Below are 57,671 nucleotides of genomic sequence, written 5' to 3' on the forward strand. Positions count from 1 at the left end.
CTTCTCCACACGGCAGACAAAAACATCTGAAACTGATTCAGTGGATTTAAATCAAACAGGGGTTCATCCCGGTCGTAAGTAAAACGGATATTTCCTTTTATATCGAACGGGCGATCCCAGGCCAGCGGGGTCTCAATATTATTACCCACATTCTGTCGGGCATTGATTGCGTTCAGGTTATCATCGTTGGTTGAGCTCAAACCTTCGGCACGGGAATAGGTGAATGAAACCTGCCCCTGCAGCAAGTCCTTATACCGTTTGATGTAACTTACTTCAACCCCACGGGAACGAGCATAGTCACCGTTAATTCGGAATGCCTTGGTAGTCGGTCGGCCATCAATATCCGGTACGGTGATTAACTCAGAAGTCACAAAATCATATTTATCTCTCCAAAAGGCCGATACATTTAAGGCATCATTTGCTGTAATCTGATTCCGAAGACCGATTTCATACGAGATATCAATTTCACGGTCTAAGTTCGGGTTTCCAAGGTTGGGAAGATCTGACTGATCCTGGTAAAAGGGATCGAGGCCGGCGTACACAAACCTTGGGTGAGGGATACGTGCCGAATGACCATAATTGAAGAACAACACCTGGTTTTCTCTCACCGGGAAAGAAACGTTTACCTTTGGCAGGAAAATGAACTTATACCGATTGCCGAAAATCTCTGTGGTCTCATCAAGATAGTCCTGTGCAATAAATTCGGGGATGGTGGAATAGGTGTTTGGATCCAACGCTTCCTTCACCCTTTCATCTACATATGAGCCGGGAGACCAATATTCAAAACGCCCGCCGATGTTTGCAATCAGTCCGTTGTAACGGATTTTATCGGTTATAAAAAAGGCACCTCTCGTCGGCTTAACCCTCCAGGCATCAAAGCTTTCACCTACACGGAATGTTTCTGAAACCGTGTTTTCATCAATCCGGATAGGGGCACCAATCCATGGGCGTGTGATGTCAATCCACTGGTAGTCATTGAATTTCATTTCAAAGCCAAACACCAGCTGATTATTACGCTCATTGAAATACTTGGTGAGGCTTGACTTCAGCGTCAGTTCTTCTGCAAAGTGATCGTGCCACAGTGTTGCGATACCACCGTTATTGATATAACCCGGACCGGCAAGCACATAGGTGAAGTCGTCTGTTCCCTGAAACTCTTCTCCCGGGTAGGTGTTGATACTGCCCGGATCAAATTCCCCATCCACATTTTCAGGTCTCCAGTTTCTACCATTGGCATCTGCCCTTAAGCGGGTAAACAACCGACTTGCCTGCACTTCGTAAAAAGCGGTTTGAGAAATGGTATGTGTCCACTTCAGGTAGGAAAGGTTGCTGTCGTGAGTGTAGGTGTTTGCGTTGTCGAGAAAGCCGTTTGAGAAAGCAAACTGGAAGCCGGGCTGAATCTGGGTATCAGCGCCGGTAATCTGAAGCATCCGCGTATTCTGGTTGATGGTCAACGATCGCTGGTAAGCGCCCTGCAAGCGCATCCCCGGCTTGATGTTGTAGGTCAGTTTCATCATCCCGTTCCACCGGTTGCCTTGTCTGGGCGACCAAAAATCATTGTCAACAATGGATGAACGGATCTGGTCTGCGGATAATTTGGTATAACCATCGGCTGTGGCGAACTGCCCGGTGGCGAAGAAATACACATCACCCGGGATATTGAGGCCTGCCAGCGGTAATAATTTTTGTGTGATAGGTTCCGGCCCGCCGATGCTTAATTCATAAACGTCTTCAAAAAAGTTAGACTCGTGAGACATTACATTGGAACCGAAATTATCCCGTTTGTGAGAAAAGCTGCCTTCGTAGCGGTCGCCGCCATCACGGGTTTGAACCGATACCACACCCGAAGTTACGTCACCATATTCAGCACCTACCCCACCGGTTATCACTTCCACATTACTAAATGAGTTGGAACCCAAGTCTAATCCAAATCCGGTTCCTGCCAGCGGATCTTGAGCAGAAACACCATCAACTACATAGCCGGTTTCGTAAGCCCGCCCGCCTTTGATGTATAGTCCGGTTGGATCCTTAACCACTCCGGATTGCAGGGCAACCGCATCCTCTACTTTCTGGATGGGAGCGGCTTCAATATCCGATCGGGAAATGGTGGATGAAGTAGAGGATTTTTCCACATCAAAAATAGGAGCTTCACCTACAACAATTACTTCTTCTTCGGCACTTAAAACTTGCTCACGCAGTGCATAGTTTAATTCTGTGGTTTCGCCAGCCTCAACCTGAATACCGGTAAGCAAAACGGTCTCAAAACCCACATAGGTGATTTCGATGTTATATTGACCGGGACGGATATTTCGTATCACGTATTCACCGTCAAGGTTGGTAGCCGAACCAAAAGAAGTACCAACAATTCGGACATTTACCCCAATAAGCAGTTCTTCAGTTTCATCAGCCGTTATGGTTCCGGAAATAGATCCTGTGTTTTGAGCCCACACCGAAGCCGTTCCCAAAAGCGTAAACAGTAATAAAATCAGATTAAATCTTTTCATAATAACCTCAGTTGCTGAAACCCAGTCTTTGGATACAGATATATTCAATAAAATCGGCCAAATTATTGTTGCCATTTAACAACGTTAGATCCATACCAAAATAGATTACGTTGCCCTCAGGATTTTCAATACCTACCCCTTCGAACTCAGTATAATCCTCAATTCTTCCGGTCAACGTTGTTGTTTGAAAATCAGTCTGGTATAGCAGGGTAGCTCCGGGTATTGGTTTTAGTGGAAAGATACTCGTTTGAGTTCTTTCCGTAAGAAGTGACGGCCCACCGGTCAGGCTGGGAACCTCTGTATTGTTATTGATGATAAAATTTGTACTTCTTGAACTGGCAGAACTATAATCTCCGATGGAATCTACGGGTATGAAATTAAATACATCATCATCCTGTCCAATCTCTTTCATTGGGATAGTCACAAACATGTTTCCACCCTGCTCGAAAAACTCTGTTGTAATTTCTAACGCGTGTACAATATTTCTATCTATATCATTAGATACCCAATATATATGATCCCATTTGGCCAGTGTTTTTCTAAGCGTAGGATCCACTACTGTAGGAAATTGTTCGGATAACTCAATAGTACCTAAAGATGGAGTTCCTGTGTTTATCAACCATTGATCCGGATCAATCCCAAAGCTATTCAAGTATGAAAGGTGTTCAGCTTGTTTTTCCAAGTAATCACCGGAGCCAATGTCATTCAGGAAAAGAACTTTAGATCGCTGAGGTTTTACATACCAGCTTACACTGTCTAACTCACTTACAGCACCCGCCGCATCAATAGATCGAACATAAGCTGTATTATTTGAGCCGACCTCAACTCCCGTTATTTGAATTGGGTCCCCTGATTCATCGACAGCCCGGCTGTATGACCGGCCAAGAAATACGTCTGCTGTTTTTGCCCCTTCCGTACTATTATCAACTTCCAATGAAATAAAAATGCGCCCTTCATTATCAGGTGACACCGGAATTTCAGTCCACCCATTAATGGTATCGTTTATCGCGATTTCAGTGCTGCGTATATTTAAGAGTCCGTCCGGGTCATTAAATCTCCACCCAAAACTACTGATGGAGAAGAGTGTATCCGGAGGAGTTTCCGTTTCTGAAAAAGCCACTGTTGGATTCGAATTCACAATAGGATATACCAATCGTGCTCCTACTGGATCTTTTGCACCTTCATTATCAACTGCTCTAACTTTAAAAAGCACGTCATCTACACTTTGCCCCTCTGTAATGGGCAGTATAAATGTACTATCAGAACGCTCAGTAAAAGTCCAGGCTCCTTCACTTGTATCGTTAATTGCATACTCATAGCCCACAACATACCCATCCGGGTCATTACCCCACCAGGAAATGTTAATCTGGCTGGATAACCTGAAGTCATCTCCCCTGTTTATCCTCTCAACCGTCAGGTTTGTTGAAGGGGGTTGATTTTCCGAAGCGGTGCCTGATAAACCGGCATCACACCCTGAAATAAGGATGGCCAAAGACAGCACTGCTAAAATTAGTATGGAAGACTTGTACATCTGAACTATTTGGTTTAAAAAAATAGGAATGAGGAATATTCCATCCTCATTCCAGGGAAATCCTAATTTGTTACTTAATCAGCATCATTTTCTTAATGCTTTCGAAAGAACCGGCTTCGATGCGGTAGATATACATACCACTTGCCAGTCTGGAAGCATCAAATGCTGCAGTGTGGGTGCCTGCTGTCATCCGCTCGTTCACCAATGTAGCAACCTTTCTACCCAGCATATCATACACTGTCAGACTTACGTTTGCTGCTCTTGGAAGGTCAAACGTAATATTAGTAGTTGGGTTGAATGGATTCGGATAGTTTTGCTTAAGGTCAAAGCTCTTAGGCAACCCTGTCTCAACTTCTCCTGAAGTTTCCATTGCGCGCTCTAATGTCAGGCTGTAGTACAATGTAGAGAAAGTATTTGTCGCTGCATCATAATCTTCAGCTGCAGCTACAGTATCAACTCCGTCGCTTACACGAACAGTCCACACAAAGTCTGCGCTTTCGCCTACTTCAAGACCTGCAGAAGCTAATAAGCCGTCTACCGTTGCATAATCAAGGGTAACAGCAGAAGCTGTTGAATCATCATTTGATGGAACAGAAGTTACAACACTAGCTGTATCAGCTGAGTATAGTACCCACTCATAAGTGATATCGTTGCCGTCAAAGTCTGATGTAGCTTCCCACTCAACGGTAATATCACCGGTTACTTCAACAGTAGCTTCGTCAGCCGGGGTTTCCAGATCAAAACCAGTATCCGGCAGAGTCCAGTCATCAGCCACAACATCATCAAGCGTTCTTAGAATCATTTTCGGGTTACCGAAAGAATAGTAAAGAACACCTGACAGAGACTCCATGTCTGCACCAACTTTAACATGGTCGTTTAAGTCAGAGCCATAATTGATAGTAAATGCATCGTCAACACGCAGACCTTCTCCGGCCTCAAGTGTATCAGCCGCACCACCACCCTGGGTGGAACCAAATTCCCACTCACCGAAGTCACTGGAACCGTCTGCCTGGTTGGTTGTTACTTTTACATCGTTAAAGGTCAGGAAAACACCTTCGTACTCTTCATAAGCAGTAGCAGATCCTGTGATGTCCTGAGTATTCAGCTCAACCGCTAAATTAGCCACAGAGTTACCTGAAGATTCAACCGTGAAGGCATCAAGTGTCGCAAAGGTAACACCAAACTCCTCAGAGATGGTTAGCTCTGTAACATTGATTTCATCACCAATATTCAGGCTTTCGGTTTCGCTGTCTTCTTCAACATAAATACCAGACCATGCGGCGGCAGCATCCTGAATGGTAATAAAACCACTTTCACCTGCACTGGACACTACTGTAGCCGTAATATTTACAGGAATAGTACCTGCTCCAAGCAGAGGACTTGATCCTGGCTGCCCATCTCCTGTTTCCTGTAATATTGAAATCTCTGAAATAGGATTGTCAGCAACGAAGAAACTGAAACCTCCGGAAAATGGAGCTCTACCAGTCAGGCCGTTGTCATCAGACGCTTCGATGTAAAATGACACTGGTGTAAAGTTATCAAATGTTGGGAGTGTAGCAGAAAACTCATTCCCGGTAGTATTTGACATAGTCAGTGTGTCAGTTGTATCCGGCGAAGTGTAAATTAAACTTACGCTTGTCAAAGAAGCACCGTCAACAGCTTCTGCACTTGCAGTAACAACCACCGCATCACTAGAAGTTACTGAGGAGTCTGAAAGTGAAACATTAGAAATTACAGGAGGAAGACCGTTTACAACAAGGTCATTTGGCCATTCAAAACCATCCACACCGTCTACATTTCTTTCACCATTTAACCATACAACACCATCTTCAAATGGGTTAATGCTGAAAGCGCCGTTTCCGCTTGGTACCAAAGCATCGGGATCGTCTCCCACATAGTTAATGAAACCACTGATGTCCACATTGGCTCCTGAAGCAGGTGCTTCAAATGGTCCGTCCTGGTTAGGGTCTATTCTACGAGCGTTATAGGATGGCAGATATCCTTCAGCGCCAATAGCATGGTCGTTTCTGTATCTCAGAGATGTATCGTATACATAAATTCTGGATCCGTCTTTGTTTACAGCCCAGTCAACACGATTTCCCTGTGCTACGTTACTTACGGTAGCAGAATTAATTTTAACATACGCTCCGTTATATACATTATAGTTACTAAAGCGCATGGTAAGCTCACCATCTTCAAAACTGTTTATATCAGTCAGATCAACTTCCCATGGGTCAAGTAGACTTGCATATTCAGGGAATTCCTGGTTTACGTTACCCAGTCGGTTTACAGACTCGACAGCAACCTGAGATGTACCACCAAAGAAACCTAACTCGGCTTCCAGAGTAACAACATCTCCTCTGGTAAATCCATCAAGAAGAGTGTAATCAGACTCAACCAGCTGAATAGACATTCCCTGACGGCCCATAGTCACTGCATTGGTATCCGTTACAAAAACATGGATACGTGATATCTCATCAATGGTACCATCATCATTGGTATCATCAGGATTTGACAACCCTGAACTCTTTGGATACGAGGTAATTACCACTGTTAATGTAACCGTACTGTCTGCAAGTGGGTGATCTTCTATAGCCGCCTCTGAAAACTCAGAAACGCCCTGGTAAGTATTCAGGTCGCGAACGGTAATTGGCGCATTATAGTCTCTGTGTGCACCTAGTCCGCCAAAATCATTTTGAGGATAAACTATCCATTCTGAAGAAGCGTCATCAGTTCCAAAAGAACCCAGAGCAGTAGTATTTCCGGTTGAAACATTAGGCTTTCGAACTAAAGTATGATCTTTAGTAGCTTCAACAGAATCTCCAACTGCCCAATTAGCATCAGAGTTTGGATCTCCAAATACATCTAAAAAAGTAGTATCCGTTCCTGATATATGAATAAGTGCCCGCGCATCATTTCCATTGTGATGGGTCATACTTGGCCAACTTAATGTTTCATCAGCAAAGTCTGTGTTATAAAGTGATGAGCTTACCTGGTCGGTAGTGATTACATAGGTTCCATAACCCGAAATTGAAGCTCCGGTTGGGAAAGTATGGTAAAACTCCCATCCGTCTCCGTTTGAAGACTGTGCAACCTGGTAGTCGTCAAGATTTACTGGGGTACTGTTTGGGTTATAAATCTCCCAGGCTTTGTTGTTACTCGAACCTTCAATGTATTCCGAGAAAAACAAGTTGCTCTGTGCATGAACTGCACCATAACTGAAGAGAAAAGTAAGCACAAACAAGGCGGCTCCTTTCACTCCTTTTTTTGTAGCATTAATCATAGTTGATCCTCTGTCTTTTGATTATTTGATAATAAGTAGCTTACCCGTTTGTACTTCTCCAGAATCCAAATCTTTAACGGAAAACAGGTATAAACCCGTCGATAAGATTTGATTGGCATCGGATTGCAAGTCCCATGCATGTTCTCCCCCGGCCATTACTCTTGGGTCATCACTAAAGTTGTTGAACCAAGAAATATCTCCGTTGTAAGTCGCTGAGTTATGCTCTAATTCAGCGACAATGTCTCCGGCTACAGTGTAAACACGAACTTCTGCCCGCGCCGGCAAATTGTAAAAATAAAGCTTACGAGTATCTTCATTAGAGCCATCCCAAGCCGCTTTAATTCGATAAGGGTTAGGATATACGCCTACCTTATATTCTTTGGCATTACTTCCAAAGTTTTCATTAACAGGCGTACCGGGAAATATTCGAACCGAATTTGAACTTGTCGAACTTTCCAAACTTCCGATATCAAAAGTCTCACTTCCTCCATCAAAAGCTGTAACTGAAATCTCATATTGCCAACCGCTCAACAGCCCATCAAGTTCATAGCGATACCAATATTCTGTAGTATCGTCCTCAAAAGTAACCGGGTCATCCAGCTCCACTTCTTCAAACCCGGTATCGAATGCGATTTGGTTGGCCGGCTTGTCAAATTCGCGGATTAATTTCGGATCCACACCCTGCCCATCACCAAGCTGAGAACTGTAAATTCTGTATCCTTCAAAGTCCATCTCTCCTGAAACTCTATCTACAGAAAACTCAGCTGTTCTGTCCCAGTAAATAGATGCTTTTCCTTCTTCAAGTTGAATTCGAACTTTGGGGTTATCGGGAGGAGTAGGGAATAAATATCGGGTAAGCTGCCCGTCGCCGTCTGTATCCTCACCCGGATCCAGAACCCCATTATCGTTCACATCTTCTCCCTGAAAAACTCTGTTTGCAGAATTAATAGTCTGAGTTAAGATGGCACGCGAGTCTTCAGTATCAATTTCTTTAATACTCTGAATGGTCCCCTGAAATTCCTCCGGCTTTCTGGCCGCTGAATAAACGAAGTACACCGTTATGGTTTCTCCGGGTTCAACCACCGGAAATGGCCCCATGGAAAGAAATGAGATATAGTTACCTGCCGCATCCTGACCGTCTGTTCTTAAAGCTTCCCGATAGGTTTCACCCTGAGCATTAGTGGAATCTATAGGAAATTGCTCGGCCATTCGTGTAAATCGGTCAATATCATTAGATGGAGCATCAAATACTCCGGTACCTGCACTAAAAAGCCAATAGCTTGGCCCTACCTGAGGAACATTTAGCCCTTGCTGCTGCAGGTAATCTGCATTTTTAGGGTGATAAAACTGATCCCTGTACTCAGCCCCAATCAATGTAATAGCCCCATAGGTATTAATCGCAGGTTCTCCGGCAGGCGACCCTGCATCAAAAGCATATGTGGTGTACAGCGAATCCAGATATCCGATCCCATTTTTGTTGAAGAAAGCTCCACCGGTTTCGTTGGTGGTAATATCCCGAACCACTAAATCAGCATACATCCCAACAAATACGCTGTCCCAGGTTGCAGCACCTGCATATTGATCGCTGTTGTTGGTAATTTCGTATTTGAGAATGGAGAAGTTTTCCGTGAATGGGAAGCCCCAATTGTAACTTTCCATTCTGACATCTGCATACAGAGGGGTGTCATGACCGCTAATGGGAGTTCCCTGAATGTCTCTTCGTCGATCTGAAAATTCTGTTATTATATCTTGCTCTCCCACCGATTGTGCAGAGAAAAACTCATCGTCGGGATTAGAACTTCTTCTGAGAATGATGTTATCGGCCGTGAACTCAAATCCTGCACCACCCCTAGAATAGCCACCTGATGTGGTTATAGAAGAAGTTGAAACCCGCAACTGAGAATTGTTGTAAAGGGCACCTATCCAAATCCCGGCTTCAAACAAATGCTCAATTTGGGAATCGCTTGGGTAGCGCATACTGAAGCCTCCTTCAGGGTTGTTGCGCACATCCGGCTTTCCAATGGTTCCGTAATTTGTGATGGACAGGCCGATAGTCCCAACATTGGTTTCGGCTCTTTCGAATGATGCCTGCGCGTAAAGATTTGCGGCAAATAAAGTTAGGAAAAAAGCGGTTAATCCTGCTCGGATAATTCTCATATAGATTACTAACGGGGTTTTATTTGGGGCCGGTAAATATAGCGATAATGGGGGCCAACCTCTGTGGTTACCCAAGCTTTTAACACTAACTTAATATGACGAGCCCACCATAAACGATTTATAAAAGTGTGCTATTACCTCTTGGCTGATCTTTAAATAAAAGAGGATCACTATAATAGCAAAAATGAACTGTAATCTGAAAACCCCAAACCGTTGATATTTCCTTGCCGAGGTAACAACCGGCTTTTTAATGATCACAAATTGTGCGCGAGTCTTAAGCCGGCTCACGATCTCCTGATCTTCCATAACCAGCAGTTTATGATCAAACCCTCCTATTCTTGAGAAAAGCGCTTTTCTGACAAACAGACTCTGATCACCGAACCTGAAAAAGTTGAGGTCGAAGCGGGTAAACCAACTGTAAATTCTCAGCGCCGGGTGGCGGTCATCAAAGGCCAGGCGGAAGCAACCGCAATCAAATCCGGCTTGTATTTTTTTTGTGATATCGGCAATAAATGTCGGAGGTGGGGTAGTGTCTGCATGAAGGAAATACAACCACTCCCCCCGGGCCTTTTCAGCCCCAAAATTCATTTGATTTGCCCGACCTCTTAAGGGGCTTTTCAATACTTTTGCTCCCTTTTCTTCTGCCACTTTAACCGTGTTGTCCGAACTGCCTCCATCCACCACAAGAATTTCCGACTCCTGCCCCTCACTGTGTTTCTTCAAAAAAGAAAGCAGCTCGCCAATCTTGGCCTCTTCATTAAAAGCCGGAATAATTATGCTGATCATTTACTCTATACTCTTTTTGGACCGGATACTTACAAACCGGACTTCACTCTATTCCAGTCTTCGATGGTATCTACATCGTTTAATTCTTTCAGCGTGGTGTGATTTAACCCAATATCCCGAATTTTTTCAACTGTTTTTTGAAATACAGAGCCCGTACTCCATTCGATTTCTTCAAAAACTTCCGGGTGGTAGCTTCGCATACCTAACAGGTAGTAGCCCCCGTCTTCTGCCGGACCGACTACAAATTCATGCTCCTCCAGCTCCTGAAAGGCCTGCTGAATAATATCAGAAGTAAGCTCTGCACAATCACTGCCAATAATCACCACTTTTTGGAAAGACTCATCTAAAAAAGATTGCTGAAAAGCATTCGACATTCTCTTTCCCAGGTTTTCCCCTGACTGAAGCTGCTTTGTAAAATCACCACCTTCCCAAATGTCCTTTTCCGCGATGAACCGGGAATACCATACTTCTTTGGCCACTTCTAAATTACGGGTTTGCTCAAAGGTCCAGCCCAGCAATTTCTGATATACCTCAAGTGCCTGCTCATCTCCGATTGTAGCTGCCAGCCGGGTTTTTGTTTTCCCGGCCTCCTCATTCTTCACGAAGATGATCAGCTTTTCCCTCGTTCTTCCTTCCTTGTTCAATGTTCCTTGTTGGGTGTTCAAGTAGTAGCGCCCCCACAGCTGCTGCCTGCTCCGGCTGTGCATCCAAAACAGTGCTGATTGATCTTTATTTCCCTGTTATTTAACGATTCAAGGTCAAAGTCCTTGATGTGTTGAACACTGTCTTCATGGGTTTCCATATCCAGCATTTGATTGAAATCGCAATCAAACAGGCGGCCGTCCCAGCCAATGGAAATGGTATTGCGGCACATCACCCCGGCTGCAGCTGCCGGATTGAATGACTCAATCAGCTTTTCCATGTACTCTTCCAGGTTACCTGACATCAGCAGAAAATTGAGGAAACGACTGATGGGTAAATTGGTAATCGTAAACAGGTCATTAAATACGATGTCATGCTTTCTCTTAAGCTCTTTCTTAAACTCCTGTTTAATTTCTTCCTGATCTCCCGGCAAAAAAGCCCCCACCGGATTATAAACCAGGTTCAACATTAACCCGGTATCTTCGTCTCCGTAACCGATTTCATTCAGCCTTTTCAACGCCTTGATAGACTTATCGTACGTGCCTTCTCCCCGCTGGCGATCAGTTCGTGATTTACTGTAGAAAGGGAGCGAACAGGTGACTTCCACACCATGCTCTTTAAAAAACCCGGGGAGGTCGCTGAATTTATTGGTAGTGAGGATGGTAAGATTAGATCTTACAATAACATGTTTCCCCAGCTTTGAAACTTCCTCCACAAACCACCGAAAATGCGGGTTCATTTCCGGGGCGCCACCCGTAAGGTCCACCGTATCAATATCGGTTCCCTTCAGCGCTTCAAGACAATGCTCAAAGGTCTCCTTCGTCATGATTTCCTGTCGGTCGGGTCCGGCATCCACATGGCAATGCTTGCAGGTCATGTTACACATGTAGCCCACATTCATCTGAAAAATATCGATCCCTGTAGGCTTCAGCGGGAATAACCCAATCGGATCAATTTTATCCCTGAACTTCGGCAGAGATTTAATCTTTTCGTTGTGATTATTAATGATATCGAGCTGAACGCTGGGCTTGGCCAACTCATGAGATTCTGCCAATAAGCTTTTCATAAAACTTCCTTCTGTTATAATATAATATGGGGCATCAGCCCGGAGGAAAATGGGCTGAATCATTCTAATTTTGCTAAATAAAATTACATGGAAAGGTCTTTCACCTTATTCATCATTTGCACGCCATGAACCAGCGATGAACCTCCGCGTATGGCTGCAGCAACGTGTACAGCTTCCATCATCTGCTCTTCACTGGCTCCTTTTTCGAGGCTGTCGGTAGTGTAGGCATCAATGCAATATGGGCATTGAACCGTGTGGGCTACGGCAAGTGCAATCAGGGCTTTTTCTCTTTTTGACAGAGCGCCTTCTTCAAAAACTTCACCGTAGTATTCAAAAAATTTATTCCCCAGCTTTTCCTGGAATTCTGTGATATCGCCAAACTTTTTCAGGTCTTCTGCTTTGTAATAAGGATTATCCATAGTGGTTTTTTTGTTATTAATAGTATTGATCTGAGTGAATCAGCTTAGTTATTCTTACGAAATAAATAGGTAGGAGGATTGATTTAGCTGAATTGGCCCCAAGAAATGATTTATTATGCTAAAATTGAAACAATTTCGACCTAATTTATATTTAAAGAGGTAGTAAACATAAATAATCAACCAAATATGAACATCAAGAAACTACTTTCTATCCTAACTATAATTTTCGGAGTAGCTATTACTCTGCCAAATACTGCCCAAGCCCAAGCAAACGGTGAAGGCGGAAATCTGGGGCTGGGTGTAATGCTGGGAGAGCCAACCGGTATCTCCATAAAGGCATGGAATAATTCCAAGTCTGCTTTTGGCTTTGGTGCCGCCTGGTCGTTTGGCCGGTATGATGCCATTCACCTGCACGGTGACTATCTGCAGCATTCCTGGCTAAGTGGAGTAGAGCAAGGCAGACTGGCTTTTTATTATGGAGTAGGTGCCCGACTGGTTTTAGCAGATGAAGCGGCTATTGGTATTCGCGTTCCCCTGGGACTGAATTACCTGGTCGAAGATGCACCTATTGACTTATTTGTTGAAGCGGTTCCTATTCTGGATTTAGCTCCCAGCACCGACTTTGATGCTAACGGAGCCATCGGCATCCGCTATTACTTCTAACGAGTAGCTTACCTTAAATCTTAACTGGCTTAACCAGAGGGCAGGGTAATTTCCTGCCCTTCTTTGGCCAGACAAACCCTTTCAAAAGAAGAACCGTAAATATCCTGAATTAACTCTTCTCTTTTTCCCAGAACATCATCACTGTTATCCGGGTCATGGTGTGTTAAAAATAGTCTTTTAACATTTACTTCCTTAGCCAGTTCCGTAACAGTTTCCCACGAGGAGTGCCCCCAGCCAATGCGCTGCTTATATAGTTTTTTCGAATACTGGGCATCGTGGATAAGCACATCTGCTCCGCGAATAAATTCTTTAAACTCTTCTCTGAATTGCCGGCTTTTATCGGTATCGTCATCCATCAATTCATTATCAGGGGCAAAGATGATGGCTTTGTCCTTAATCCTGATCTTATACATAGCTGTAGGAACCGTATGAGTTGCCCACATATACTCAACCGAGTACCCGTCAAAATCTCTTTTTCCGGGCTGAAAGGTTTCACAATCTAAATCGGCTTCCAGCATATCTATGGATACCGGGAAAAAGGTGCTGGACATATGGCCTTGCAGAATTTCTTTACATCCAATTTCGCCCTGTGGCGGCAGGTAAATCCGAAACCAGTTATCCCCGTTATAAAAGGGTTTGAAGAAAGGAAAACCTTGCAGGTGATCCCAGTGGGGGTGTGTTATAAATACCCGCCCGCGCAGCGAAGAACCCCGGCCCTGCAACTCGTTTCCAAGGTTTCGAAATCCGGTTCCGGAATCTAAAATCAGCAGCTCATCATCACCTTTGATCTGAATTTGCACACACGTTGTGTTACCCCCGTAACGCATGTTTTCACTGTTTGCGCAAGGTGTAGAACCCCGGACACCCCAAAATTTTATATGTATTGATCCTTTCAAATTACTTATACACCTCTGCTTACCTATCTATGACATGTTCAATCGTGCACCCCTTAATATGTGTAAATCGAACGGTATTTTCTTCCCTGTTAATATTTTCTATAACTAAATGAATGTGGGGTAATCGGTTAGATTCCAACGCCCATCATTGTATAAAAATATTAAACAAACGGAAAGCGCATGTTATTCTTCTTCGTCGCTGTCTCCGGTTCGTTTAAGCTGATCGATTTCTTTATTGATTTCTTTCAGGCGTTCTTCTTTCTCAGCGATTGAATTTTCGGCTTTATCAATTTTTTCCTGAAGCTCATCCTTCAAGGCATTTCCCCGATTGGTAGGCTTGAAGTAAGTTTTAGCTTCCTGGTACTGGATCATTTCACTTTCCAGTTTAGAAACATCTTTTTTGAGCTTGTCCCGCTCTTTCTGGAGCTTGATAATGTCTTTTCGGGTATCCGGATCTATTCCCTGATTAGCCAGTTTTTTCTCCATTCCAAGGTCGGACCCCAGCGCGCGATAGCGATCATAAATTACATCGCACGCTTCCCGATACTGCTTCCAGATCTTGTTCTTCATCTTGATGGGAACGTAGCCAATATCTTTAAAGTCCTGCTGCAACTTCTTGGCTTCCTGAACAGCCAGCGCAGGATCGTCGTGCTTGCCTAACTCTTTCAGCTTTTCAAGGATTTCCTGTTTTTTCTCCAGGTTTTCTTTCTGGTCTTTTCGCTCTCCTTTGAAGGCTTCCCGGCGGCGATCATAAAACACATCCATCGCGCCTTTAAACTTCTTCCAGATTTTGGACGATTGTTTTCTGGGAACCGGACCAATTTTCTTCCACCGGCTCATCAGACTTTGCATTTTTTGGTGGCCGGCATCAAAGTCGTCGGTATCTTTGGCTTCTTCCGCTTCTTTAATCAGTTCGTATTTCTTCTCGAGATTGGCCTCTTCCTGTTCACGCAGCTTATCAATGTTATCCGACTTCATCTCATTGAATTTGTCGGTGGCTGCTTTAAACAGATCCCACATCTCATTTTCATCTTTCTGCGGGAGGTTACCGGCGTTTTTCCAGGCTTTGTGAAGTTTATTCACCTTACGGGCCGCTTTTGCAATATTTTCCTGATCAACCAACGCTTCGGCTTCTTTCACCAATTTCTTTTTCTTGGAAAGGGCTCTCTCAATCTGCTCACGGTATTCTTTATCAACTTTGAACCGAACTTCGTTGAATGTATCCTGTACAGCGTTGAACCGATCCCAGAGCGGCTGATTTTTTTCGGATGGCACACGCCCCACCTTTCTCCATTGGGATATCAACTTATTAAACTGATCTTCTAATTCTTCAAAGTCAGGAGTATTCTCATTGAGCTTTTGAGTGAGCGCCTCCATTTTATCAAGAAGAAGCAGCTTCAGCTCTAAATTCTCTTCTTCTTTCTGAAGTTTCTTAACGAGGCGATCTACTTTATGATCTTCAAACTCGTCCATCAATTCTTTAAAGCTCTTGTCTAAAGCTTCGGCTTCGCCTTGTGGCAGCAGCTTAATGTTTTCCCACTGTCCTTTAATTTTGCCAACCTCTTTGGTTGCCGTCCAGTTTTCCTCATTTACAATGTCGGACAGGGATTTAAGCAGCTCTTTCTTCTTAGCAAGATTCTCTTCTTTCTTGCGGTTCAGCTCTTCGTAATGCTCTTTTTTCTTCTGCTCAAAGTTATCGCGCAGCTCCTGAAATTCATCAATTAGCTGACTGGCCTTTTCACTGGTGGATTCAGGTCCTTCCGTAACATTCTGGGCGAGATTAGCCAATTCTGTGGTAACGAAGGCCCAGTCTGTCTGTACCACCAGTTCTTTAGCCCGCTCTACAATCTCAGCATAAAACGACTCGGCATGCTCAGCAGACTCTTCACTTTCTTCCTCAGCTACTTCTTCTGTCTCTGCTTCATCTTCCTCAGCAACCTCAACTTCATCCTCCGAAACCGGCTCAGCTTCTGATTCCGGTTCACCCGTTTCCGCAGCTTCATCACCGGTCTCTAAATCTTCGGTAGGCGCTTCTTCTTCGGCTGTATTCTCCGGCTTTTCTTCCGGCTCTGCTACTTCTTCTTTTGGAGCCGCAGCCTGCTCCTCATTATCAACTGAAGTTTCTTCTTTGGAAGTAGCTTCTTCAGTGCTGTTTTCAAATTCGTCTTTGTCGGTCTCTTTTTCAGAGTTTGCGTTTTGTTGCTCCAGGTTCTCCACAGTAACCTTCCTTTCCTCGTAGGTCTTTTGATTAACGGCTCGTAGCCTTCTTGCTTAGATTAGTTAAGATAATATATCTGCCTAATCTTTGGCAATATAAAGCAAAAGTCCGGCAAAGTATTTCAGATCAAACAGATAAGCAGGAAAACTTTGAATAAACGAAAATGATTGATGCCTTTTGCAGAGTTGATGATTTGCGAATGATCGAAAGACCGATTTTCGATTTTTGAAGTATTTCTGCCTTAACTCAAGAAAAAAAGTTTACCTTTTTCTTTTATGTGCAGTTTGAACGCTTTTCACAAAAATTGAAATAAGTTCATTACACTCGTTGATGGCTATATCCAATTCCGACTTATTACTATATAAATCCGCCCTGTCAATAATTTTGAGAATGACGAATGACTCCCTAAGCTCCTTTAATACAATCTGCAGTTTGTGTATAAAATCTCTTATTGACTCTGCACTTTGTGCTTCACCATAATTAAGGGCAGGAGAAGTAGCTGAGCGTAATAGTTGACCCGATAAGTGCTTATTAACCTGATTTACAGGAAGATTCTTAATAAGTCGGATAATGGTTACAGAGAAATCGATTAGGCGTTCTTCAAGTTCTATTCTTTTCATAGTCAGCGTGCTTACTTGTTTAGAAGTAAGAGCAACTAAAACTGTTATCCTTACAGATTAAATTCTAAAATCTGTAATCAAAAATCGATCATTCGACAATCATTCCTTTTCCTGGAATACGTGAATATCGCGCTGTGGGAATGGCATTTCGATGCCTTCTTTATCTAACTCTTCTTTTATTTTTTCGAGATTATCCCAGAAAAAGCCCCAAAAATTTTCGGTTTTAGTCCATGCGCGGGCAGATAAATCCAGCGAACTGTCTCCAAGGTTTGTGAGTACAACAACCGGGGCCGGGTCTTGCAAAATTCGCTCATCTTCATTCAGCACCCGCAAAATAACTTCACGTGCTTTTTTCACATCTGAATTGTAACTAATTCCAATCGGAAAGACAGCGCGGCGGGTCTCTTTTGCTGAATAATTGATGACCGGCGAGTTTGCCAGCTGACCGTTCGGGATTATAATAAGCTGATTATTAGACGTTTGAAGGTGCGTATGCAGAATATCAATCTTTTCAACAGTCCCCGACTCGCTTCCTCTTTCAATAAAATCGCCCACTTTAAATGGCTTAAAGAACAAGATCAACACTCCACCTGCGAAATTCGATAAACTGCCCTGTAGTGCCAAGCCCACCGCTAAACCGGCCGCACCCAATACAGCAATAAAGGACGTCATTTCTATGCCCAGCATACCCAGTGCGGAGATATAAACCATGACTTTGAGCAACATGGAAATAAGGCTTCGCAAAAAAGAAACCAGGGCCTCATCCACGCTGCTGCGATTCAGCACTTTGGTGGCCCCTTTCACAATAAACTTCACTATCCATAGCCCGATCACCAGTGTCGCAACCGCGGCAAGCAACTTTGGACCGAAAGTGGTCACGAAATTCATGATGTCTTCTGTGGTAATGTTAAAATTGTCCATGCGTCTTTTTATGATCTTTAATATTGTTAAAGTGAATATCCTTAAAAATTCATTCACTGTCAGGTTCTGATATACATATAAAAAAGGGAAGGCGTTAACCTTCCCTTCAAGCTACTATGCGATTCTTTTCAGAGCTCTGCTATTTCTTTCTTGATCTCGTCTTTCGTTTTACCAAGTTTGCCTTGAAGACGGCCCAAAAGCTCATCTTCTTTACCCTCGGTAAAAGCGAGATCATCATCCGTCAGCTCTGAATACTTCTGCTTTAATTTTCCTTTTACTTCGTTCCATGTTCCTTTAATGGTTAAATCATTCATGGGATCTCTCCTGTTTATTTAGTTAAAATTCGTGGTGCAGGATAACTGCTTTATTCTTCTAAATGACTTCTTAACATCCATGCGGTTTTTGAATGAACGGTCAGCCGCTCTGTCAATAGATCAATAGTGGCTTCGTCGTCAGCTGCTTTTGCGGGCTCCAGGGCCTCTCGTGCAGTTCTGATAACCTGCTCGTTCGCTTCTGTCAGTCTTTTTACCATATCGAGTGCTTTCGGCCGATCGGTATCTTCCCCTATAGAAGCAATTTCGTTGAACTCCTTAAAAGTACCCGGAGCTCTGAAGCCTAACGCCCTGATGCGTTCGGCAATCTCGTCAATAGCTTCCGCGAGCTCGGAATACTGCTCTTCAAACTGCTCGTGCAGCTGGTGAAATAGCTCACCGGTTACATTCCAGTGGTAGTTATGTGTTTTCAAATACAGCAAGTAAGAATCGGCCAAAACCTTTGACAAGCCTGCCGCAATTTTCTCCCGATGGTCTTCAGAAATTCCAATGTTCACTTTCATTTTCTCGACTCCGTTAAGTGTTTCAATATCCATCTGAGTAACATTTTGTTCGTGAACATTCAGTTATTAAAACAAAACTGAGCGGCTACGGTTCCAAAATGTAAGTGAATAGTAAAAAGGATTTACAATCAGCTTCATCGAGAGTATTTATCACAAAAAAATCCCGCACACTGTTAAGCATGCGGGATTCAATTTGTTTAAATGAAGAATGCTGTTATTCTTCTATGCCATACACTTCTTTCAGTATTCCTTTGGCGTTGGCATCTTTGCCCTGCATCACACGGTGCTGCAGGTTGGTAATGATTTCCTGTTCCGCCTTTTCGTAAGCTAATTCTTTAGCTTCATTCTCGGTTCCGGTTCGTACCAGTTCATAAATATCGTCGGCACGAACTACACTATAAATATCATCATCGTTAAAAGCGTGAGAGCGATATTCTTCATACTCCTTGAACACCCGGGGAAAATCTTCACTGGTTTCGGCGCGGGTTATGATCTCAACATGTTCAGGACCTTCGGCGCTTAACGGGGTTTTGCAAAGGTAAAAGTAATTTTGTTTGTATTGCATCTGCTGTAGATGTGAGGGTTGAATTTATTTACTTGGCTAATATAACAATTCGTCAGAAAAGTGTGGACTGGTTTTGGGGATAGGTTTTAGTTTTTAGGTTTTAGGGTTGTTCGTGTTGATTCAAATAACTTAGGCTGAAAGCAGTCGCTGTGTTATATAAGGCTTAATTGTCTGCCCTATTCGCTTATCCTAAAACCTAACACCTAAAACCTTGCCTCTAACACCTCTATAACTTTTTAACCACCTTGGGTATCATCATCCATTTTATCTGACAGGTGCCGGGAGCAATGGTTTCCCAGGAATCAGCAAAACTTTCTAAACACACTATGGCTGCTGTTGGCATGCGAACCGCCGTTTTATCCTGACCGCCTGCCAAAACTCCGGTTGTGCTTTCCATTAAAGGATTATGCCCCACCAGCATAATTCGCTCAAACTCATCCGAAGCCGATTGTATAGCCCCGAGATAATCCCGCACCGAACCAAAGTAAAGATCGTCATTCCACGTGATCTGTTGTTCATCAAGGTTGGCTGCCTCCATACTCAGCTGCGTGGTTTCTTTTGCGCGTTGAGCCGGCGACGAAATCACCAAAGCAGGTTTATACTTAATTTTCTTCAGGTACTTGCCCATTCTGGGAGCGTCATTCAGTCCCCGTTTAGCAAGTGGCCGGTCAAAGTCTTTCAAATCCGGGTTTTCCCAGCTCGACTTAGCATGTCTCATTAATAAAATCTGCTTCATAATTTGTCGGACTTCTTCTTTGTTCCCGGCAATTCCACCATCTTTATTTTTCGGGCAAACCGGCCGGCTTTGATTTCCCCTTCGCCATATTCGGCGAGGGCTTTCACTAACTCAATCCCAAAAAAGATAATAATACTGGAATAGTACACCCACAACATGAAAATAATGATGGAAGAGGAGGCCCCGGAGAGCTGATTCAGAGAGCTGTTTCCGATAATCATCCCCACCCCGAATTTTCCAATCGCCAAAAGCAGCGTAGTGATCAGGCTTCCTATCAATAAGGGTCGCCATCGTACTTTGGCATCCGGCAAGGTGTAAAACATAACCAACACCGCAAAAAAGACCATGAAAAGCGTAAGAAGGTTGCTTCCGAGCCCAATCAAATAGAGCTGAGCCGTCTCAAAACTGGAAAGCAGGAATTCAAAGAACCATACCAGGGTTGAGTCGAGAATCAATGAAAAGATCATAGCTATTCCCAAAAGCAAAATCATACCAAAAGCTATGACCCGGTCGATCAATACTTTTGAAAACCCGATTTCCGGCTTGGCTACCACATTTAAAATCCGGTTAAAAGAATCTTTGAACTGAATGAATACCGTTGTGGCAGAAATGATGAGAAAAGCGATACTGAGAAATAAGTACAGAATATTCCGGGAATCTGTTTGTATGGTTTCAACCAAAAGCATGACTGCCTCGGAGCTTGCCTGGCCGACGTTTTCTTCAAGAAAGTTCGTCAGCTCTCGCATTACGCTGGCATCACCAATAAAAAAACCTGCAATGTAAACGGCTATCATTACAATGGGAGCAAGAGAAAAAAGTGTATAAAAGGAAACCGCTGCACTGTATTGAAAACAGTTGTCTTCTATAAATGAATTAATCGCTCTAAGTACGATTTTGGATGTTCTCTTGAATAGGTTCATCACTTGATTACGTTTTGCCAAATATTCGGGACGGTGCATAGATAGACAGCACCACACCGCGCGCTACCATAAATGCCGTCATCGCCATCCATAACGCATGAATGCCTGCAAACGGTTCACTTATAAAATATACCGGGATAAATACCAGTACCGTAGCTACAAGCATGGAATTGCGCATAGCACCGGTTGCCGTCGCTCCTATGTAAACGCCATCCCAAATAAAACAAACGCTGTTTACCACCGGAGCTACAATCAGCCAGATGACAACACCCATAGCCACTTTAATTACATTCTCTTTATCTGTAAAAAGAGATATGATTTCAGCATCAAAGAACGCGTAAGTGATGGTTCCGAGCAGGCCCAGGCCCAATCCCCAAAGCATGTTGGCCGTTACCGCTTTCTTTAGCTTGTCGTCATCTTTTGCTCCCTTAAACCGACCAACCAAACTCTCAGCTGCGTAAGCAAAACCGTCGGTTCCGTATGAACTGATGTACCACATTTGCAGCAGAATCGTATTTGCGGCCAGCACCACATCACCCATTGCTGCCGACTTTGCCGTAAAAAAAGCATAGGAAAAAATGAGGCATAAGGTCCGGATTACTATATCCCGGTTCACCGAAAAGAATTTCTTTAGCTCTTCCGCTTCAATAAGTTCATCCCATTTAATATTGAGTTTAACACCGCCATATCTCCTTTTATATAGAAAGAAAGCCAGCCCGAGCGCCAGAAAGCTCGCAACCAAACTACCCGTAGCCACTCCGTCCACTGTCATATTGAACCGGAACACAAAAATCAGGTTCAGCACAATATTTACAAGGTTTAAGAAAATGGTGACGATCATCGGGTAGGTTGAGTTCTGCATCCCCAGGAACCAACCGTTCAACCCAAACAAAGCCAGGGTGGCCGGTGCAGCAAAAATGCGGATGTGATAGTACAGGCGGGTATATTCCTCCACTTCGGGAGAGGCATTCACCAGGTACAGCGAAACTTCGATCAGTGGGTACTGGATGAGAAGGATTAACAAACTGCTGGCGGCAGCAACCAATAAAACCCGAAACAAGATAATGCGGGTTTTTCGCTCTTCCTGAGCACCATATGCTTGCGCAACCATGCCGGTTGTTCCCATCCGTAAAAAGCCGAATCCCCAAAAAATAAAATCAAATATGATACTCCCTACCGCTATGGCCCCCAGGTAATAAACGTGCTCCAAGCGCCCTACAACTGCCGTATCAATGGCCCCAAGCAGGGGTACCGACAGATTACTGATGATGTTTGGAATGGCAAGACGGAGTATTTTCCGGTTCAAATAAACGGTGCTTTAGAGATTAATAACAGCAGCCTGAAAATAAGGGCTGAAAAAGAATTATGAATTCATATTTTTCAATCGGCTATAAAGTTGCATATCTATGGGTGTGCGTGTATTTTCTTTTTCCGAAATTTCTTGGGATAAACTTAATTAATTAACTCATTTGCTTTTCACATGGACATTGAATCGCGTAATAAAATTTTGACAATTGTATTCGGAGTAATCATCCTTGGTCTTACGTACTATTTGTATGATTCTCTGGTAACCCCCTATCAAGAGGTGAAAGAGCGAGAGGCTTTGGAAGAGAAAGTCCGGCAGCGCCTTCTTGATACCAAAGATGCACTCATCCAGTATCAAACCCGAAACGAGACCTTCCCTCCAACCGATGGTGGACTCGACAGCCTTGTGAAATTCCTCAAAACCGATTCATTAATGATCGCAATGGGTGATTCCTTGTTTGGCACTACTTTCGAGATTTATAACCCCGATTCCCTGGTGTATTCTCCACGTTCTCCATTCCCAAAATGGGAATACACACTGAACGATACGCTCAGACCACAGATTTATCTGCTTGAAGATCCGGGATCTGATGATGCCGTTGGTAGTCTCGAACGTACGACGATGCGTAATGCTCCAAACTGGAATTAATGGATGACGCTTCTGCAAATTTAGGTGTTTGTTTTTTTTCGGATCGGCTGTTCTACTCGATCAATGATCCGGAAAACGACAAGCACCTTTTTCGTATAGGCTCCTTTGACTTTAACTTCAACGTGATTGACGCCATCACCCGTCAGCACGAAGATCATTTCCCTCACATTCTTTCCACCTTCGAGCGGTTTCGCACCAATCACAACATAAAGTCGGTGCGTGCCCTCACCCACCCCGCTCACGAATGTTGGACCGTATTCCCAAAAGTTGTTTATGACAATGCCGACGAGCGCGAAGATCACCTTGCTATTTTAATGAAAGGGGTAGAACGCGAACACATTGAACCCACCTGGCATACTGTTCATAATAATGAGTACAAGTTTCTATCGATTCGTCGGCGCAATTTAATGTCCGGCTTTGATGAACTCACCACCCAGGTTGCCACTACCGACTTCAGCAGTGATTTCGAAATGGCCCAGAAGTGGTCCGCCTTTGCAAAACCGGGCGGTTCTTTTTTAATGATTGGGTGCCATGAGAACATTATTTCCATCACCTCTTTTTTACTCGGGAAATTCAGAGCTGCTACTTACATCTCTTTCGATCAACCCGAAGACCTGCCTTACCACTGGCTGCAACACGCCAAGAACTCCAGTTGGATGCGCGGTATTCATGAAACCATCTATCTTTTTGGACACAACTGTCACGAAATAGAGCAGGCTCTCCAAGGTTTTTGGGATGATTCAGCCGAGATCACTAAACTCAATTCCCTGGAAACCATCGGGGTGAAAGCAGAAGAAAAAACCTATGGCTTTGACCTCGCCGCTGCTTTCCCTGCCATTCTATTAAGCCTCGATTTTTAAATATCTGACCCGTATCTATTAGCGCAAAGAAGTCGCAGAGTACGCTAAGAGTATGTAACTTTGCGAGCTCTGCGCATCCATAGCGTTGTTTGCGTGAAAAATTACATGTTTGTGATTTCTGATTAAACCCTGACACGTTCGGGAGAATTGCGAGATTATGAATATCTTTATGGATGGTTTTCGATTCCTAATTTCTAATGTAAAACTCCAAACATCCCATGCGGATAATTACCGGAAAACTGAAAGGCCGACATTTCAACATTCCGAAAGGACTGGATGTCCGCCCTACCACCGATCGCACCAAAGAAAGCATCTTCAACCTGATTGAAGCTCGTGTTTTTATGGAAGGAACCCAGATTCTGGATCTCTTTGCCGGCTCGGGTAACCTTGGCTTTGAAGCTATTTCCCGTGGCGCACGGCATGTAACTTCTGTTGAACTGGATGCCCAGAACGTGAAGCAAATTGAAAAGACGGCGGCCGAGTTTGGCATTGATGACCAAATGCGGATTGTGTGTTCCGATGCTCAACGCTTTCTGAATGGCATGGCTATTCCCTATCACTTTATTTTTTGTGATCCGCCTTATGACTATCCCTTTATGGATGAACTTATCGACCAGGTTTTTGAAGAAAATTGGTTAACGGATGAAGGCTGGCTTATCCTGGAGCACGACAAATACAAGGATTTCACCGATCACCCCAAGTGCACTTTTTCAAAGGCCTATGGCCGAACCATCGTTAGCATCTTTCAAAAGCATCCGGTAGATTCGGAATAAATTCACCCTATGAAAACAATCGCTTTATATCCCGGGTCGTTTGATCCCATCACCAATGGCCACCTCGACATTCTGGAACGTGCAACCAACCTGTTTGATCATGTGATCGTAACCGTTGCCGTTAACAAAGAAAAGAAAGCCGTTTTTTCAGGGGATGAACGGGTCAATCTCATTAAGGCGTGTATAGCCAATAAAGTGTGGGCAAAAAAGGTAGAGGTAAATCAGTTTACGGGATTGCTGGTTGATCATGCCCAAAAAATGAATGCAGATACACTGGTTCGCGGTGTTCGTCAGATTTCTGATTTCGAATACGAATTCCGGATGGCCCTCACCAACAAGCGCCTCGCTCCCAATGTGGATACCGTTTTCCTGATGCCGGATGAAGAATTCACGTTCATCTCCGCTTCTATTGTAAAGGAAGTAGCATACTGGGGCGGCGACCTTAGCTCTTTTGTCCCCGAAAATGTAGCCATGGCTCTTAAAGAAAAGTTTAAGGATAAGGGATAGAAACTGTTTTAAACTTGTCCAAAGTTACTAAGGCCCCATTTTATTGATGGCGCACCACCTGAACTAACTTGCCCAAAGTTACTAAGGCCCCGTTTTATGACAGGCGCACCATTTTAACTTTGGACAAGTTTATTAGAACCGAAAAATAATCTACTTTTCTTTCTTTCAGCCTTTATATTTTTATCGTTCTGAAACTCACTCCTACACCATTCTCTAAATTATGATTTCAAATCGCGCACAAAATTTACAGCCATCTGCAACGCTAAAAGTTACCGGTCGGGCCAAGGAGCTGAAGCGACAGGGGAAATCTATCGTCTCATTGAGCGCCGGTGAACCGGATTTCAAAACGCCCAAACATATTTGCGATGCAGCGATCAAAGCTATTGAAGATGGCTTCCATGGATACACCATGAACCCGGGAACTCCGGAATTACGCGAGGCTATTTGTGCGAAACTGAAACGCGATAACAACCTGGATTACGACCCTTCCCAAATTATCTGCTCGAACGGGGCTAAGCAGTCGGTTGGATTCAGCCTGCTCGCGTTGGTCAATCCCGGGGATGAGGTGATCATTCCCGCCCCTTACTGGGTTTCATATCCTGAGATGACCCGATTGGCAGAAGGAGAATCAGTAACGGTCCGCACTTCCTTCGAGAATAATTTCAAGCTAACACCGCAACAGCTTGAAGATGCCATCACCGAAAAGACCAAAGCTTTAATTCTGTGTTCCCCATCCAACCCAACCGGTGCCCATTACACTGCCAATGAGCTTGAAGAGCTGGCTGAGGTACTCCGCAAACACCCTCAGGTGTATGTAATTTCTGATGAGATTTATGAGTACATCGTTTTTGAAGGAGACCATGTCAGCATTCTGAACGTAGCGCCGGACCTTAAAGACCGCGTATTGCTGATCAACGGTTTTTCTAAAGGATTCGCGATGACCGGCTGGAGGCTGGGCTATCTTGCTGCTTCCAATGAAATTGTGAGTGCAGTTTCGAAAATTCAAAGTCAGGAAACGTCTGCTCCTTCTTCCATCTCCCAAAAAGCTGGAGAAGCAGCCTACAAAGGCAGTCTCGATGAAGTTGAAACCATGCGGGAGCAATTCAAAAAACGTCGTGACTATCTCGTTGATAAACTGAATTCTTTTGATGGTGTCAGCTGCTTCACTCCCGGCGGTGCATTTTACGTATTTCCGGACATCTCACATTACATCGGCTCCCAAAAACCGGATGGTTCAGACATTGAATCTTCCACCGATCTGTGCCTCTACCTGCTTGATGAGTTTGGCCTCGCCCTCGTTCCCGGTGATGCCTTCGGTGAGCCGAATGGCGTCCGGCTTAGCTACGCAGCCTCGATGGATGATTTGGAAGAAGCCATGAAACGTTTTGAGAAGGGATTAAAGAGTTTAAACTAACCAAAAAGTCTTATTTTGATGTAATTCTTGGTTTTATCATATTTAGATATAAATTCATATAATTATTATGGCAACACAAGAGAAAGACAAGAAACTTGAAATCATAAACTTCGTTTCCGAAACAAACGATTCAGGTTTGATCAATGCTATTCATGAATTTTTGCAGGACTTTACTAGACATGGCGACTTCTGGGAGGATCTATCAGATAATGAAAAAACAAAAATTGAAGAAGGTTTAGAAGACATACGTGAAGGTCGCATCACTCCTCATGAGGAAGTGAAAGAAAAATATGGACTATGATTTTGAAATCTTATGGTCTGAAAAGGCATTAAATGATCTTGACAGAATTTTAGAATATCTCGAGACACAATGGACATTGACGGAAGTTCAAAATTTCAAGAAAATCCTTTTCCAAAGAATTGGCTTGATTGGTAAATACCCTAAATTATTTCGCCCCTCAAAAATCAAACCTTATCTTCGTAGATCAGTCCTCTCCAAGCAAACCTCTATTTATTATCAAGTTGATAAGCATAAACCTCGAATCACAATTGTCCGGCTCTTTGATAATCGGATGGATATAAGAAAACTATAATATCAGTTCTCCAAGAACCGCAGGATACTTGGACGTTCTTTGAATCCTTATATCTTATCAATCGCCAGCTTGTAGGTGGGGTCTTCCATCACATTCACGTCAATGATGGCATCCGCATCCTGAAGGAGTTTTCGACAGTCTTTGCTCAGGTGTTTCAGGTGAACGGTCTTCCCAACTTTGTTATACCGTTCGGTGATTTTATTCAATGCCTCAATAGCTGACATATCTACCACCCGGCTTTCCTCAAAATCGATGATCACTTCGTCCGGGTCGTTCAGCACATCAAACTTTGAATTGAAAACGGTTACGGAACCAAAGAAAAGCGGGCCGTAAATTTCGTAATGCTTAATGCCGTCTTCGTCGATATGCTTGCGGGCACGAATTCGCTTGGCATTATCCCAGGCAAAAACGAGAGCGGCGATAATCACCCCAACAATAACGGCCAGCGCCAGGTTATGCAGAACTGCTGTTACTAACGTCACCGTTACCATCACAAATATATCGGAAGCCGGCATCCGGTTGAAGGTCCGGAAACTTGCCCATTCAAAAGTACCGATAGCAACCATAATCATCAGTCCGGTGAGAGCTGCCATAGGCATCAACTCAATTACCGGCGCTCCAAACATGATAAAAACAAGCAGCATCAGCGATGCAACAATACCCGAGATTCGGGTTCGGGCTCCGGAAGACACGTTAATCAAGCTCTGGCCGATCATAGCGCAACCGCCCATTCCTGAAAATAAACCGGACAAAATATTTGCAGATCCCTGGGCAATGGCTTCCTGATTTCCGCTTCCGCGGGTTTCGGTGATTTCATCAATAATGTTCAGTGTTAGTAAACTTTCAATTAAGCCAACCCCAGCAATAATAGCTGAATAAGGCAGAATCACCATAAAGGCCTCCCAGGTAAATGGAATTTCAGGAATATGAAACGGAGGAAATCCGCCCGAAATGGATGCAATATCGCCCACGGTCCGGGTTTCGATTCCGAGAACTACCACCACTCCGAAAACCGTTAAAATGGCAACAAGAGATGCAGGCACCGCTTTGGTTAATTTCGGCAACCCCCAGATAATGAGCATGGTTAAAGCAACCAGACCTAATAACACATACATGCTTTGTCCGGTCATCCATTCCCCTGAAGGTGTTTTAAATTGAGCCAGCTGCGACATGAAAATGATAACCGCCAGTCCGTTTACAAACCCAAAGATGACGGGGTGTGGGACAAGTCGCATCAGTTTACCGAGCTTCAATGCTCCGGCAGCTATCTGAATGATCCCTGCCAAAATCACGGCTCCGAATATGTATTCCACTCCATGTGATTGAGCCAGGGCAACCAATACCACGGCAATAGCTCCGGTTGCTCCGGAAATCATTCCCGGCCGGCCACCAATAATGGAGGTTACCAATCCCATCATAAAGGCAGCGTACAAGCCCGTTAAAGGAGAAAGGCCGGCAATCATCGCGAATGCCACTGCTTCGGGAATCAGTGCCATAGACACGGTGATACCCGCTAAAATTTCAGTCTTATAGTCTATTTTATCGTTGAGACCGAACAGGTCTAAATACTTCTTCATCTATTTTTTTGGAATACTAAATGGGTTAACTAAATCGATTTTATTGTAGATGTCCAGGCGAAAAGAAAGGCGTAATGGGAAAGGAAAATGCCGGACTGATTCTTTATTTGAAGCAAGTTAAACTACGGACTTTAACTCTCCGAGAGTACCACTTTCTAAACTTTTCGTGTTATGAAATCATGAACTTAGTTGTATCTGTTCAATTTGAATATGGAAGCGGTTTTCTGAAGAGATAGCCCTGTTCTTTAAAAGCCTTGATTCGATTCATCTTCAAATTGAGACATTATTTCCGAAGTTTCACGACTGTTTTCCAACTCGCCAACTGTCTTTTTTCCTGTCTTTTGTGCGAGCCCGCCCCTAAGCGTCTATCAAAATTACCGGCCGGGTTTTATTGGCACAGAATTTGATAGAAATTGGTTCGTATATTCGACCCGAATTTAAATCAACAGAACAATGCCTACATACGAGTACAAAAGAGAAGACGGAACTACTTTTGAAATCATCCAAAAGATGAGTGAACCTGCTTTGGAAAACTGCCCTACAACCGGACAAAAAGTGAAGCGCATTATTTCCGGTGGCGGAGGCGTGGTTTACAAAGGTGATGGCTGGTATGTAACCGATTACAAGAACGGAGGTAAGAAATCAACCTCAACTCCTCCCGCCGAAAGTTCAGATAAAGATAATGGGGCTCCGGAAACCAAAGCTGAAGCACCGAAGGCTAAAGCCGACAAAGAAACCAAATCGTAAGTCGTTAATGGTTCATCGTTATTCGTATATTCTGTTTTACACAAATAACGATGAACCCATAACCATTGGATAGCATCATCCCATGGAGCACAGCAAAGCATATCAGGAAGCGTTAGACCAATTTGTCCTACTCTGGGGTGAAATGGCATCGGCATGGGGCATCAATAAAACCATGTCTCAGATTCACGCATTGCTGTATGCGGAATCTCATCCGCTGGATACTGACTCCATCATGGATACGCTCGATATCAGCCGCGGAAATGCCAACATGAATCTCCGTCGGTTGCTGGATTGGGAGCTCATCCATAAAAAGAGCTTTCCCGGGGATCGCAAAGATTATTACTCCGCCGAAACCGATGTCTGGAAAATTGTTTCCACCATTATCCGGGAGCGGCAACAACGCGAAATAGCGCCTATCCGTGAAAACCTGGAAAAGTGTATTGAAACACTGGAGTCAGGCGGACTTAATGATGAGGAAAGCAAAGAGTTCAAAGTCCGCATTGAGAACTACATGGAGTTCCTTGAGATGTTTGAGCGTTTTACCGGAGCCCTTCTCCCCTATATCAACAAAAAGAATTTAAAATTCCTGAAGCAGCTCGTTAAACTTGTAGAAGTAAAAGAATCGCTGACCGGAAAAAAGGACACTGATGACTAAGAAGTCGCACCGAGAAATTGGAAACGATGGGGAAGATCTCGCCTGTGCTTACCTTGAATCCAAAGGATGGAGAATTTTAGAGCGGAACTATTTTTTTGAACACTCTGAAGTGGATATCGTGGCGTATGATGACACCGCTATCGTATTCGTTGAAGTTAAGTACCGTACTAATACAAAATTCGGTCAGCCTTTTGAGCACGTAACCGAAGAGAAAGTTCAGCATATCTTCAAAGCTGCCGAGGCCTGGATGTACGAACGAAAAATGGAGGGGTCTCCGATGCGATTTGATATCGTCGGGATTGTGCAGAAAAAGAATGAGGCTCCGGAATTCAATCATATTGAGGATGCGTTTAGGTAGAGAGGTTTTAGGTGTTAGGGGCAAGGTGTTAGGTGTTAGTCATTCAGAGCAAAGCGATGAATCTTTGCCCTGAATTGCTTACCAAACATATTCTGGCATAGATCATTCGGAAGTATCCTCAGGATGACCCACTAAAACCTAACACCTTGCGACTAACACCTAATCTTTGAATGCAAATCCATTAGTTACTATCATCCGATAAATTAAATTTTAGCCCATACTTTTTATGCCCTACACCAATCAGGATATCGCCGCCAAACTCCGTGAAGTTTCCCAACTTATGCAGCTCGCGGGTGAGAACCGATTCAAAGTTATAGCCTTTGATAAAGCCGCCCAGACGATTGAGGGACTTGGGGATGACATCAACGAGTACATCAAAGAAAAAAACCTGACGGATATAAAAGGGATTGGTAAATCCATTGCTGAAGACATTTATGCGCTGGAAGAAACCGGTGAAATGCCCGTGCTGGAAGCGTTCAAAGAAAAAGTACCGGAAGGTTTGATCGATTGGCTGGGTATTTCTGGACTCGGCCCCAAGAACGCTTATAAAATCCATAAAGAACTGGGTATCAGTACTATTGATGAGCTGAAGGAAAAGATTGAAGACGGCTCTGTGGCATCGCTTTCAGGATTGGGGCAGAAATCGGCGGAGAAAATAAAGAAATCCATTGAATGGATGGAGAAGTTTGATGAACGCTGCCGTCTGGATCAAGCCCAAGAAATCGCCAGTACCATTTTTGACAGCCTGAAAGATCAGGAAGGGGTTCAGCAGATTGAAGTTGCCGGCTCCTACCGTCGCGGACTGGAAACCATTGGCGACATCGACATATTGATTGCCGCTGACGAAAAACACATTAACCCGTTGTTCGATGTTTTCACCAATCACGAACGCGTGACGGAAGTACTTGGTAAAGGAGACACCAAGAGCTCGGTTAGAACCAAAGAAGGCCGCCAGGTGGATTTACGCATCGTAAAGCCTGAGGAATTCCCGGCCGCCCTTATGTATTTCACCGGAAGTAAAGAACACAATGTGGTTTTAAGGCAGCGTGCCCGCGATCGTGGAATGAGCCTAAATGAATATGGATTGTTTAAGCTGAACGACAACGGTGACACCAACTTTGATGCTCCGGTTGAATTTTCGAGTGAGTCGGATATTTACGAGAAACTGGATATGCACTTTGTGCCGCCTGAGCTTCGCGAAGACCGTGGTGAGTTCGACATCTACGAAGAACAGCAGGATTTTGACCTCGTTTCTGATGAAGATATTCGGGGTGTTATTCATGCTCACAGCACCTGGAGTGATGGAAAGTACTCCATCAAAGAAATGGCCGAAGCCTGTATGGAACGGGGATATGAATATCTTGGGCTTACCGATCATTCCAAAACGGCGGCTTATGCAGGCGGACTTTCAGTAGATGAAATTAAACAGCAGTGGGAAGAAATTGATCAGCTGAACGAGGAATTCAGCGATGCCGGCAAAAGTTTTGTGATTTTTAAAGGCATTGAATCCGATATTCTGGCCGATGGTTCTTTAGATTATGAGGATGATATTCTGGAAGGTTTTGATTTCGTCATCGCCAGTGTGCACCAATCACTGGAAATGTCCCGGGATAAAATGATGGAACGGATGCGGAATGCTATCAAAAATCCATATACCAGAATTCTGGGTCACCCAACAGGCCGGCTGCTCCTGAAAAGAAACGGCAGCGATTTAGACCTTAACGAACTGGTTGCCCTGGCAGCCGAACATAATACAGCGATTGAAATCAATGCCAATCCGCGCCGGCTCGACCTTGACTGGAGATTTGGCAACAAAGCTATGGAAGTCGGGCTCATGACTTCCATCAACCCTGATGCTCACTCCACCGATGGCATTGACGATATTCCATACGGTGTGCGTATTGCCCGAAAAGGAAAGTATGGGAAAGGCCGTGTACTGAATGCGAAAAGTGCGGAAGAGGTAAGGTCCTTTTTTGAGGCAAGATAAATCGTAAGGGTAATTCATGAATTACCCTTACGATTTACTGTTTATGCTAATAATTTCATCTCTTTGAGTTTGGAAGCTTTTTTATCGAAAGTCAGGGTTTTGTGCCCATTATGTTTGTTAATTTGTTGTATCAAACAATCGTTGAATCCTGCGGAAGAGTCTATATAATCTGCAATCGCTGCCTGGAGTACTGAGACATCAAAAAACTCAAATCCTTCTGTGTTCATCAGCTGATCAATTGCCTTTATAAATTTGTTTTTAGGGTAGTCATATACATTTGTAAGCACCCAATAAAGCTCTGTAAGTACCGCTTCGTTTATATACAACCTTCCTCCGCTTAAAAGAAATGCCCTTACTTTTTGAGCTTGATCAGCAATATCTGCGGTCAGATAGCGAACCACTATATTTGTATCAGCGCCAATCATCGGGCTTTATATTTTTTCTTAAAATACTCTGTTAATTTTTCGTCCATCTCTTCAACTGTATAGGACTTTTGATTCTCCCGATGCAACATGCCATATGTATCGTCAATGGAGTATTTCTTTTTAGAAACATTTAAGTTCCCTTGTTTATCAACCTCAAAATTGACTTTATCACCGGGCTTTAATCCCAGTTCGTCCCGGATTTTTTTGGGGATGGTTACCTGACCTTTGGATGTGATGGTTGCTGTAGGCATAATTCTTACTTTTTGTACGATATGTAAGGAATTTGTTTATTTCAAGAACCAACTGCAACTACCTTTATTATGCAAGCTTTCCAAAAATAGCTACCTTCGAACACCGATTTTTTAACTCAAAATCTACTTCCGTGATTATAGAAAAGCCTCAGTTTTCTGAACATCAGATTGCCAAACTTGTAAAGGCATCGGTGGTGCCCCGGCCTATTGCATGGATTTCATCGGTTGGCAAAAGCGGGATTCCAAATTTAGCTCCTTACAGTTATTTCAATGTGATTTCCCATAACCCTATCATGTTTATCACCTCCATAGGCCGGGGAGCGAATGTGGGGAAAGATGGCGACAAAGATACCCTGGCGAACATCAAGGACAGCGGTGATTATGTCATCAACCTGGTTTCGGCCCGGCTGGTTAATCACATGCACAAAAGCAGCACCATTTATCCTAAAGAAATCAGTGAGTTTGAGAAGACAGGCCTCACCCCAATAAAAAGCATTCTCGTTACTGCTCCGAGAGTTGAAGAAGCCGTTATCAGTATGGAATGCAGGTTAGACCGTGTGATGGAGCTGGGTGATTTCAATCAGGTGATCGGGGAACTGGTTTGCTATCACATTCAGGATGATGTGTATATGGAAAATGACAAGGTAGATTACGCCAAGTACGATCCGATCGGAAGAATGGCGGCTAATTATACCTATGTGAGAGATCTCTTCTTTCCCGAAGAAATTTAGTCGTAGCTCTCCCTCTTAATCTCATTCCCCAAACTGTCATATTCAATCCAAACCCCGGATTGCTCCCCATCCTTGTACTGTCCGGTTACCTGAACCTGGCCATTGGGGTGCCATCTCCTGACTTGTCCGCTGCGCGGACCCACTTCGGAATAAGGAAATTTAAAGCGCGGCTGGCCGTCGGCATAATACTGAACAAATGAGGTATCGGTACGAACCGTATAGCTTGTCAGCTCCCCGGATTTGTTGTAATAGCTGGTCATGGTGTCGGTTCGAATTTGAGTGATTTTCTGCGTGGCCGGGTCTATAAAATATAACTCATCGGCATTCCAGCTTATAGCCAACCGACCCAGTTTATCCCAAATGCTCCCGGTGTTTTTCCGATAATCGGCATCCATTCCCAACCTTCGGCTGGCGTACCAATACCGCAGCCGAAACATTTCCCCGTTTTCAAATTCACCCTGCAGGTTATAGTCCCTGCTGTCAAAGGTTCTGATATATCCTCTGTATGGCTCTTTCGCCCGGGTATTAAACAGAATAAGGGTGGTATCTCTGATGTCATACATCCGCACCCCATTTACCTGGGTAGAGACTATGTATTGATTGGGAGGAACCGGCAGCCCGGTTGAATCCCGGAATTCCAGATGATCATACCCATCCAGAAAATAATGCTCTTCCTTAACCTCTTGATCCGAACAAGCGCCGACAATAAGCAAGCATATAAGTGCAGCGAAAAACGATATTACCGGGCTTTGTGCTTTCAAGGTCTAATCTTCATAGTTAACAGAATTACCCAATAAGTATCCATAGGGTTTCATTTCCGGTATTTGATCAAAAATCACTTTCAGAATACCGATTAACGGTACGAACAAAATCATCCCGGAGATTCCCCATAACTCGCCGCCAATAATCAAGGCAATCATAGCTACAAACGGATTGATAGATACTTTAGAGCCGACAATACGGGGAGTGATAAAGTTACCTTCAAGAAATTGCACGGTTCCAAAAACAGCAACCACCAACACCGGGGTGATCAGCGAATCGGTAAGCAGCAGGGCAAATAACAACGGTGGCAATGCTCCGATAATAATCCCGATGTAAGGAATGATGGCTAACAGGGAGGCAAAAACTCCAAAGAACAGTGCATGCTCCAGCCCGATGATAAAAAGTCCGGTTGTATTTAGAATGGCTAAAATCCCAATCACCGAGAGCATGCCAACCAGGTAGTTTTGAGTTACATTCTGCACCCGCCCTAATAAATTGTCCACATTGGAATAATCGCCTTTTCTGGACACAAACAGCTTCTGAAAAAAGGTTTGATACATCTCCTGGTAGTACAGCATGAAGAAAATGAAGATGGGCATGAGCGTCATCACTGTAAATATATTAGTGGTAGCACTTACGATGGAACTTACATAATTCCCGCTCTGATCGATGAGGTTGTTTATGCCCTGCTGCAAGTATTCACTTTGTTCTTCCTGGGAAATCCCGGCTGTTTCTTCCAGGTATTGAATGGCATTATTGGAAACGGTCTTCAGCTTTTCGGTTACTTCCGGTATGCGCTCAGCAAACTGCACAAACTGAGCCGATATCAGCGATAAAATGCCTCCAAGAACAACCAATACCACCAACAACGTAAGAATGATGCTGAACGCCCTGCCCAGTTTCCAGCGCTCAAAAAGTTTTACTATAGGACTCAAAAGCATCGCGAAAAATGCCGAAAAAGCAAGCGGCATCAGGATAAACTTGCCATAGCTCATTATCAGAAACAGTAAGTACAGGCCAATTAATGTAACGGTAGTCTTAAACCAGAATGGATATTTTTCTGTAGATTTTATTCGATGATGTGGCATAAAAAACTATATTGTTCAGGGTTCATCGGTGCTGCAAAGGCAATGATAATTAAAGCATTTCTAAGATGTCGTATAAATAGTGTCGACATCAGCAGCAGCCAATGATATTAAACGATAAGCTATAAAGTGCACAACAACACTGAAATTCTTATTATAGAAATCTGTTGTTCGCCTTGTAATTCGGGTACAAAATGAAAAAAGGAAGAAAACTTAGTAAAGTAGCTCTCGTGAGCTTGGTGTACGCCGCCGTAATCTGCTCACTTTTTATTCTGCAATATGCGGGCTTTTTCAACCCTATTGAGGACTCCCTGCTCGATCAAAAATTCCGTTCTTTCGAGCGGGATGTTCCCAAAGACCGGGTTTCACTGGCTATGATTGACCAAAAAAGCCTGGATACCTTCGCTAAAGAACATGGCATCTACTGGCCCTGGCCCCGTGAAGTGTATGGAACCGTCCACAATTATCTGATGGCCAAACAAGCACGGCTGGTTGTTTATGATGTGCTTTTCGATCAACCCGACTTTGACCGAAACGGCCTTTCCGGTGCGCGGAGTGACCTGTACCTGGAGCAAATGTTTGGCACTTATCAAAACTCTGTCCTGTCTGCACAAACCATTGAAAGTGAAGATGGATATAACCGATCAGACTTGTCCCGCTTTACCTACCCGCTTGCTTTGGAAGACAGTTCGGAGCTCTATTCCGTACATAATGTTCCGATCCCGCGGTTTCTGAATACCGCCCATAAAATTGGATCTGTTGCCATCCCAACTGAAAATGAGTCCATCATTCGCAGGGTGCCTATGTTTTTTAATATTTCCGGGGACCGTGCTCTTCCCTCTCTGGGAGTGGCCGCTTATCTCGGGTATCAACGAGGACAGGTTTCGGTTGAAAGAACCGGCCGTTCGCTTTTACTTGACTCGCTAAAGGTTCCGCTTCAACCCGATGGTAAGTATCTGATTAACTGGTACAAGAAAGGAGGAAGTGAAGACGGTACATTCCGAAACTATTCTTTTTACGGATTGTTTAAAGCCGGGCTCGAATTTCGGCAGACCGGCGACCCCAAAGCTGATTCTTTAATAGAGCTAAAAGACAAAATTGTATTTGTCGGTGCCAATGCTGCCGGATTATCCGATATCAAGTCAACCCCCATGAGCCCGATTGAACCTTTTCCGGGTGTAGAAATTCATGCCGCTGTTACCAACAACCTTCTGGAAAGTGACTTCATAACCACGGTTTCTCCTTTTACCAAAAACATCCTCATTCTCATTTTCACAGCCGTCCTTCTGATCCTGATTTTCTGGACGCCTTCAAAAGTGAACATTTCTTTTTCTGCTGTATTGATGGGAGCAATCATTATTGCCGGATTAATTCTCTTCAGTGTGTACCGGGTTTGGTTTCCTACAGCTGAAATATTCCTTTCCTCGTTGTTGATGATTATCGTAGGATACACAACCAAATATGTAAGTGAGGATGCCCAGAAGCGTGCCATTCGCAGTGCCTTTGACCTTTACCTTCAAAAAGAACTTGTTGAACAAATAATTGAGCAGCCTGAACTGCTTAAATTAGGCGGGGAGAAAAAAGAACTTACTGTTTTATTCAGCGATTTAGCTGGATTCACTTCGATTTCTGAAGATACCCCTCCCGAAGAGCTGGTTACCTTCCTGAATGAGTATTTAAGTGAAATGACCGATATCGTTTTTAGAAACAAAGGCACGCTGGATAAATATATTGGCGATGCCATCATGGCTTTTTGGGGAGCTCCGGTTCCGGAAGAAGATCACGCTTACTACGCCTGTAAATGTGCCCTGGAGATGGAAGAAAAACTGGCCGAATTACAGGCAAAATGGACGGGTGAAGGGTTACCTGCTCCCCATGTGCGCTATGGTTTAAATTCCGGGCCTATGGTTGTGGGAAATATGGGCTCCAAAGACCGGTTCAGCTATACGGTTTTAGGTGATAATGTGAACCTTGGCGCCCGCCTCGAACCTGCCAACAAGGATTTTGGCACCCGGATTTTAATTTCACAATCAACCCGAGAACAGGTAAAAGACCGCCTTTTGACGCGTGAAGTCGCCCTAATGAAGGCAAAGGGTAAAACAAAACCCATCCGGATTTTTGAACTTATTTGCGAAAAAGGTACAGAAGAGTCCTCAAAATGGGAATCGTTTGTAGAGCTTTTCCATGGTGCGTTAAATCATTATTATAATCGTGAATGGGAAGCGGCAGAAGTTAAGTTCGAAAAAGCACTGGAGCTTAAAGACGGGGACATGCTCTGCCGAATTTATTCAAAAAATATCGAGGTATTTAAAAAGAATCCGCCCGGCGACAACTGGGAGGGTAGCTATCAACAAACAAATAAATGATGAAAAAACTACTTTCTTCTTTTGGGGTGCTATTGTTTTGCACAGTTATGTTCGGCCAATCTGCTTTGGCCCAGGTAAAATACACGAACCAAACGGCAGATATGCGTAAAGGCCCTGCGGCCTATCATGAGTTTTTACTGCGCCTGTACATCAACAATAAAGTTGAGTTGGATTCCACACAGGGATACTGGGATCGTATCTGGTTCAAAGAAACGTTGGGATGGGTGCCAAGCTACACGCTTTCTGATTCTAAGATTAGTGAGGACAAACTTCAATCTGACTCCCTCCAAAGCCGGATGAACCTGATGTTCTCCCAAATTGACGGTGACGATGCAGATGTAGAAGAGGAACTGGTGGCTTCACCTACCCAGGTATCGGCCGCCGTAAAGGGCTTTGCCGAAAAATGGCGCCGTGCACGGGATATCGAATACACCGTTGATTTCGAGAAATTTCAGATCGAGCCTGCTTCTCCTACTGAGTTCCAGAACTTTATTGGGGTCAGAGAGCGGAAAATGAATCCCCAGCAAGAACGAAGACTCTTGTACCCGGATGCTATTTTTGTTCCTTATACCGACCCTGCCATCGACCAGGTGGGCTATGCGGTTGCCAGTGCGGTAGCTCAACGTGGGCTGGTAAGCAACTACCAACTGCAACGGTACCTGGATTTACTTTCCGGACTGATTGTAGAGAACAGCCACAAGCCGGAACTCGACTTCAAAGTTTTCATTCTTGATTCGGAAGCTGTTCAGGGATATTCGCTGCCCGGCAACTATATTTTTGTTTCCAAAGGAGCCCTTAAGCAGATGCGTTCTGAAGCCGAATTGGTTCACTTCCTGGCTCATGAAATCGCTCACCTTGTATTCAGCCATGGTATGGTTGAGTACAAAGAGCAAGAGCCGCGGGTTAAGCGCGAGAGCCTGCTGGACGAAATGCGCCGAAAATTGGCTGAAGAAGGAGCGGAAAACCAAGCCACAGAAGAAGAGCGGGAAAATGAGCAACGCATCACTGACTGGACCGATGGTTTTTATGATGCTGCCAACAGCGAACGACTGGAGTCCTATGAATTTGATGCTGATTACTGGGGTATCATTTATACCTACCTTTCCGGTTATAATCCCAATGAGGCTATCAAATACCTGAACCGAATTCAGATTTCAGAAACCGAAGCCATTACGGAGTGGAGCGGTCTTTCACTGGAACGAAGAATTGAAGCCATTAACGAGCAAATTGATGACCTCAACCTCGGAAGTGGTAATACCAGCAGTGAATTGTTTCAGCGCCTGATGAATTCACTGGACTAAAATAGAATACATATTTGTACCATCTTCTTTACGGGGTAGATAAAAAGTTTATAACGTCATTGTTTCTTACTTTTTATTTACCCTTTTTTTGTTTGAGTGAAACTTTAACCTCAGTCCTGCAACCATGCCACGTACTCTTCGATTAGCTGTTAACATCAACAGCCTGTTTCTGTTCGCTATTTTCTTCGTTTTTTCTGCTTCTTTACAGGCTCAATCTTCAAGCTGGAATGAATCAACCTTAAAAGAAGACCGGGCTTTGTTTTCTGAACACTTCACCCCGGCTGAATTTGCAGAACGGCGAGACAAGGTTTACGAGGCCATCGGAGAAGAGAGCATTGCTATTTTACAGGGTGCCCCAAGCCCGGAAGGATATCTTGATTTCAGACAAAACAACGAGTTCTACTATTTATCCGGCATAGAATCACCCGATGCCTACCTAATCCTGAACGGGCAAACCCGGGAGGCCACCGTTTATTTGTATAGTCGTAAAGAGCGCCGGGAGTATGGGGAAGGCAAAATACTTTCTTTCGAAGATGCCGAATTAGTAACAGAACTTTCCGGTATTGAGAATGTGGGATCGTACTCAGATTTAATTAACGACCTGAAATCCCTGAATCAAACTGCAGAAATTACCACCGCATATACACCTCACAGTCCTTACGAGGAAGTGGCCATGACACGTAGTATGGCCAACCGCCACATTGAGGACATGAAAGCCAATCCTTTGGATACACGCTTGCCCCGCCATCAAAACTTCATTCAGGAAATACGGGAAGCAGTTCCGGATTTAGAAGTTGAAGATTTAGATCCCGTTATCGACGAACTTCGGAAAATAAAGAGCGAGAAAGAGCTTGAACTTATCCGCCGCTCCACCCGCTTGCAGGCAGAAGTTATTAAGGAATCGATGAAATCGACCGAACCGGGTGTAAAGCCCTATGAACTGGAGGCCGTCTCAAAATACATTTACTGGAAGCATAATATTCAGGATGATGCCTATTACCCGCTTATCCATGTTGGCCCCGATGCGTACATGAACCACTATCACAACAGCAAGCGAACAGCAAAAGCCGGGGATATGATATTGATGGATTACGGAGCTTATGACCGGTACTACTCCAGCGACCTTGGTCGGATGTGGCCCGTTAATGGCACGTTCAATCCCGTACAAAGGGAGTTGTACTCATTTTATCTGAAGTTTTACGAGGCTATTCTCTATCATATTAAACTCGGGCTTACTCCACAACAAGTGATGCAAAACGCCCTCAAAGAAATAGACGTCATTTTAGAAGAACACAAATTCTCCAAGCCACTCTACCGAAATGCTGCCGAGCAGTTTGTAGCCGGCTATCATGAAAGAGCCAAAGACCCGGACATGCGATTGGGGCACGGAGTGGGGATGTCCGTTCATGATGTTGGGGGTTATGCCGTTCCCATTGAGCCGGGAATGGTATTTGTGATTGAACCTCAGTTTCGGGTACCGGAAGAACGAATTTACATTCGCCTGGAAGACATGATTATTGCTACTGAAGATGGAGTCGAGATTTACAGCGACTTTCTCCCGCGCGATATTGAAAGCATCGAAAAGCTTGTCCGGGAAGATGGGCTGCTTCAGAAAAACCCTATTTCAATCGATAATTAATCTAACGTTAAACTCTTTATTCATGCATATTGATCACATTGGCATTGCCGTAAAAGACATAAAGAAAGCCACGGAAACCTATTCAAAGATTTTAAACGCCTCCCCCACTAAATCCGAGACCGTAGAAAGTGAAAAGGTGGAAACGGTTTTCTTCCAGACTGGCGAATCGAAAGTGGAACTGCTGGGCCCAACCGGCGATGATTCTGTAATTGCCAAATATGTGGAAAAGAAAGGCGAAGGTATTCATCACGTGGCCTTTGAAGTGGATGACATCCATGCCGAACTAGATCGTCTTCGCAAAGAAGGGTTCACCATTCTGAATAAACAACCCAAAGACGGAGCCGATAACAAGCTGGTTGCCTTCGTTCATCCGAAAGATAATCACGGGGTTTTGGTGGAATTGTGCCAGAGTAAGAAATGATTGAGTTTTGCCTGATTTGATGCGTATCTTTAGCGCTCATTGATCGGGGCGTGGCTCAGCTAGGTAGAGCGCTCGGCTGGGGGTCGAGAGGTCGCAAGTTCAAATCTTGTCGCCCCGACATGACTAAAGGGATGTTAGCTTTATGTTGACATCCCTTTTTTGTTTACCGAAATCTCTGAATATACCAGTTTACTCAACACTCAAACTATATACCCGGCCGCTTTCAAGGGTAGTTTGAGACAGGTTGATGGTTAGTGGCTTTTTCCCGGGCATGGAAATCCGAAGCTCCTGAACTTCGGGTAGTACATAGACCAGGTAATAGTTTTCCCCTTCCTGAACCTTTAACAATTTATCGGGGTCTGATACAGAAATTTCCAGGTTTTCCCATTCTGAATAAATCTTTAACCCGGCAGCCAAAATCCCTTCCGCATTTTTATTTTCTCTCCGATTGGCTACCAGTTCGTTTTTAAGATATTCGAGTTCCTTCACAATGCTCAACTCATCAGAAGTATTCTTCTTCAGCTGTTCTGTTACCTCAATTTCCCACACTTTACCGCTCTCTAATTCTATGCCCGCCTGGCTCAGTAAAATATCCAGCGGATCGAGTCCTTCTTTAATGATGGTTACTTTGTCTTCCTGAGGTGAAAGGAGAACCAAAACCGAATTTTCGTATCCCATTATACTGAGCACTCCTAAAGTCGACTGTATGGTCAAGTCCATCTGGGAAGCTTTAACTAATAGCCCCGCCGCCAGCTTTCCGTTTACATCGTAGTTCACGTCCCGGTCAGCAATGATCTGGTTGGATGAAAGTACCGGTTCACCCCGAATTACCAACTCTTTCTCATCTGTATTCTGGGCCAATATAGAGTGGCTTATACAGAACAGAACCCCGGCTATCATAATTTTCTTCAGCAAATTCATGTACCCTTCCCGCTAATTATTTAGATCGTTATGATCACAATCACGAGAAATAAATTTCTAAAATCAATACGTGTTTTCACCTATCTGAACGGGCATTGTATTCCTAAGAATCGTTATAGTATATTGACTCTTCTTATTTATATTGAAGTGCTTCTTTTTGGGGTTTGATGCAATTTGATCAAGGTGAGGAACGCTTTGGAGTACACTTCAAAAGGGGTGAATCTCAAAGAGCTTAACAGTGTAATTATTATGTACGGGTATCGGGTATGAAAACGACATCACAATCTATCAATATTGAACAGCTTAACCTGCTGATGGAATTGGTTGGAAAAATAAATTCTAACCTTGAATTGGATAAGCTGCTTCGTGAGATTATGGATTCCGCCAAAATCATTATGGACACGGAGGCAAGCTCGCTTTTTCTGCTTTCCGAAGATAAATCAAAACTCACCTTAACTATACCAACCGGGCCTGCTACAGCAGAGCTTTCCGGGAAAAGTATGCCCTCCAATCAAGGGTTAAGTGGCTGGGTGGTACAGAATGTGGAGCCGGTGTTGGTCAGGGATGTTCAAAAAGATCCCCGGTTTGCGGGAGAGCTCAGTGTGAGTTCATCATTCACCACCAAAGACCTGATCTGCGTGCCCCTGATAAACCATAACGGAAAGGTGATTGGTGCCCTGCAGGCAATCAACAAAAAGAATCCCGAAGAGCTTTCCGAAGATTTAATTCCTGTTTTTCAGACCATGGCCAATCAGGCTGCTATTGCTATTGAGAATGCCAAACTGCAGCAAGAGCGCATCGAGAAAGAGCTAATGGATAAAGAGCTTGAAGTTGCGCGCACCATCCAATCCGGCTTTTGGCCCAAGGAGGTCCCCAATATTCCCCATTACCGTATTGCAGGATGCAGTAAACCTGCAAAAAGCGTTGGGGGCGATTACTATGATTATATCCCCATCCCTGGGACCAAGCGCTGGGGTTTTACCGTGGCTGATGTAACCGGCAAGGGTGTTCCTGCTTCCCTGTTGATGGCTACCATGCGTGCCTCCCTTCGTTCTCATGTGGAGAACAACAAAAATGTTGGAGATTCCATCAACAGCGTAAATAAACTTATCTACGAAGATTCCCCCATCGACAAGTTTATAACCGCAGTGTATGGTGAACTTGATACCGAAACTCACACCTTCAATTACGTGAATGCCGGGCATAATAATCCCTATCTGCTGGATGTACACAACCATAATCTTAGCCAGCTCGAAGTGGGTGGTGTGATGCTGGGAATTATGGACCCTGTGGATTTTAAAGGAGATTCGATAAAACTGTATTCAGGCAATAAGTTAATTCTCTTTTCAGATGGAATCCCTGAGGCCCGAAATACAGAGGGAGAGTTTTTCTCAGACGAAGGTTTTGAGCAATGGCTTCTGGAACATAAATCCCTCACCCCTTCTCAAATGATGATGAACCTGCTAAAAACAATCGATAATTTTAGTAAAGGTCAGCCCCAAAGTGACGATATAACACTCATCATCATTGAACGCGTACAGTAAGTAATAAGAAACCGCTGAATCAGGAATGGTTCAGTGCATCTGCAAATGAAATAAAAGCCTGAGTAATCTTTTCAGGCTAAAATAATTTGTAACAAATCAGCTGTACGGAACTTTTACTATAGGCGAAAGTATATATCTACGAGGCAGGCAATATTATGTATATCATTAATAATAAGAGACAAATAGAGCGCATAAAAGACATGGTTACCGTGCGAAAGAACATGGATACCTATGAGGTCTTTTATCACGACCCCACTACCGGAGAGCTTTGGAAGAGCTTTTTCCCTCGCGGATACCGAAAACACCAGGGCCCAAAATTGCTCCGTCCCGAACCGCTACCTGAAAACCTGGAACTGCAACTGGAGATTTGCCTCAACAGTCCCGACGACTCAGATGCTATAGGTCTGGGGATTGAATGTTCAGTTAAACCCGAAAAGTGGGAAGAGATCATAGAGATCCTGGACAAGAACCGGAAGAAGTATCTGCGAAGCCACCTCAGCACCTTCATCAAACACCTTGGGATACTCCACCCAATGGATTCCCTTCAAGAAATAGAACTCCATCCAGACGACCTTGAATTGGATGAGGAAAAACTTACCGCTCTCAAAAAGAAAGCAAAAAGGATAAAACTGAAGAGATTCTTCAGAATTTAGTCCCGCCCCCTTCATTCAAAAACCTCTGATACTGTCAGGAATCGACGATTCCTTAAGACACGCCTTTCTAATATTAGAGAGCTTTAATTTCTAATATTTGTAAATATCCCCCTTAAAATATAATTCAAGACGGTTTTGTTAAAAACATGGGGAAATTATTTCCGCTTTATTATAATTAAGATTTTTTAATATTAGAGGAAATTAATATTATTTGGGTGAGATAAATAAAAATGAGAGTAGCAATCACCCACATATTAATTCTCCTGGTTTCCGGCTTTTGGGCTTCCCTTCAGGCACAAACAACTGCTGTTATGCAAGTTCGGGTAGAGATCGTAAGCGGAGCCGGCTTGTCTTCCATTGAAGAAGGGCTTATTGATTTAAGCTCCGTGGATGCAAATAACAATAATGTCAAAGCCGGGGGGTTCTCACTTCAAACCTCACCGGGCACTGATGTAAGTATTTCAATCGTTGAAAACGCCGGCATAAAGAATTATGACGGAGAAGCCATAGAGTTTGAATCACTTCAGGTAGATAAAAGAACTATGGAAACCGGTGAGCACCACATCTCCCTGAATGGTAAAATCAAAGACCTCAGCTCTTTAAAAGGTCACTACCAGGGCGATGTAACCGCTGTTATAGAATACCTGTAAGGAATTTCTAAGTACCGGTAATCATCACTTCCTCCCCTTGCGGGGTTTCTGTACCCGCTTATCGTCCTCTCTTTCCGAATCTTAAATAGTTTTTCCAATCCGGCGGCTTTTGATCCTCGTATTATTTCAGTGCTGATTTTAAGTGATTAGCAAACATATACTCCGAATAACTCAAATAAAGCCCCGGTTTTGATCGAGCGGGGCTTTTTCTATTTCCCCTGTTCGGGCTTGTTCACGGTGATGAGGAATAAATTCCAATACCTGTAGTGCCAGGTTTGCTTGTTCTTAATATTGAAATGAAGTGAACTGAGTAATGCTTCAGCATCATCTACGGAAACGGTTTGAATGGTTTCACTGGTAAGCTTATCGATCCAGTAATTAACCACTCTGAATAGCCCTTCTTTATTCCAATCCAGCAAATAAAACATCCCGCCGGGCTTTAGCACCCGATAAACCTCCTGTATAACAGCCTCCTGATTCGGGTAATTGTGAAAAGCATTCATTGAAATGACCCGGTCAAAAGAATTGGTCTCAAAACTCATCTGCTCTGCGCTGTACCCGGTAAAGCGATATCGATCATCGGAGCCCACCTTTTCCTGAGCCTTCCCCAGCATTTCAGAGGACACATCATTCAGTACAAACTCACCGAACTCCCAGTCATTCTGTTGAATATACTTTGCCAGGTAACCGGTTCCTGCGCTGATGTCCAACACCCGATCGGATGGATGTATTCTAAGCTGACCTAATAATTTTTGATGTGTATTCTCGAGGTACCCCTTCCACCGAACATCGTATTTGGATGCGAGGGCATCGTAGCTCTCTGCGGTTTCATCTTTACTCAACTCTGTTCTGTTGGCCACTTCTCTTGGTTCTATGACAGTTAACTACGTTTCTATTTTTGGGACACAACCTTCTGAAAGCATTTTCCTTACTCACTTACATATACACCAAAAAGCGGCTTTTCATTTAGTAATCCCACCAATTATTTCTCCGGGCAAATCATTTTAAGTTTTTTGCAATCTGCTTGAAAGATCTCCTCGTAATCTCAAGTGAATAAGAAATAAAATTCATCAAGTAAAAACTATTATGAAATCACTAAACAAACTATTCATTATTCTGGCTGCTGTAGGATTATCCTTCACAGCTTGTGATAATAACAATTCATCGGGAGAAGACGACACAGACATCCCGGCCGTAGAAGCCAACACACAGGGCACCAGTAACGGTAACCAGGTTACCATATCAAATGTGGTATCACCCGAAAGCGGATGGATCGTTATTCACCGCTCTAATGCTGAAGGCAACGGACCTCAGGTTCCTGAAATCATCGGAAAATCTATGGTTGAAGCCGGTGTAAATAGCGATGTAACCATTCAGCTGGAAGAGGGCGTTTCTAACGAAGAAACCCTTTGGGCCATGCTGCATGAAGACACCGGAACTCTGGGCGAATACGAATTTGACGGGGAAAACGGATTAGACCTGCCGGTTACCTTAAATGATCATATCGTGATGACATCTTTCATGATTTCCCAAACCGATCCGGCTATTTCAGTCAGTGATCAGGTTGATCGAGGTAATATTTTCGTTATTGGATCCGTATCTGCTGCTGAAGACGGCTGGATTGTAATTCACGGACCGAATGCCAACAACGACGGACCTCAAATTCCGGAAATCATTGGTAAAGCACCGGTTTCTGCAGGCGTAAATGAGAATGTGGAAATTGTACTGAATGAAGGTGCGGAAGTATCTACCGGAGACAATCTCTTTCCGATGCTTCATTATGATACAGGAACAAACGGTGAGTATGAATTTGACGGACAAAGCGGTTTAGACCAACCGGTTATCACCGCAGAAGGTGACATTGTTCTTGCTTCTTTTGAAGTAATCGAAAACATGTCAACACTGATGGCAGAAGACCAAACCGTTATGAACAACTCTATCACGGTTGATGTGGAATCAGATACCGACGGATGGGTGGTTGTACATGCTTCAAACGAAGCCAATGACGGTCCCCAGATCCCCGAGATTATTGGTAAAGCACCAATTCAGGAAGGAATGAACACAGACGTTCAAATCACTTTTGATGACAGCGTTGTAGTGGAAGATGGTGACGTGTTATACCCTATGGTGCACTACGATACCGGAACAATCGGTACCTATGAGTTTGACGGCCAAGGACCGCATGACCAACCGGTTATAACTGCTGATGGAATTCTGCTGACAAGCATTACCGTAAGTGGTTCCGCTGCTCCGGCTGTAGTTGCAGAAGAGCAGGCTGTGGAAGATGGAACTCTTACCATCTCTGAAACCATGACAGGCCAGATAGGATTTGTAGTACTTCACCGAGATACCGGTAACGATTCTCCTGTAGTACCGGCAAGTATTGGCCACGGACAAGTTTACACCGGCCAAAATACTGACCTGGTTATTGAACTTAACGACGGCGAAACCCTGGAGTCAGGAGAGAAAGTATGGGCGATGTTGCACATCGACAACGGAACAATCGGATCTTATGATTTCGACGGTTCTGAAGGAAGTGACGACCCACCCGTATTTGATTCAATGCAAAACATTGTAATGGTTCAGTTTACTATTCAATAAACTGAGGCGTTAAGTGGTTGAGGCTGTCGGAGGACCCGGCAGCCTTTTTTTATTTGAAGGAATTTCAGGGCTGAACCGGAAGCTTTTTAACAACCTCTCCGGCTCCTGAGAACTTCAATTTTACGGCCACGGAATCGCCGGCTTGTAATTCCTGATTCAAGCCCATCAGCATAATGTGAAGCCCTCCCTGCCGGAACCGGATTTCTTGTCCGGGCTGTACAACTACTTCTTTTTGTTCCCGCATCCCCATCATCCCGTCTTCAGTTTCGTAAGACTCATGCACCTGCACCATATCTGCAAAATCTGCCTCAACCGAACGTAAGGTGTCCGCTTTGTCCAGTGAATTTGTATAAACAAAATAAGCTGCACTTGTCCCACCAGAAGCGGCCGGACGAACCCGCTCTCTTATCACATCGGGTTTCTCATTCACATTTTCTTTCTCCGCTTTTTGGTTAGTGCAGGCCTCTGAAAGCATCAAACCACTAATCAATAAAAGGAAAGCTGTTTTTCTCATCGGACTTTATTTAAATCTTCAACTACAAGAGAAGGAATCATCGGCTGGCTTCCTCCATATTCAAAAATTACCCGCGCCTGTTTGTCTAACACCATGATTTTATCGGAGTGATTGATGAAGTAAAGCTCTTTTCCGCTTTCGGTTTGCTGAGTAAAAGAAACCTGACTTCGAACTCGGGCGCTGTCCATCAAGGCAAAAACCTCGGTTGAATCGCCGGTTAAAAAGGTGAAGTTTTCGTCAACCCCAAAAGCCTTGCCGTACTGCTTTAGCTTCGATGGAGTATCCCGTACCGGATCAAATGTAGCGGCTACGAATTGTACATCCTCCGGATAATTCAACTCTTTCTGAATTTTGACGAGATTTTGGGTGATGAGCGAACAGATATCCGGACAGTTGGTGTATATAAATCCCATCACCACGTAATCGCCTTCAAAGTCATCCGGAAAGACGACCTCGGCACTGTCACTGTTAACCAGCTGAAAAGAGGCGTCACCCATATCCTCAATAACCTCGGGGTTATTGCCACAAGCGATTATAAAAAGGGGGATGAAAAGCAGTATTAATTTCTTCATAGGTTGAATGTAAGAGTATTCACAAATAACTTAGCCATTGTTCACTCAATTAATCAATATTCATCATTTATCATGGAGTATCGCATCAAGTTAGGTGGTTTTATACTTTTAGTTTCCACTGTTTTCATCAGCATTTCCTGCCAAACGGATCAAGCTAAATCCAGTGCTCACCCGGATACCGATGAGCAATATGAGGATACAGTTCCTTTGATTTACCACATGTCTTTTATGCAGAGGTATAGCCATAAATTATATCTTGCAGGTAAGGAAGAAAACTGGGAGCTGGCCGATATTTATTCTCATGAAATCGAAGAACTATCTGAAACCATCATTGATGGCAATCATCTGGATGATGGAGTGAATGTGAGCAAACTGCTCGAAACCATGCTCATCCCCCAAATTGAAAACGTTGAAGCTGCGATAGACGCCAAAGACGAAGCTATGTTTGAGGACAATTATCAAACCATGATTCAAACCTGCAATCAGTGTCATGAGGCAGCTAACTATGGAGCAGTTAAGGTAACGGTGCCCAGCGGAAATCCATACAATCAGGATTTTTCTCCTGCTGCCGAGGAATAATTAGCTACTGAATTATCAATACCCGAAATACCAAATAGCAAAACTTGCGAGAAGGGAAATCAAGAACAGGAAATAAGCTTGTTTCACCGGGCGGTCGGGCAGGAAGTTATACAATGGGTTTTCGCGGAAAAATTCTTCCAGTTGTTCCCGGCGTGTTTTTTCTTCCGGATCCAACTCATCCTCTTTTTTGACCAGAACTTCTGCGTCACCGTCAACCTCTTTAAGGCTTTCGTTCAAAAAGCCTGCGATGGTGTACTGATCAACCTTGCCCAAATTACTGACAATAAGGTAAGCGGGCGTTCCCACCATAAAAATGGCAATCCCCACAATAGATTTATCCAACACGGTTAGCTCGAGGAATATCCCTAACGCCATACTGATGAGTATCCCCAACCCAATTATACATAGCAGTGCGCTTAACACAAGCCGCAGCTTCCAGTTGTAAATCCCTTCCAATAATACTTGCGAACCCTTCATGCTTTTCTATTTAGCTTTTATTTGAATATGTGTATCCCTGAATTAGTTTTCAACACTTGTTTTATCCCAATTTTCGAGCAGAACTCTCATCAATGATTTTGCAGCCGATCGCGAAACCTGCTCAAGATCTTCATCACTGATTTGATCATCTACCTCATAGGTCAGTGCATCAATCCCGAAGGCATGATAGAACCAGTTTTTAGCGATAGGCGATGAGGTGTCGAACGGCTCAATGTTAAATACAACCTCTTCATTATCTTCCTGAATACGTTCTACCCACTGCTGGGTGATATTATCCGGATTGGTTTTTACTTCCTCATTTATGGGATAAAAAATATTCTCGTTGGTAGAGTGAAAATCGATGGCATAGAACATCCGCCTTAAATCTGAATTTTTCAGCGGCTCCAGAGTTTCTTTCACGATTCTTGTTTCAGGCTGATTGAAATTTTCCCAGTCGCGATTTAAATCAACACCGCCGGCGTTATGCCGCCAGTGGCCCATATCAACCCCGTCAGGATTCAGCATTGGGAATGCTTTTACCACGAACGTCTCCCTGAACTCCCGGGCTAACGCATTGTCGGCTGCCAGTTCTTCCAGAAAAATCAGCGAAGCAAGATAACCCGTTACTTCCGGTGGATGCTGACGGCTCACAATAGCTAAAACCGGGCCCTTTTCATTTGGGTCAACTTCTGTGATTTCCAGCTCCCAAACCGGCCGTCCCAATTTTGATTTTCCGGCTTCTTTCATCTCAACAAAAGAATTATCCAAAACCCCGCGATGGGTTAAAGTGGAAAGTAAATCGGATGAGGTATGAAGCGGCTGCCCGCTGATAATGATGGGATCAGGAGCCAATAATACATCAAAAGTAGCGGTACCGGTGGCAGAATCGTACTGAACAGGCAGCTCCATCTGCTGTTTCCACATGCTGTCGGGCTGAACCCAGCTTTGCAATTTTGGGAGGTATCTATGCGTTGCATCCAGGTAATTAAGCCTTATCTTTGCCATCCGGACGGTATCACTCCAAATTTTAAAAGCATACCAGGGACTGTTGTTGATTGGGCCATTTTCAGGTGCAACAAAAACCTCAACCGTTGAGTCACCATACGCGTAAACATCATTCATGCGAGCTCCATCAAATTCATTGCTAATCCATACCTTGGGCGAATCTACCCCAATGGTTCGGCGAGCCTGTTCTTGAATGACTTTGTCGGTGGTGTTGGTTACATCCGGAGGATCGTAAGAGAAGCCTGTGAACTCTTCCGTGCTTTTGCATGAAACCAGTATCAAAGAAACAATAATGACCTGAAAATACTTATACATATATAAGTGCAATTAACGTTATGGCTCATTTAAAAACTGAGCATTACAACTAAGATTTCAAAGATAGCAAACATTCAGTTATACTTATCTTTATTAATATAAATCACTCACTTGGTTACTACTAATTTAAAACTTCTAATCCATCTCTTCGCGCTGCTGGGTGTTTTCCATCTTGTTACCGTACAAGTGGCTGCCCAGGAAGAACCTGACCCCGCACGGGTTTGGAGCATTAACATTGAAGGAAACCGAACGTTTGAAGCGTTAGTAATTAAAGATGTGATTTATAATGAGCCCCCTTCACCATTTAAGAAACTCCTGTTTTGGCGACAGCCGGGAATGATCCTCAACGAGAATGATGTAAAACGTGATGTCATCCGAATTGAACGCTTTTACCAGCGCCGGGGATTTGATGACGTAATTGTAAACTACCGCATTGAAACGCTGAGCAAAGAGTGGCGAAAATCCATCATATTTGAAATCACTGAAAATACCCCCATCAGGATTAAGAAGGTGGATTTCCAGGTTTCCACAAGCAGCGAAGACCGGGCTTTAATTACGGATGATGAGGATTTTCAGGATATTAAGAGAAATCTGCCATATAAGGTCGGGCAGCGCTACGAGACTATCAATAAATCTGAAGTGGAAGGAAAGCTCGTGGGGCGACTTCGAAATCTCGGCTATCCATATGCAACAAGTGAGGTTAATGCTCAGATAGACAGCGTTTCCAAATCAGCGAACGTGACCTTGGTCACCAGCCCGGGGCCCCGGGCTCGGTTTGACTCTGTGGTTGTTGAAGGAGAAGAAAATCTTGCCGAAAAGTATATAATCAGAGAAACCGGCATTGAACCGGGCGAAGTATTCAGCGAAAATACACTGAGAGAGGCCCAGAGGGAAGTCTTCAGCCACCATATGTTTCGCTTTGCGCTCATCAACATTCCTGAGCAGCCGCAAGACTCTACCATAAGTGTAAAGGTGAGGGTGAAAGAAACTCCCTTGCGCACGGTTCAGCTTCAGTTTGGAATCGGAAACCTGACCCGTATCGATGATGGCTGGGCCGACTTCTACAAGTTATTTCGTGGACAGGCTTCATGGACCCACCGCAATGTTCGCGGACGCGGAGAACGATTCAGTATCACCGGAAACGCCTCCGCTATTGAACAACGCCTCGGAGCCAACTACCTGTTCCCTTATGTGTACAACACAAAGACTTCGATTATTTTATCTCCATTTTTTGAACATAAACTGGAGCCTTCCTATGAAATTGTTCGCGGAGGTATAACCAACAGTTTTATTTACCAGTACAGCTCTAATTTAACCGGTACAATATCTCACGAATTTACACTAAACAACGAGATTAACCGGAATTCCCAGGAAAGCCTGCCCGACAGCATTGAGGCTTACAATGTTTCTTCTTTTAACCTGAATGCATTTTATGCCCGAAACTTGCAACGAGGAAAAAAGGGCTGGTCGATACAGCCATTTTGGGAATTGTCCGGCTTGTTTGGAGAAGCAACCTATAGCTTTCAGGAAGCGGGAATGGACATCAGAAAATTCTCAGCCCTTAACCAAAACATTGTGGTTGCAAAGCGCATAAATTTTGCCGGAATCTATTATGCTAAACAGGACTCCCTGCCTTCCGACATTCGACTCTACAGTGGCGGCACCAACTCGGTGCGAGGGTGGAGCCGGCAAGAGCTGGGACCTAAACGGGCAATCATAAATGAGCAAGGTGAGTTCGAACAATTTGTTCCTGTTGGAGGGCGTGGGATGTTTAGTTTTAACACTGAGCTTCGGTTTCAGCTTAACCAGCTAATCAAAGGCTTTGGCGTTGCAACCTTTTTGGATGGCGGGCAGGTTTGGAGAAATTTCAGTGATATCGGCACCACCCCCATTCAGTTTGGGGTTGGAGGCGGACTTCGTTACCAGTCGCCCATAGGCCCCATCCGAATCGATATTGCTTATAAAATAAACCCAACCGATGAGGATCTTCAAATTTACCGGGGCCGGAATTTCGGCAGTGCCTGGGATCGGTGGGGACTTCACTTTAGCATCGGGCAGGCATTTTAGCATATGAGTGAAAAGAACACACATATCATGGTTCGTATTTTGAAAGTTACCGGCTGGACTCTGCTCGCACTTTTCATTCTGGGAGCAGCTCTGCGTCTTTCCCTGAAAACCTCACCAGTTCACAATTTTGCCAAAAATAAGATTACCTCGCTGGCAAACCAGCAACTCAACGGCACCTTATCCATTGGTAATATCGATGGGGATTTATGGAATGATTTTATCGTAACCTCCATCACCCTACAACAAACCGACACCCTCGCAAGTATAGACACGCTGGGCATCAGGTATAATATTTGGTCGCTGCTGAACAGCTCATTTCAGGCACAGCAAATCCGGGTCAATGGACTGAAAGCGTCAATTATTGAAGAAGCCGACACAACCTTCAATGTTCAAAACCTGGTTAAGGAAGCCGAGCCGACTCAGCCTTCTTCAGAATCGGCATTTGGTCTGTATCTGGAAAAAATCCTCGTAGAAAACAGTTCGGTTTTCGTGCGCTCGTCTTCCTACTTACCCGACTCTGCCCTGACTATTGAAAACCTGAATGCCTCAGCCGGCTTTTATTTAGACGAAGATATTTCCGGTTCCCTGTCTTCTCTTTCTTTTAAGGTGAAGGAAGGGCGGCTCCCGTCAGCCATCGCTGTTGAAACAGCCGGATCTTATCAGAATCAGGAAATAACTTTAAACCGACTGGTTGTTGAAACCGGTCGGTCGATGTTCAATGCCAGCGCCTTTGCCAACCTTCAGGATTCTACCTTTAATGCCCGGGCAGAAACAAACCCCTTCTCACTGAAAGACCTGCAAGCTTACTTACAGAATGACATTCCTGCTCAGGAATTACAATTAGGCTTAAAAGTAGGAGGCAGTGCCGACTCCCTCCATATCGAAGTGACCGCAGAAGGGGAAGGCTTTGATGAATTTCTGGCCATTACTGATCTCTCGTTTTCAGGAATCCCCACACTCAAAAAACTCGGAATAAGTGCTCAAAATATTGATGTCGGCTATTTTACCAACGATTCTGTAAAAGCGTATATTGGAGGATTTCAGGCCACCGTTGAAGGGCAGATTACGCAGAATTATCAGAATATGAATGCCACCTGGGGTTACACACTCAGCGGCATTCGCTATCAGGATTATGTGTTTGAAGAATTTTTTGGCAGCGGAACTATCGCAAATGAAGAACTACGTGCAAACTTTGAGTTAAGCGACGGGGAAGATAAAATTATTGCAAACCCATCTGTTCAACAACTTTTTGATGAGCATCCTTCATGGCAAGTGCCTGTTGTTGTTTCAAACCTGGACATTGGTTGGTGGCTGCAAAACCCTGAACTCAATGGGAAATTAAGCCTCAGAGGCCGGTTGGATGGGAAGGGATTTCAACCCTCGGAACAACCATGGACATTCCGCTTATATCCGAGTTCGTCTGCCAAGAGCCGACCTGCTTTTGTAAATAAACCCGGCAAACCAAAGCGCATGATTCCTCACGTGGGTACTGATACACTTACAATCAATGGTCAGGTAGTATCGGATTTCAATATTCAGGGTTCTGTCACCAAAGACTCTCTAAAAGCCGGAGGTTTTGTGCAGCTGATTGATAGTAAGATTTCGTTTAACAGTGCTGTTGCGGATTATCTCGGTGAGGCACCTTCTTATTCATATACAGTTAACACCTCCTCGTTTAATGCTTCAGAAATTGCCGGAGTTGAGGATTTCCCCACCAGTATCAATCTCAAGGCAACAGGTTCTGGACGTTATTTTGATCCTGAAAAGATCGAACTGCAATCCAATCTACTCATTGATTCAAGCTATGTAAACGGCGCTGCTTTCGACCGCCTCAACATCATGGCCAACCTAAACGGGGATATTCTCACTATCTCGGAAGGTGACCTTAACAGCGAGGTTATTGAAGGAACCTTTTCCGGTCGCCGTAACCTTCAGGATCAATCGGACCCAATGAATAAACTGGCGGTGGATATGAAAATCAAAAACCTCCAGCCTTTAGCATCCGTGCTTGGCATTCAGCTACTGAGTGCGCAAGGAACCGTGACCGGAAACATCACCGAAAAAGAAAACCGGCTTCAGTTTGACGGCAACGTGGACTTACAAGACTTCAAATACGATACCCTTCTGTCCGCACAATCCATTGAAGGAAACACGCTGATAGGTATTGGCGATAATTACAGCTACGATCTGACGCTCAACTTCGGTCAGCCTGCTTACTCTGACTTTGCCCTGCAAGACATTCATTTTGAAACCATTGGCATTGCCTCTCCCGACTCCATGAATGGCACTTTTATGCTGGATATTGAAAGTGACGATGCCGGTGAAATCACCCAGTCGGGAAATTACGAAATCAATCTTGAGTCACTACGCACCCACCTGATGTGGCAGAAATTTGATTTTACAACCCCTGCCCGGGTGCTTTCCCTCCAATCTCCATTCCGGCTGACTTACCAGGATGCAACCATTCAGACCGACACCCTTCACCTGCAATCGGATGGCGGCACCTATTTAACTATGGCTATCCCCTATGCTGATTCTTTGAAGCAGGAAGGCTGGATTCGCGGCCGGGATTTTGACTTTGGAGTGATCCAGGAGATTATTTTTGATGAGCGTTTGGTGGATGGCATTCTTTCTGGAAATATGCGGTTCGCAAACAGTCCTCAGGATCTATCCGGTGACGGACTCCTGACCTTCACCAATCTTGCCTACCAGGGCACCGAGGTTGATACCATGAATTTGAATTTCAGCCTGGTAGCCGAGCGGTTGAAGGCGGAGCTCGGGCTTAAAATGAATGGAGAGGAAAAAGTATCCGGACGAATGGATGTTCCGTTTGTTGCTGCCGACCCCGCCACCCTTGATGATTCCTTTTTCGAAGAACCGGTAAGCGGGCAATTTCTAATAAACCCTGTCCAACTGAGTGAATTCCAGAACCTGCTGAATGCTTTCGGTATAACCGGTACAAGCGGGATACTCTCCTTCAATGGAGAACTTTCAGGTACAGCAGGGGAACCTGACATGGAAGGAATTTTTCAACTTGCCGACCCCACGCTTTCTGGCATTAAAATTGACTCTGCCTTTGCCGAATTCCGATATCATCACCAACAAAAAAATGTAACCGCAAATGCTGAAATACGGGCACGTGGGCAGCAAGCGGCTTCTATCCGATCTGAGCTGCCGATTTCTGTGGACTTCCGGACTTTAGCTATGAATATGCCGGATGAAAATGATTCGCTTTACATCAGTATGGTTACCGATGATTTCAACTTATCGGTGTTCAATGATTTTCTGGATAAGCAGTACATGAACAAGTTGCGGGGCATGCTGAATGCAGACATCGAAATTGCCGGTACCAAGAGCACCCTCACACCTCAGGGATATCTGCGGCTTGACAAAGGGGAGCTTTCCGTGCCCATAGCCGGTATCAAGCTCACCGAAATTAAGTCTGAATTTGATTTTAATGAATCGGGCCTTCGGCTGAATCAGCTCACGGCAAGAAGTGGCAGTGGCGGATTTAACGCCAGTGGTTCCATTGACATGGAGGGCATCACCCCAACCAACCTTAATATTGATGCCAAAGCTTCCCGCTTCCGTCTGGCCAACACTTCGGATTACAATCTTACCATTGACCTGGACAGCAAGTTGTCCGGCAAACCAACCCGACCTACGGCATCCGGTGAACTTCGCATTAAAAATGGATTTGTATACCTGCAGGATTTTGGAGAAAGATCAGTTGAAACCGTTGAGCTTGAAGGGGAAGAAATCTCCTCATTCAGTGCCTATGATTCACTGTCCATTGATATGCGTTTCGTAATTGAGCGTAACTTCCTGATTCGTAACCGGCGCTACCTTGACATGGAAATTGCCATGACGGGCGAACTGGATGCACAAAAGCAGGTTGAACAGGACCTGCAACTATTTGGAACACTGAACGCGCAGCGCGGATATGTTCGCCCATTAGGCAAACAATTTACCCTTGATGAAGGAACCTTCACGTTCAGCGGTCCGGTTACAAATCCCGACTTGTTCATCAAAACCAGTTATGTTCCCCAGTCTTCCCAAAAGCAGGGTGACCCTATCATCCTATATTACATCATCGAAGGGCAAGCTGAGGATCCGGATTTCAGGTTTGAAAGTACTCCTCAAATGGAGCAGCAGGATATCGTTTGCTACACCCTCTTTAATAAGCCGTGCTATGCGTTAGAGTCGTGGCAGCAAGTGGTGAGTGGAAGCAGTGGTTCATCCCCCACCGATTTACTGGTAGATGTGCTGCTGGATGAATTTGAGGCGCTGGCTACCCAACAACTTGGAATTGATGTGGTCCAGATTGATAACTCGGGGGCAAATGGAAATCCATCGATAAAAACCGGCTGGTACCTGAATCGCCGAACGTTCTTCGCAATCGTGAATGAAATAAGTGGCGCAACCCCGGAAACCCTGTTTATCCTCGAATATCTGCTCACCAAGAATCTTGACCTCATCCTTACACAGGGCGACGACAACCGGCAAGGCATCGACATCCGCTGGCAGTATGATTATTAAGAAAGTGTTTATGTGTTTTAAGTGTTAAGGTGCTAAAGTTCGAAAGTGTTTTCACGCGAAAGTAGC

The 57,671-nt window shown here is 44.2% G+C and carries 53 protein-coding genes and 1 tRNA gene (1 of these 54 only partly in view); 25 read left to right on the forward strand and 29 right to left on the reverse strand.

The genetic code is table 11. From position 1 onward, the window contains the following. The 8 genes from NM125_RS05530 to NM125_RS05565 all read right to left on the reverse strand — a co-directional run. Positions 1–2,504, reverse strand: partial view of a TonB-dependent receptor gene (locus NM125_RS05530; RefSeq protein ID WP_255133624.1) — the 5' portion only. It extends 451 nt beyond the left edge of the window; 2,504 of the gene's 2,955 nt are visible here — the first part of the coding sequence; it begins with the start codon at positions 2,502–2,504; the stop codon falls past the left edge of the window. A gap of 7 nt (positions 2,505–2,511) precedes the next feature. Next, on the reverse strand, positions 2,512–4,035 hold the full coding sequence (locus NM125_RS05535) for a hypothetical protein (protein ID WP_255133626.1): 1,524 nt from the start codon (positions 4,033–4,035) through the stop codon (positions 2,512–2,514). Between the two features lie 70 nt (positions 4,036–4,105). Further along, positions 4,106–7,318, reverse strand: coding sequence for a T9SS type A sorting domain-containing protein (locus tag NM125_RS05540; protein WP_255133628.1), 3,213 nt, complete (start codon positions 7,316–7,318; stop codon positions 4,106–4,108). A 21-nt stretch (positions 7,319–7,339) separates the two neighbouring features. Continuing rightward, entirely contained in the window at positions 7,340–9,475 is a 2,136-nt protein-coding gene (locus NM125_RS05545) for a hypothetical protein (RefSeq protein ID WP_255133630.1), read from the reverse strand. A 90-nt stretch (positions 9,476–9,565) separates the two neighbouring features. Continuing rightward, positions 9,566–10,261, reverse strand: coding sequence for a TIGR04283 family arsenosugar biosynthesis glycosyltransferase (locus NM125_RS05550; RefSeq protein ID WP_255133632.1), 696 nt, complete (start codon positions 10,259–10,261; stop codon positions 9,566–9,568). 29 nt (positions 10,262–10,290) lie between these two features. Next, entirely contained in the window at positions 10,291–10,926 is a 636-nt protein-coding gene (locus tag NM125_RS05555; protein ID WP_255133634.1) for a TIGR04282 family arsenosugar biosynthesis glycosyltransferase, read from the reverse strand. Continuing rightward, the gene (arsS, locus tag NM125_RS05560; RefSeq protein ID WP_255133636.1) at positions 10,923–11,969 is read right to left on the reverse strand and encodes an arsenosugar biosynthesis radical SAM (seleno)protein ArsS; all 1,047 of its coding nucleotides are present in this window, start codon (positions 11,967–11,969) and stop codon (positions 10,923–10,925) included. Before arsS ends, NM125_RS05555 begins: the two co-directional genes overlap by 4 nt. A gap of 83 nt (positions 11,970–12,052) precedes the next feature. Next, positions 12,053–12,388, reverse strand: a complete 336-nt coding sequence (locus tag NM125_RS05565) for an arsenosugar biosynthesis-associated peroxidase-like protein (RefSeq protein WP_255133638.1) — start codon at positions 12,386–12,388, stop codon at positions 12,053–12,055. 186 nt (positions 12,389–12,574) lie between these two features. Here NM125_RS05565 and NM125_RS05570 point away from each other — a divergent pair, with 186 nt between their 5' ends. After that, positions 12,575–13,051 carry a hypothetical protein gene (locus NM125_RS05570; RefSeq protein ID WP_255133640.1) on the forward strand — a complete coding sequence of 159 codons (477 nt, stop codon included), beginning with the start codon at positions 12,575–12,577 and terminating at the stop codon, positions 13,049–13,051. A 29-nt stretch (positions 13,052–13,080) separates the two neighbouring features. Here the strand turns inward: NM125_RS05570 and NM125_RS05575 are convergent, their stop codons facing one another. The 10 genes from NM125_RS05575 to NM125_RS05620 form a co-directional block, all read right to left on the reverse strand. Next, complete coding sequence (locus NM125_RS05575) at positions 13,081–13,878, reverse strand: MBL fold metallo-hydrolase (RefSeq protein ID WP_255133642.1); 798 nt, start codon at positions 13,876–13,878, stop codon at positions 13,081–13,083. Positions 13,879–14,130: 252 nt separating this feature from the next. Further along, positions 14,131–16,164, reverse strand: a complete 2,034-nt coding sequence (locus NM125_RS05580; protein ID WP_255133644.1) for a DUF349 domain-containing protein — start codon at positions 16,162–16,164, stop codon at positions 14,131–14,133. Positions 16,165–16,425: 261 nt separating this feature from the next. Next, positions 16,426–16,785, reverse strand: a complete 360-nt coding sequence (locus NM125_RS05585; RefSeq protein WP_255133646.1) for a four helix bundle protein — start codon at positions 16,783–16,785, stop codon at positions 16,426–16,428. Between the two features lie 99 nt (positions 16,786–16,884). Beyond that, positions 16,885–17,706, reverse strand: coding sequence for a mechanosensitive ion channel family protein (locus NM125_RS05590; RefSeq protein WP_255133648.1), 822 nt, complete (start codon positions 17,704–17,706; stop codon positions 16,885–16,887). Between the two features lie 128 nt (positions 17,707–17,834). Continuing rightward, positions 17,835–18,020 carry a CsbD family protein gene (locus NM125_RS05595; RefSeq protein WP_255133649.1) on the reverse strand — a complete coding sequence of 62 codons (186 nt, stop codon included), beginning with the start codon at positions 18,018–18,020 and terminating at the stop codon, positions 17,835–17,837. 50 nt (positions 18,021–18,070) lie between these two features. Beyond that, positions 18,071–18,574 carry a Dps family protein gene (locus NM125_RS05600; RefSeq protein ID WP_255133650.1) on the reverse strand — a complete coding sequence of 168 codons (504 nt, stop codon included), beginning with the start codon at positions 18,572–18,574 and terminating at the stop codon, positions 18,071–18,073. Positions 18,575–18,755: 181 nt separating this feature from the next. After that, entirely contained in the window at positions 18,756–19,106 is a 351-nt protein-coding gene (locus tag NM125_RS05605) for a hypothetical protein (protein ID WP_255133652.1), read from the reverse strand. A gap of 226 nt (positions 19,107–19,332) precedes the next feature. After that, entirely contained in the window at positions 19,333–19,842 is a 510-nt protein-coding gene (locus NM125_RS05610; protein ID WP_255133654.1) for a SixA phosphatase family protein, read from the reverse strand. Continuing rightward, on the reverse strand, positions 19,839–20,762 hold the full coding sequence (locus NM125_RS05615; protein ID WP_255133655.1) for a YihY/virulence factor BrkB family protein: 924 nt from the start codon (positions 20,760–20,762) through the stop codon (positions 19,839–19,841). Before NM125_RS05615 ends, NM125_RS05610 begins: the two co-directional genes overlap by 4 nt. A gap of 7 nt (positions 20,763–20,769) precedes the next feature. Continuing rightward, positions 20,770–22,068: an MATE family efflux transporter gene (locus NM125_RS05620; RefSeq protein ID WP_255133657.1), complete on the reverse strand. Its 1,299-nt coding sequence runs from the start codon at positions 22,066–22,068 to the stop codon at positions 20,770–20,772. Between the two features lie 174 nt (positions 22,069–22,242). Between NM125_RS05620 and NM125_RS05625 the strand changes: the two genes are divergently transcribed. From NM125_RS05625 to NM125_RS16040, 7 genes are all read left to right on the forward strand, one after another. Continuing rightward, complete coding sequence (locus NM125_RS05625) at positions 22,243–22,716, forward strand: hypothetical protein (protein WP_255133659.1); 474 nt, start codon at positions 22,243–22,245, stop codon at positions 22,714–22,716. Continuing rightward, positions 22,716–23,576 (forward strand): hypothetical protein, encoded by an 861-nt coding sequence (locus tag NM125_RS05630; protein WP_255133661.1) that lies wholly within the window; start codon positions 22,716–22,718, stop codon positions 23,574–23,576. The genes NM125_RS05625 and NM125_RS05630 overlap by 1 nt, the downstream gene beginning before the upstream one ends. A 218-nt stretch (positions 23,577–23,794) precedes the next feature. Continuing rightward, a complete protein-coding gene (gene rsmD / locus NM125_RS05635; RefSeq protein WP_255133663.1) occupies positions 23,795–24,349 on the forward strand; it encodes a 16S rRNA (guanine(966)-N(2))-methyltransferase RsmD in 555 nt (184 codons plus the stop codon). Positions 24,350–24,358: 9 nt separating this feature from the next. After that, positions 24,359–24,856: a pantetheine-phosphate adenylyltransferase gene (gene coaD / locus NM125_RS05640; protein ID WP_255133665.1), complete on the forward strand. Its 498-nt coding sequence runs from the start codon at positions 24,359–24,361 to the stop codon at positions 24,854–24,856. A 220-nt stretch (positions 24,857–25,076) separates the two neighbouring features. Then, positions 25,077–26,270: a pyridoxal phosphate-dependent aminotransferase gene (locus tag NM125_RS05645; protein ID WP_255133667.1), complete on the forward strand. Its 1,194-nt coding sequence runs from the start codon at positions 25,077–25,079 to the stop codon at positions 26,268–26,270. Between the two features lie 67 nt (positions 26,271–26,337). Beyond that, a complete protein-coding gene (locus NM125_RS05650) occupies positions 26,338–26,571 on the forward strand; it encodes a hypothetical protein (RefSeq protein ID WP_255133669.1) in 234 nt (77 codons plus the stop codon). Then, positions 26,561–26,863: a type II toxin-antitoxin system RelE/ParE family toxin gene (locus NM125_RS16040; RefSeq protein WP_432419282.1), complete on the forward strand. Its 303-nt coding sequence runs from the start codon at positions 26,561–26,563 to the stop codon at positions 26,861–26,863. Before NM125_RS05650 ends, NM125_RS16040 begins: the two co-directional genes overlap by 11 nt. A 47-nt stretch (positions 26,864–26,910) precedes the next feature. Here NM125_RS16040 and NM125_RS05655 read toward each other — a convergent pair whose 3' ends face one another. Then, positions 26,911–28,440, reverse strand: coding sequence for a SulP family inorganic anion transporter (locus NM125_RS05655; RefSeq protein WP_255133671.1), 1,530 nt, complete (start codon positions 28,438–28,440; stop codon positions 26,911–26,913). Positions 28,441–28,893: 453 nt separating this feature from the next. On the opposite strand from NM125_RS05655, the gene NM125_RS05660 reads away from it, so the two are divergent. The 4 genes from NM125_RS05660 (at position 28,894) to polX (ending at position 32,187) form a co-directional block, all read left to right on the forward strand. Next, the gene (locus NM125_RS05660; protein ID WP_255133673.1) at positions 28,894–29,187 is read left to right on the forward strand and encodes an FmdB family zinc ribbon protein; all 294 of its coding nucleotides are present in this window, start codon (positions 28,894–28,896) and stop codon (positions 29,185–29,187) included. 82 nt (positions 29,188–29,269) lie between these two features. Next, positions 29,270–29,842, forward strand: coding sequence for a GbsR/MarR family transcriptional regulator (locus NM125_RS05665; protein ID WP_255133675.1), 573 nt, complete (start codon positions 29,270–29,272; stop codon positions 29,840–29,842). After that, entirely contained in the window at positions 29,835–30,200 is a 366-nt protein-coding gene (locus NM125_RS05670; RefSeq protein WP_255133677.1) for a YraN family protein, read from the forward strand. Before NM125_RS05665 ends, NM125_RS05670 begins: the two co-directional genes overlap by 8 nt. 226 nt (positions 30,201–30,426) lie before the next feature. Then, the gene (gene polX, locus NM125_RS05675; RefSeq protein WP_255133679.1) at positions 30,427–32,187 is read left to right on the forward strand and encodes a DNA polymerase/3'-5' exonuclease PolX; all 1,761 of its coding nucleotides are present in this window, start codon (positions 30,427–30,429) and stop codon (positions 32,185–32,187) included. Between the two features lie 41 nt (positions 32,188–32,228). Here polX and NM125_RS05680 read toward each other — a convergent pair whose 3' ends face one another. Both NM125_RS05680 and NM125_RS05685 read right to left on the reverse strand, forming a co-directional pair. Then, positions 32,229–32,612 (reverse strand): type II toxin-antitoxin system VapC family toxin, encoded by a 384-nt coding sequence (locus NM125_RS05680; RefSeq protein ID WP_255133681.1) that lies wholly within the window; start codon positions 32,610–32,612, stop codon positions 32,229–32,231. Next, positions 32,609–32,863, reverse strand: coding sequence for an AbrB/MazE/SpoVT family DNA-binding domain-containing protein (locus tag NM125_RS05685; RefSeq protein WP_255133683.1), 255 nt, complete (start codon positions 32,861–32,863; stop codon positions 32,609–32,611). The genes NM125_RS05680 and NM125_RS05685 overlap by 4 nt, the downstream gene beginning before the upstream one ends. A 131-nt stretch (positions 32,864–32,994) precedes the next feature. Between NM125_RS05685 and NM125_RS05690 the strand changes: the two genes are divergently transcribed. Next, entirely contained in the window at positions 32,995–33,594 is a 600-nt protein-coding gene (locus tag NM125_RS05690; protein ID WP_255133685.1) for a flavin reductase family protein, read from the forward strand. On the opposite strand, the gene NM125_RS05695 is transcribed toward NM125_RS05690, so the two are convergent. Together NM125_RS05695 and NM125_RS05700 are read right to left on the reverse strand one after the other, a co-directional pair. Further along, the gene (locus NM125_RS05695) at positions 33,591–34,355 is read right to left on the reverse strand and encodes a toxin-antitoxin system YwqK family antitoxin (RefSeq protein WP_255133687.1); all 765 of its coding nucleotides are present in this window, start codon (positions 34,353–34,355) and stop codon (positions 33,591–33,593) included. The two genes, NM125_RS05690 and NM125_RS05695, sit on opposite strands and share 4 nt — an antisense overlap. A 3-nt stretch (positions 34,356–34,358) precedes the next feature. After that, the gene (locus NM125_RS05700; RefSeq protein ID WP_255133689.1) at positions 34,359–35,444 is read right to left on the reverse strand and encodes an AI-2E family transporter; all 1,086 of its coding nucleotides are present in this window, start codon (positions 35,442–35,444) and stop codon (positions 34,359–34,361) included. A gap of 191 nt (positions 35,445–35,635) precedes the next feature. Here NM125_RS05700 and NM125_RS05705 point away from each other — a divergent pair, with 191 nt between their 5' ends. The 5 genes from NM125_RS05705 (at position 35,636) to NM125_RS05725 (ending at position 41,286) form a co-directional block, all read left to right on the forward strand. Beyond that, on the forward strand, positions 35,636–37,807 hold the full coding sequence (locus tag NM125_RS05705) for a CHASE2 domain-containing protein (RefSeq protein ID WP_255133691.1): 2,172 nt from the start codon (positions 35,636–35,638) through the stop codon (positions 37,805–37,807). After that, a complete protein-coding gene (locus NM125_RS05710) occupies positions 37,804–39,108 on the forward strand; it encodes a M48 family metallopeptidase (RefSeq protein WP_255133693.1) in 1,305 nt (434 codons plus the stop codon). The genes NM125_RS05705 and NM125_RS05710 overlap by 4 nt, the downstream gene beginning before the upstream one ends. Before the next feature lie 124 nt (positions 39,109–39,232). After that, positions 39,233–40,747, forward strand: coding sequence for a M24 family metallopeptidase (locus NM125_RS05715; protein ID WP_255133695.1), 1,515 nt, complete (start codon positions 39,233–39,235; stop codon positions 40,745–40,747). Between the two features lie 22 nt (positions 40,748–40,769). Next, a complete protein-coding gene (gene mce / locus NM125_RS05720) occupies positions 40,770–41,168 on the forward strand; it encodes a methylmalonyl-CoA epimerase (RefSeq protein WP_255133697.1) in 399 nt (132 codons plus the stop codon). A gap of 44 nt (positions 41,169–41,212) precedes the next feature. Next, positions 41,213–41,286, forward strand: a tRNA-Pro gene (locus NM125_RS05725). A gap of 71 nt (positions 41,287–41,357) precedes the next feature. Here NM125_RS05725 and NM125_RS05730 read toward each other — a convergent pair. After that, entirely contained in the window at positions 41,358–42,089 is a 732-nt protein-coding gene (locus NM125_RS05730; RefSeq protein WP_255133699.1) for a hypothetical protein, read from the reverse strand. Positions 42,090–42,355: 266 nt separating this feature from the next. On the opposite strand from NM125_RS05730, the gene NM125_RS05735 reads away from it, so the two are divergent. The 3 genes from NM125_RS05735 to NM125_RS05745 all read left to right on the forward strand — a co-directional run bounded on the left by NM125_RS05735 (position 42,356) and on the right by NM125_RS05745 (position 44,936). After that, positions 42,356–43,633 carry a GAF domain-containing SpoIIE family protein phosphatase gene (locus NM125_RS05735; protein WP_255133700.1) on the forward strand — a complete coding sequence of 426 codons (1,278 nt, stop codon included), beginning with the start codon at positions 42,356–42,358 and terminating at the stop codon, positions 43,631–43,633. 155 nt (positions 43,634–43,788) lie between these two features. Beyond that, on the forward strand, positions 43,789–44,286 hold the full coding sequence (locus NM125_RS05740) for a hypothetical protein (protein WP_255133701.1): 498 nt from the start codon (positions 43,789–43,791) through the stop codon (positions 44,284–44,286). Between the two features lie 230 nt (positions 44,287–44,516). After that, positions 44,517–44,936, forward strand: coding sequence for a hypothetical protein (locus NM125_RS05745; RefSeq protein ID WP_255133702.1), 420 nt, complete (start codon positions 44,517–44,519; stop codon positions 44,934–44,936). 209 nt (positions 44,937–45,145) lie between these two features. On the opposite strand, the gene NM125_RS05750 is transcribed toward NM125_RS05745, so the two are convergent. After that, positions 45,146–45,796 carry a methyltransferase domain-containing protein gene (locus tag NM125_RS05750; RefSeq protein WP_255133703.1) on the reverse strand — a complete coding sequence of 217 codons (651 nt, stop codon included), beginning with the start codon at positions 45,794–45,796 and terminating at the stop codon, positions 45,146–45,148. A 226-nt stretch (positions 45,797–46,022) separates the two neighbouring features. Here NM125_RS05750 and NM125_RS05755 point away from each other — a divergent pair, with 226 nt between their 5' ends. After that, complete coding sequence (locus NM125_RS05755) at positions 46,023–47,537, forward strand: DUF7282 domain-containing protein (RefSeq protein ID WP_255133704.1); 1,515 nt, start codon at positions 46,023–46,025, stop codon at positions 47,535–47,537. A gap of 64 nt (positions 47,538–47,601) precedes the next feature. Here NM125_RS05755 and NM125_RS05760 read toward each other — a convergent pair whose 3' ends face one another. Both NM125_RS05760 and NM125_RS05765 read right to left on the reverse strand, forming a co-directional pair. Then, a complete protein-coding gene (locus NM125_RS05760; RefSeq protein ID WP_255133705.1) occupies positions 47,602–48,051 on the reverse strand; it encodes a copper chaperone PCu(A)C in 450 nt (149 codons plus the stop codon). Then, complete coding sequence (locus NM125_RS05765) at positions 48,048–48,623, reverse strand: SCO family protein (protein WP_255133706.1); 576 nt, start codon at positions 48,621–48,623, stop codon at positions 48,048–48,050. The genes NM125_RS05760 and NM125_RS05765 overlap by 4 nt, the downstream gene beginning before the upstream one ends. Positions 48,624–48,695: 72 nt before the next feature. Here NM125_RS05765 and NM125_RS05770 point away from each other — a divergent pair, with 72 nt between their 5' ends. Then, the gene (locus NM125_RS05770; RefSeq protein WP_255133707.1) at positions 48,696–49,202 is read left to right on the forward strand and encodes a hypothetical protein; all 507 of its coding nucleotides are present in this window, start codon (positions 48,696–48,698) and stop codon (positions 49,200–49,202) included. A 15-nt stretch (positions 49,203–49,217) separates the two neighbouring features. Here NM125_RS05770 and NM125_RS05775 read toward each other — a convergent pair whose 3' ends face one another. Together NM125_RS05775 and NM125_RS05780 are read right to left on the reverse strand one after the other, a co-directional pair. Next, positions 49,218–49,679 carry a hypothetical protein gene (locus NM125_RS05775; RefSeq protein WP_255133708.1) on the reverse strand — a complete coding sequence of 154 codons (462 nt, stop codon included), beginning with the start codon at positions 49,677–49,679 and terminating at the stop codon, positions 49,218–49,220. Between the two features lie 42 nt (positions 49,680–49,721). Beyond that, entirely contained in the window at positions 49,722–50,999 is a 1,278-nt protein-coding gene (locus NM125_RS05780; RefSeq protein ID WP_255133709.1) for a M14 family metallopeptidase, read from the reverse strand. A 111-nt stretch (positions 51,000–51,110) separates the two neighbouring features. On the opposite strand from NM125_RS05780, the gene NM125_RS05785 reads away from it, so the two are divergent. Both NM125_RS05785 and NM125_RS05790 read left to right on the forward strand, forming a co-directional pair. Beyond that, positions 51,111–53,066, forward strand: coding sequence for a BamA/TamA family outer membrane protein (locus NM125_RS05785; RefSeq protein ID WP_255133710.1), 1,956 nt, complete (start codon positions 51,111–51,113; stop codon positions 53,064–53,066). 3 nt (positions 53,067–53,069) lie between these two features. Beyond that, on the forward strand, positions 53,070–57,605 hold the full coding sequence (locus NM125_RS05790) for a translocation/assembly module TamB domain-containing protein (protein ID WP_255133711.1): 4,536 nt from the start codon (positions 53,070–53,072) through the stop codon (positions 57,603–57,605). The last annotated feature ends 66 nt before the right edge of the window (positions 57,606–57,671 follow it).

Origin of the sequence: Gracilimonas sediminicola, from assembly GCF_024320785.1 — a bacterium.
Classification (GTDB): Bacteria; Bacteroidota; Rhodothermia; order Balneolales; family Balneolaceae; genus Gracilimonas; species Gracilimonas sediminicola.

Coding starts and splice junctions, on each gene's coding strand:
- NM125_RS05710 (WP_255133693.1), top strand. CDS start 37,804: ATGATGAAAAAACTACTTTCTTCTTTTGGGGTGCTATTGTTTTGCACA.
- NM125_RS05705 (WP_255133691.1), top strand. CDS start 35,636: ATGAAAAAAGGAAGAAAACTTAGTAAAGTAGCTCTCGTGAGCTTGGTG.
- NM125_RS05660 (WP_255133673.1), top strand. CDS start 28,894: ATGCCTACATACGAGTACAAAAGAGAAGACGGAACTACTTTTGAAATC.
- NM125_RS05780 (WP_255133709.1), bottom strand. CDS start 50,999: ATGTATAAGTATTTTCAGGTCATTATTGTTTCTTTGATACTGGTTTCA.
- NM125_RS05775 (WP_255133708.1), bottom strand. CDS start 49,679: ATGAAGGGTTCGCAAGTATTATTGGAAGGGATTTACAACTGGAAGCTG.
- NM125_RS05645 (WP_255133667.1), top strand. CDS start 25,077: ATGATTTCAAATCGCGCACAAAATTTACAGCCATCTGCAACGCTAAAA.
- NM125_RS05540 (WP_255133628.1), bottom strand. CDS start 7,318: ATGATTAATGCTACAAAAAAAGGAGTGAAAGGAGCCGCCTTGTTTGTG.
- NM125_RS05545 (WP_255133630.1), bottom strand. CDS start 9,475: ATGAGAATTATCCGAGCAGGATTAACCGCTTTTTTCCTAACTTTATTT.
- NM125_RS05755 (WP_255133704.1), top strand. CDS start 46,023: ATGAAATCACTAAACAAACTATTCATTATTCTGGCTGCTGTAGGATTA.
- NM125_RS05565 (WP_255133638.1), bottom strand. CDS start 12,388: ATGGATAATCCTTATTACAAAGCAGAAGACCTGAAAAAGTTTGGCGAT.
- NM125_RS05790 (WP_255133711.1), top strand. CDS start 53,070: ATGAGTGAAAAGAACACACATATCATGGTTCGTATTTTGAAAGTTACC.
- NM125_RS05655 (WP_255133671.1), bottom strand. CDS start 28,440: ATGAAGAAGTATTTAGACCTGTTCGGTCTCAACGATAAAATAGACTAT.
- NM125_RS16040 (WP_432419282.1), top strand. CDS start 26,561: ATGGACTATGATTTTGAAATCTTATGGTCTGAAAAGGCATTAAATGAT.
- NM125_RS05760 (WP_255133705.1), bottom strand. CDS start 48,051: ATGAGAAAAACAGCTTTCCTTTTATTGATTAGTGGTTTGATGCTTTCA.
- NM125_RS05605 (WP_255133652.1), bottom strand. CDS start 19,106: ATGCAATACAAACAAAATTACTTTTACCTTTGCAAAACCCCGTTAAGC.
- NM125_RS05770 (WP_255133707.1), top strand. CDS start 48,696: ATGGAGTATCGCATCAAGTTAGGTGGTTTTATACTTTTAGTTTCCACT.
- NM125_RS05650 (WP_255133669.1), top strand. CDS start 26,338: ATGGCAACACAAGAGAAAGACAAGAAACTTGAAATCATAAACTTCGTT.
- polX (WP_255133679.1), top strand. CDS start 30,427: ATGCCCTACACCAATCAGGATATCGCCGCCAAACTCCGTGAAGTTTCC.
- NM125_RS05550 (WP_255133632.1), bottom strand. CDS start 10,261: ATGATCAGCATAATTATTCCGGCTTTTAATGAAGAGGCCAAGATTGGC.
- NM125_RS05610 (WP_255133654.1), bottom strand. CDS start 19,842: ATGAAGCAGATTTTATTAATGAGACATGCTAAGTCGAGCTGGGAAAAC.
- NM125_RS05670 (WP_255133677.1), top strand. CDS start 29,835: ATGACTAAGAAGTCGCACCGAGAAATTGGAAACGATGGGGAAGATCTC.
- NM125_RS05590 (WP_255133648.1), bottom strand. CDS start 17,706: ATGGACAATTTTAACATTACCACAGAAGACATCATGAATTTCGTGACC.
- NM125_RS05600 (WP_255133650.1), bottom strand. CDS start 18,574: ATGGATATTGAAACACTTAACGGAGTCGAGAAAATGAAAGTGAACATT.
- NM125_RS05715 (WP_255133695.1), top strand. CDS start 39,233: ATGCCACGTACTCTTCGATTAGCTGTTAACATCAACAGCCTGTTTCTG.
- NM125_RS05575 (WP_255133642.1), bottom strand. CDS start 13,878: ATGCGTTACGGGGGTAACACAACGTGTGTGCAAATTCAGATCAAAGGT.
- NM125_RS05665 (WP_255133675.1), top strand. CDS start 29,270: ATGGAGCACAGCAAAGCATATCAGGAAGCGTTAGACCAATTTGTCCTA.
- NM125_RS05570 (WP_255133640.1), top strand. CDS start 12,575: ATGAACATCAAGAAACTACTTTCTATCCTAACTATAATTTTCGGAGTA.
- NM125_RS05595 (WP_255133649.1), bottom strand. CDS start 18,020: ATGAATGATTTAACCATTAAAGGAACATGGAACGAAGTAAAAGGAAAA.
- NM125_RS05765 (WP_255133706.1), bottom strand. CDS start 48,623: ATGAAGAAATTAATACTGCTTTTCATCCCCCTTTTTATAATCGCTTGT.
- NM125_RS05700 (WP_255133689.1), bottom strand. CDS start 35,444: ATGCCACATCATCGAATAAAATCTACAGAAAAATATCCATTCTGGTTT.
- NM125_RS05680 (WP_255133681.1), bottom strand. CDS start 32,612: ATGATTGGCGCTGATACAAATATAGTGGTTCGCTATCTGACCGCAGAT.
- rsmD (WP_255133663.1), top strand. CDS start 23,795: ATGCGGATAATTACCGGAAAACTGAAAGGCCGACATTTCAACATTCCG.
- NM125_RS05585 (WP_255133646.1), bottom strand. CDS start 16,785: ATGAAAAGAATAGAACTTGAAGAACGCCTAATCGATTTCTCTGTAACC.
- NM125_RS05730 (WP_255133699.1), bottom strand. CDS start 42,089: ATGAATTTGCTGAAGAAAATTATGATAGCCGGGGTTCTGTTCTGTATA.
- NM125_RS05535 (WP_255133626.1), bottom strand. CDS start 4,035: ATGTACAAGTCTTCCATACTAATTTTAGCAGTGCTGTCTTTGGCCATC.
- NM125_RS05615 (WP_255133655.1), bottom strand. CDS start 20,762: ATGAACCTATTCAAGAGAACATCCAAAATCGTACTTAGAGCGATTAAT.
- coaD (WP_255133665.1), top strand. CDS start 24,359: ATGAAAACAATCGCTTTATATCCCGGGTCGTTTGATCCCATCACCAAT.
- NM125_RS05625 (WP_255133659.1), top strand. CDS start 22,243: ATGGACATTGAATCGCGTAATAAAATTTTGACAATTGTATTCGGAGTA.
- NM125_RS05735 (WP_255133700.1), top strand. CDS start 42,356: ATGAAAACGACATCACAATCTATCAATATTGAACAGCTTAACCTGCTG.
- NM125_RS05630 (WP_255133661.1), top strand. CDS start 22,716: ATGGATGACGCTTCTGCAAATTTAGGTGTTTGTTTTTTTTCGGATCGG.
- arsS (WP_255133636.1), bottom strand. CDS start 11,969: ATGAAAAGCTTATTGGCAGAATCTCATGAGTTGGCCAAGCCCAGCGTT.
- NM125_RS05745 (WP_255133702.1), top strand. CDS start 44,517: ATGAGAGTAGCAATCACCCACATATTAATTCTCCTGGTTTCCGGCTTT.
- NM125_RS05740 (WP_255133701.1), top strand. CDS start 43,789: ATGTATATCATTAATAATAAGAGACAAATAGAGCGCATAAAAGACATG.
- mce (WP_255133697.1), top strand. CDS start 40,770: ATGCATATTGATCACATTGGCATTGCCGTAAAAGACATAAAGAAAGCC.
- NM125_RS05685 (WP_255133683.1), bottom strand. CDS start 32,863: ATGCCTACAGCAACCATCACATCCAAAGGTCAGGTAACCATCCCCAAA.